Origin of the sequence: Hoylesella buccalis ATCC 35310, from assembly GCF_025151385.1 — a bacterium.
GTDB lineage: Bacteria > Bacteroidota > Bacteroidia > Bacteroidales > Bacteroidaceae > Prevotella > Prevotella buccalis.
The window spans coordinates 2,710,229-2,767,899 of the sequence record NZ_CP102287.1 but is presented as its reverse complement, the minus strand read 5'-3'; the positions used below and the strand labels follow the sequence as shown (position 1 = coordinate 2,767,899).

Here is a 57,671-nt window from a genome sequence, read left to right as displayed (position 1 = left end):
TTTGTTACCTTTGTATGATTTATAAGCCGTTGTCACAAAAAATGATAGGTGGACGAAGATTAGGTTCACATCATTTGTCCGACAGCATATTTAAGAACACCTTTGCTGCCTATTGGCAGCAAAGGTATAACCAACATGAATAATGAAGAAAAAAAAGTTTATAAAACCAGCAATAGAGGTTTATCAACTCTCTGCTGAAGTGCTTCAAATGATCACAGCCACTATCACAACCAAGGATATTGAAGAGGGAAATGATAATAGTATCGAAGAGGATGAGAATGAAACGCCTTCGCCCAAAGACCCATTTACATTACCCTAACGCCAACAAGCGTAACTGACCGTCAAATACACGGCGTAATCCAGTTTTTAACAAATACAATAAGAAAACAATGAATAATACAAGTAAATTACTTTCAGCATTCATCCTGTTGGTTACAGCCATGTCGCTAATGGGGTGCCAGGATCAAGATTTCGAACAGGAAGTAAAAACATCAAGCAATACAACCGGTACCTATACATACCAGCTTTCAGTGGGAACTGACCCCGCAACACGATCGTTAAAAGGTGGACAACCAGGGGCAGATGGAAAAGCCGAACCCATACAATCGTATTGGAGCAAACAAACCGACCAGTTGATAGCCTACACTTACAGTTCTAAGAACGACAGACCAACATACGACGTTTTGTCGGCTGTACAAGACGGACAGCAAACATCAGGTTTTACAGGTACGATAGTTACCACGTCAACTGTTAGTAAAGGAACCAGCATTTTCCTATTCTATCCGGCGAGCGCCGCAGTAGATGAAAATCAAGAGAACGGGAAAGAAGTAGATAGGCGAGAATATAAAGGCAAGGTTCTTTATCCGTTAGAATCATCTTCTACAAGCTCTGGTGGGTCATCATACAATATAAGATTGCCCGGAGACTATGTCGATGGCAAATTAAGTGGATACAGCTCAGCATTGATAAATGAAGAGCTTGGTTATAATTTAAATAGCTATCATAAAAATCAAACGAACATTTCACGTAACGTGCACTTGGACATTTCATCTCAGGATGGAACCATTGAAACCATTGGGAAAAAATTTGACTTTCAATACGCAACAAAAAGTGTAGAAAAAGTTTCTAATGACAACGTTCAGGTGGGACGTGTCACCATGAAACACTTGATGGGAATGCTGGGAATAAGATTTGCTACTCCTGATGGCAACATACTTCAGGCAAAGGAGATTCAAGGCGTCTATATCTCCAACGTAAAGTCACTTGCTGTATTCGACCTAATTTTTGGAAAATTTGATGATGGTGGAATGAACGACTATACGACGAATATCATGCTGGATTTAAGAGGTTATCCAGCAACTACCACTAACCTCAAGAACTATATTTACGCATCATTGTTTCCTGGGACATACAGCAATGTACGCATCATTGTTGTAACGAAAGAGAACAAGTGCTATGAAAAGACATGGAAAACACTGAAAGTAGAAGCTGGCAAAAGGATTCTAAACAACGTGTTGTTTACAAAGGAAATCAAAGCCGATCAACCTTTTGTAGAAGTGGCTGGCGTGAAATGGGCTACGGGCAATTTCATAACCGATGCCGACGGGAGTAGCAACGGACGCATTGCACCTGAACAATGGACTATTTCAAAGAATTATATAGTATGGGATAACCTGGGAAAATTGGCAAAAACAGTTCATGATGTATTTGACTATACTCCTCAATTTGTCGATCATCATCCATTTAATAAAGATTACCAAAATCTCAATAAAGACATTGTTTACAACAGTACGAAGACCAACAACGGCACCACTTATTATCGCATACCGACACTTGATGATTTCGTAGCTTTGATAACCAAGGCACACATAATTCCCGCATACTGCCTTGATGCTGGAGGACGCAAAATCTATGGCGTTTACTGTTACGATACCAACTCCATCACCCCTCTCTTCAGAAGGGAAGTTAGTTACCAGGAACTGTATAAATTCAATAACGTAACAGGGTTGGTCAGAGCGAACAAAGGATTGTTCTTACCCTATTCTGATTTGTATAAGAGAAATACCACGACAGCCGCTCTTGGTACTTACATGGCTACACAATTGTCACAAAAAGGAAAGTTCAATAGTTATTACTACTTCTTTTTTGGCTATGAGTATGAAAGTAATTGGATGCTCACCGATGATAATAACGCTGATAAGCGAATAGCTGCGATCCGTCCAGTATATGTAACACCCACAAAGCCCTAAAAAGCAAGTAAAAAAGTAAGTATAAAGCGAAGAGGCAAGGTGCTAACAATCTCGCGCACCTTGCCTCTTCGCATATAGATTAAGGCCGTATTGCCTTAGTAGGTGATGATTCCCAGCCAGCGCAACACGTCATTGAGGTTGGCCACGATCATCAAAAGCAGCAAGATACCAATGCCGATGTATTCGGCACGAATCATGAATGTCTCACTGGGTTTGCGGCGAGTAATCATCTCGTACAACAGGAAGAGCACATGTCCACCATCCAACGCGGGGATAGGAAGAATGTTCATGAAGGCCAAGATGATGCTGAGGAAGGCCGTCATGAGCCAGAACATGTGCCAATCCCATACGGGTGGGAACAGACTTCCGATAGCACCGAAGCCTCCTAACGACTTGGCACCATCAGCGGTAAATACATATTTCATGTCGCCTACATATCCAGCCAGTACATGCCAACCGTATTTGGCACCAGCCGGGAAGCTCTCGAAGAAGCCGTATTCTTTCTTGGTGGGTTGATAATACGAGTAAATGCTCGTCATACCCACGCCCAAAAGCAAATCTTTGCTCAGCACAACCTGCGCCGTATCGGCTTTCGAGGCACCCAGATGCATGAATGCGATGGATGCCGTTCGAATCTTCATGCTGTCTTGCGGGGTCTTGGCAGCCATGAGTTGATCGTTCAACACGCCTACCTCGTCTTGGAAAGCGTTCCAAGAATCAACTGGCTTACCATTGATGGCGACGATGCGATCACCCTTTTTAACACCGGCTTTAGCCGCTGCTCCATCAGGCATGACGCTGTCTACATCGGCCAATACAAACGGTGTGACGAAGCGAGGGGTGCTCTTCAGCATGGACAACAGGTTCAGGTCGCCAGGCAAGTTGATGCTCATGTGCTTCCCATTGCGGATGATGTCGACCCGTTTGGCGGTAGACAAGTCGCGATAAACGTCGGCGTTGAAGTCCTTGAACGCACCTTGGTCGGTACCCACAAGGATGTCATGGTCTTGAAATCCATACGACTTGGCCTCTTGATTGAAACGCATTCCGTGGGTCATGTCCTTGACCTGCACATACGATTCACCCCAATAAAATAACACCATGGAATAGATAAAAAGAGCCAAGAGAAAGTTGACGGTTACGCCACCAATCATGATGAGCAGGCGTTGCCATGCGGGTTTGGAACGAAACTCCCACGGTTCGGCCGGCTTTTTCATCTGTTCGGTATCGAAACTCTCGTCTATCATACCCGCTATTTTACAATAACCGCCCAAGGGAAGCCATCCCATACCATAGGTGGTGTCGCTATGTTTGGGTTTGAAACTGAACAAATGGCCCTTCCACTTGCCGATGCCGACATCGAAAAAGACAAAGAACTTTTCAACTCTTACACCGAAGAGCTTGGCAAAAAACATGTGTCCGCCTTCGTGTAAGAGGACCAATAAGGAGATTGCCAGCACAAACTGGAGCAACCTGATTAAGAATATTTCCATTTCTATTTGATGAGTTTTCGGAGCTAAAAGGAGCTTGATAGTAAGCACAAGCACCCTGGTATCTCCATAATCATTTTGTAATTAATTCGTTAGCCATACGGCGAGCCATCGCATCTGTCTCGACATAGGTTTCAAAGGTGGGTGCCGCATCGAAAGCAACACGCTCCATTGTTTTCTCTATAACGTCAGCCATGTCCAGATAAGTACACCGTCCTTGTCGGAAAGCCTCATTCACCACCTCATTGGCAGCATTCACCACACAGGGCATGTTGCCGCCCTGACGGATGGATTCATAGGCCAGCGCCAGACATTTGAACTTCGTGAAGTCGGGCTCAAAGAACTCCAAGGGCTGATGGAACAAGTCCAAGCGAGCGCCATCTAGATGCAATCGCTTGGGAAACGAGAAAGCATATTGTATCGGTAGACGCATGTCTGGCACGCCGAGTTGCGCCTTGACGCCGCCGTCTACGAACTGAACGGCGCTGTGGACGATGCTCTGCGGATGAATCAACACCTGTATTTTTTCCGCTGGAACGCCAAAAAGCCACTTGGCTTCGATAACCTCGAAACCTTTGTTCATCATCGTTGCCGAGTCAATCGTAATCTTGGCACCCATCTCCCACGTTGGATGTTTGAGCGCATCAGCAGCGGTAACGTCCTTCATCTGCTCCAGCGTGAACGTTCGGAAAGGGCCCCCACTGGCTGTCAGCAATATCTTTTCAATCTCGTTGTCATCTTCACCGACCAGAGATTGGAAGATGGCACTGTGTTCAGAATCGACAGGTAGAATAGGTACATGATACTGTTGAGCCAACTTGCAAATCAGTTCACCCGCCACGACAAGCGTCTCCTTGTTAGCTAAACACACCTTTTTGTGCGCCTTGATGGCCTGAATGGTTGGCGAAAGCCCTGCAAATCCAACTAATGCCGTAAGCACCATGTCTATCGGTTCGGCCTGTACGATTTCATCAAGCGCCGCCTTGCCCGCATAAACCTTCACCTCAGGACAGTCATCCAACAACCGACAGAGCGGTTCGTACAGACTTTCATTGGCGATAACCACCGCAGCAGGCTTGAACTTTCGGGCTTGCACAGCCAGTTCTTCATACCGGTTGTTGGCGGTGAGACAATAGGCTTCATACAAGTCGGCATGCTGCTCAATGACATCGAGTGCTTGTGTACCGATGCTGCCTGTTGAGCCTAATATACATATTTGTTTCTTCATTGATCGTTATGAAAAAGTGCCAAGCGGCTTTACTTATCTGATAAGTCGAGCAAGCCATCGGGCAATTGTATCGTTATTTCTTTGTTTTGTGCATCTATTTGCTGTAATAAATCCTCGTTAGCGGGAATCAGTGTGCCGTCTTCCAGTTCAAACAGAACGTTTTCGGTGCTGTCATCTACCGAACTGATCGTGCCAATCAGCTGACCGGTTTGCGCATCTTTCAAGGCAAACTCTATGATTTGCGCCCACGAGAGATGAGCATCATCTGACTCAGCAATCGCCCTTGGGAAGAAAACCTCGCAGCCTGTCAGCTGACGAGCCTTGTCCTGCGTATCGACATCGCAAAACTTCACCAAGACCGTTTCATCACTTCTAAAGCGATATTCCTCCAGGAAGAAAGGTACGAAGATGCCATCAATTTTCAAAATAAGATAGGAACTCTCCGTACGATTGAACACATCGTCGGTAAAATGGAATGACAACTCGCCTTTAACACCATGCGGTTTGCCAATCTTGCCTATGCGGTAAACGTCTTCTTCCTTAATCATCGACACGCTTGATATGTGCGCCCAACGCGTTGAGTCGAGCCTCTATGTCCTCGTACCCTCTGTCTATCTGGGCGATGTTTTCTATTCTGCTGGTACCTTCTGCACTCAATGCCGCAATCAACAGTGCGATACCGGCGCGGATGTCGGGACTGGTCATGCGGCCGGCACGCAGTCTAAACTGGCGATCGTGACCGATAACCACCGCACGATGTGGGTCGCATAGGATGATTTGAGCGCGCATGTCAATCAGTTTATCCACGAAAAACAGACGGCTTTCAAACATTTTCTGATGAAAAAGCACACAACCACGCGCCTGTGTGGCTACCACCAACAGCACTGACAGCAAGTCGGGCGTAAGGCCAGGCCATGGAGCATCGCTCAAAGTCATGATGGTACCATCGATAAACGAGTCGATTTGGTAGTGCGGTTGACGGGGAATGAACAAATCGTTGCCTTCAATCTTGATTTTAATTCCCAAGCGTTTGAAGGTATCGGGGATGATGCCCAAGTGCCGAACAGCCACATCTTTGATTCTCACGCCATTGCCTACCATGGCTGCCATGCCGATGAACGACCCCACCTCAATCATGTCTGGCAAGACCGTGTGTTTGGCTTTGTGCAGCGACTTAACACCAACAATGGTCAACAAGTTCGATGCAATGCCACTGATGTTGGCGCCCATGGCATTCAACAGATGGCACAACTGCTGGATATAGGGTTCGCAAGCCGCATTGTACACGGTGGTTGTCCCCTCTGCCATCACGGCTGTCATGATGATATTGGCCGTTCCTGTAACCGAAGCCTCATCCAAGAGCATGTAACAGCCTTTGAGCTTGTTTGCCGTTTCTATGTGATACACGTCACGAGCTGCGTCATGTCTAAACTTCGCTCCCAACGCCTTGAAGCCTAAAAAGTGGGTATCCAATCGACGACGACCTATCTTATCACCGCCTGGTTTGGCGATGGTACTCCTGCCAAAGCGACCCAACAAAGGCCCAATCATCAAAACAGAGCCGCGCAAGGATGAGCATTTATTTACGAAAGCGTCGCTGTCCAGATAGTCGAGATTAACCTCGTCTGCCTGGAAAACATAATCATTTTTATTGATTCGGGTGACCTTGACGCCAATCTCTTGTATCAATTTAATCAAGTTGTTGACGTCAAGAATGTCTGGAATATTCTTGATTGTGACCGGATCGGAGGTGAGAAGCGTCGCACAAATCACCTGCAACGCCTCGTTCTTGGCACCTTGTGGTTTGATTGTTCCGCTCAGCTGATGGCCGCCTTCAATGACAAATGCCTCCATACGCCTATCGTCTCTTTTTCCTTCTATCGTTGGGACGCGCGTCCATCCGGTCGAACTTGAAGGTATCCAGGTCAAGAACGATTTTGCCGTCGGTGAACTTTTCGAGATCGAAAGCCACCTTCTCATCATCCGAGGAGCCATGTCCCCACTGCATTAGGTTGCGTTTCATCTGGTTTGCTGTAACGCGAGCCAACTCGTCACGCTCGTCACCAGGCTTCATGGTCTTGAGCTTTTCAAACATCTCGAACACCATGTTTCCATAGTGACGCACAGGAATTCGGTTCATAGGATATTTCAATGGTTCGGGCTTTGCATAAATCTTGGCCGCCTGCGAAACATCATAAGGATAGTCGATGTCAAGCTTAAAGTTGCTCATGATGGCAAGATGATCCCACATTTTCCGCTGAACATCCTCGTTCTCACGACTCTGTGGAAACATTCGAGCCATGATTGCGACAATGGTTTCGGCACATCGTTGACGCTCATCCTTGTTAGTGAGCGATACGGCATGGTCTACCATGTTCTGCACTTCACGGCCATACTCGGGCAAGATGAGTTTCTCGCGCTGGGTATTATAATCTAATCCTTCAATATCCATAGTTCAATTTATTTATCAACTAAAAGCCTCGTCGCAGCGAGCCCCATGCTCTTAAAGCAACTTCTTGGGTGATTTGGCCACAAAGTCCTTCAAATAGAACGGGACGAAATAGGCCACATCCTCGAACTGTTCGTTCATCATGCGCTTCTCCGCCAATGGGAACATGTTCTTAGCCAAGGGTTCTACGCCTTTGATGAGGTGCGCGTTAGGGTGGTTGATGGCCTCCAAACACTTCTCTGCACCATTTCCAAAGAAATATACGGGATGCTCATCCAAATATGATTTATACGTTTCGTGATCTACCACGTCGGCTTGTATCGGTCGAATCTCTTTCAAAGAACGGTCGAAAAGCTGCGCATACACCTCCATTCTACGGGCATCCAGCATGGGACACAACAACGCATCTTCCTCTTGTATCTGCTCGCTCAGTAACACGGGGACACACAAAAGCTCGAGCGTCGGAACGGAAATCAACTTGACCGAACGCCCATAGCAAACACCTTTGGCCATCGACACCCCGATACGCAGCCCGGTATACGAACCCGGACCGCAACTCACTGCCACGCCATCGAGCGGAATCAAATGACTGTCTATGAACGACAGTGCTTCATCTACATACACACCCAACTTCACGGCATGGTTGGGACCGCTGTGATCTTCTCTCTCAAAGATGCATGTTCCATCTTGGCTTACGGCCACGGAACACACGTCCGTACTTGTCTCTATGCTTAAAATACACGACATATGTATCGTAAATATTACCTAAATAAAATGCAAATTTACGCTTTTTTCCTGCAAAATGATTACTTTTGCATAAATTTAACGTGTTGAAATTATGATACAATCGATGACAGGTTACGGAAAGGCAACCACTATCTACAAGGAAAAGAAAATCAATGTCGAAATCAAATCACTCAACAGCAAGTCGCTTGATCTCTCTACACGTATCGCCCCACTGTACCGAGAGAAAGAATTAGAGATTCGCCAACAAGTCGCTCATGCGTTAGAGCGTGGCAAGATAGACTTCTCCATCTGGATAGAAAAAGACGCATCAACCGACCTTTCTCCCATCAACAGCGAGGTTGTTGAGAATTATTACAAGCAAATCAAACAAATAGCAGCCACGACCGGACTGCCCGAACCGCAAGATTGGTTCCGCACCTTACTCTCTCTTCCCGATGTGACCATCAAGACCGAGACCGAAGTGCTTGATGATGAAGAATGGGCTGTCGCACAAAAGACCATCACAGAGGCTCTCAACCAGCTTATCGACTTCCGCAAACAAGAAGGTGCCGCACTGCAAAAGAAGTTCACCGAGAAGCTGGACAACATCACCAACCTACTGAATGAGATTGAACCATACGAAAAGTTGCGTGTTGAAAAGATACGCGCTCGCATCGTTGACGGCCTCTCTCAGATTCCTGATGTTGAGTATGATAAGAACCGTCTGGAGCAAGAACTGATTTATTACATCGAGAAACTCGACATCAGTGAGGAGAAACAGCGGCTGGCCAATCACCTGAAATACTTCCGCACCACCATGAACGAGAACGAACCCGTAGGAAAGAAACTGGGCTTCATCGCACAAGAGATGGGCCGAGAAATCAACACAACGGGGTCGAAAAGTAATCTCGCGGAGTTACAGAACATCGTGGTGAAGATGAAAGACGAACTGGAACAAATCAAAGAACAGGTGTTCAATGCACTATAGACCCCAAAAAATACAGCCTCCCCCAACCCCTCCGAAGGAGGGGAGCTATAGCCTAAGATGGAAGGAAATACTGGCAATTATCACGCTACGCAAACATAAAGGAGCTACACAAGTTATCTTTGAGATGGGTAGAACGGCTGTTTTCATTGTGTTGGCAGACACACAAAACGTACTAAAGCAAATAAGACAAATCATGAATCATCTAAACGAACAAAACAAACAGCAAACCGTCCAAGAAACAGAGTCTGCGGAAAAGGCTCCCCTCCTTCGGAGGGGCGGGGGGAGGCTCTCATCTCATCTCATCATCTTCTCGGCCCCTTCGGGCAGTGGTAAGAGCACTATCGTGAACTGGCTCATGGAAGAACATCCCGAACTAAAACTGGCTTTCTCCATCTCCTGTACCAGTCGCAAGCCAAGAGGTACCGAACGAGATGGCGTAGAATACTTCTTCGTCAGTCCTCAAGAGTTTCGCGAACGTATTGACAACGATGAGTTTTTGGAATATGAGGAGGTTTATGAAGACCGATTTTACGGCACTTTGAAGGCGCAAGTGGACAAACAGTTGGCTGCCGGGCAAAACGTTGTGTTCGACGTAGATGTCAAAGGCGGCATCAACATCAAGCGGTTTTATGGTGAAAGGGCACTGAGCATCTTTATACAGCCGCCCTCGGTAGATGAGCTTCGCCGTCGGTTGGAAGGGCGTGCCACCGATGCACAGAGTGTCATAGAAGACCGTCTGGCCAAGGCTTCATACGAGCTTTCATTCGCATCTCAATTTGACAAAATCGTGATCAATGACGATTTGGCAAAGGCAAAACAGGAAACACTGGAGGTCATCCGCACATTTTTAGAAGGAAAGAAAGCGTGAAATCACCCGACACGATGAAACAAATAGGCATCTACGGTGGGTCTTTCAATCCCATACACAACGGTCACATCCAGTTGGCAAAGCATATTCTCAGGCTTTCCGCCTTGGATGAGATATGGTTCATGGTGTCTCCTCAGAATCCCCTGAAGCCCCAAAACGAATTGCTTGACGACCATTTGCGCTTGGAAATGACACGAACGGCCCTTCAAAACGAGCCGAAACTCATCGCCTGCGATACCGAATTTCACCTGTCCAAACCATCATACACCTGGAACACGCTGCGACATTTGTCCACCGCGCATCCCGAAATATCATTCACACTCATCATCGGAGCCGACAACTGGTTGGTATTTAATCAGTGGGCACACCATGAAGACATCCTGCGAAATTACGAGATTATCATCTATCCTCGCCTCAACGCTCCCATCAACAAACAAAGTTTGCCCCTCAACGTCCACCTGTTGGACACGCCTCTTTACAACATCAGCAGTACCGAAGTGCGCCGACGCATCCAGCAAGGCGAAGATGTAAACCAACTGATTCCACCAGAAATTATTCCACTTGCCACTCGGTATTACCCGCATCCATGATCGTATGTTGGGTTGGAGATACGCAACATGAAAGGATTATAAAAGCTGATTTTTCTTTACAAAGTGCCGCTCATAATTCTTGTGTAGACAACCAACGGCAAAGTTGGTCGCAAATACGCAAATTATGAGCAACTTTTATAATCCATTGACATTGTGTACGTTATACTCAAATCGTCTTTTTTCGTCCATGATTTTTTCTTTTTTTGACGACAAGAGCATTGAGATAAGCCTCCAATTTGTATACTTTCATGCAGCAATAGCATGTGAATAAGACCTCTAATGCATGTTTCCAAGACCATAAAGTCAATGCTCTAACTTTGAAAGCCGCTTATTATGTTCAAATCATCTCCTCGCTTGCAGCCTGTTTGCCTATTGATTTTTTCTAGTTTGAAGATTTTCAATGGTCGTTTTTTGGTAAAACAATAAGACAAAGACAATAGATCGTTTATACCCAAAATGATATGTGGAAAATGATGCAATGCCGTCATTAAAGGGGCAGTGTTGTTATAATAAATGACGCAAAATGAAGCGAATGGAAACAAGCAGTGCGATTCATTTCATTCATTAGTATTGTGGTTGAAACAATAGAACAAAGATTGTTTTTCATCATCAACAACCTTTCTCTTCTATGAAAGAGCCGCGTGCTTATTCACATTCGCTTCATTGATCGATAAGTTTATTGCAACTTAAAAGTGATGGGAAGTGTGTATTGAACCCGCACAGGCTTGCCTTTTTCATATCCAGGCTTCCATTTCTTTTGCAACTTTGCCACTCTGAGGGCCTCTGCATCTAATAATGGGTCAATAGATCTGACAACCTTAAAGTTTGACAGCGATCCATCTTTTTCTACAACAAAACTCACGATGACGCGCCCTTCTATTTTCTTTTTCTGCGCCTCTACGGGATATTTCATGTTTGTTGCCAAAAAATTCATTAAAGCAGGTATGCCTCCTTCGTACTCGGGCATCACTGATGATACCGTATATACTTTATCAGCATCATCTTTTACTGCGCCACCTTTCTTCTGTTTTTTGACCGGTGTCTGCTTCTTTTTGGGCTTTTGTGGTAGCGTGTACCGCAAAACTTTCACGCTATCTTTCTTCACAATAGTGGGTTGTTCACTGATAGAGCGTGCGATACTCTCTATGTTGCTCGCTGCGAGGAGTGCGGCTACGAGCGGAAGGAAAAACAAGTATTTAACCTTTCCTACGGGTTTTGTTCTGCGTTTGTTCATCATCTTGATTCTTTTTTTTAATGGTAAAACATTGAAGTTATTTGAAATTGTAGCTACATTCTTTTGATACGACAATCCTAATAGGTGGTACTGGTAGGTTTTAGAGTTGATTCCATTTGTCACCACTCGATGATCTGCCAAATATTCTATGTTCATTCTCACCTCTCGTCTCAACAACCATGCAAAAGGATTCATCCAACATACGATGGTAAAGAGTTCGGAACAAATGACATCTATCGAATGCCATTGTCTGGCATGTGTCTGCTCGTGCACCAATATCTCGTGCAGTTGAACAGGCGTTTGTGCGTCGGGATTCACAAATATCCATTGGAAAAAGGAGAACGGACTGCCTTTGCCCTTGATGATATGTACCTTGCAACCGTCTATATCGCGCGTCTTGGTGCGGATAATCATGGCCACAATCATGCCTACTTGCACCAACATCCGAAGCAAGAGTACCGCTACCCCACCTATATATATCCACTGCACTGCGTTCATCCAAGTCTGCTTGGCATTCTCTGCTCCAACAGTTAGCTCAGGAAGCACTACTTGCCGGTACGTTAATGCCATTCCTTGAGTGGTTTCAGCGGTCATGAGCCAATCGATTGTTGGCATCAATGGAACCAAGAAGGCGATGGCATAAATGCCTAACAAAAGACCTCTTCTCCAGCCAAAAAACGTGTCTTTGGCACAAAACATCTGATAAAAGCCATACAACAGTATGAGGGCTATGTTCACTTTGACGAGATAGATAAGCATAATCTGTATTTTTTAAGTGTGCGTGTTCAAATCTATTATTTTCTAACCAGCGATTAGGAAAGGAGTTTATTCGTTACCCTTCTCAATTTGGTCAATGATGTCTTGCAAGTCTTCAGAAGACAGTTTCTCTTCTTTCGCAAAGAAAGACACCATGTCCTTGAACGAGTTACTAAAGTAATCACGAACAAAGCGCGACATACAGTGCTGTTTGTACTTCTCTTCTGGAATGGCAGGAGAGTAAACGTAGGTGTTCCCTCGCTGCTCTTGATTTACAAAGTCTTTGCGCTTGAGGTTGTTCACCACCGAAGCAACAGTGGTGTATGGCGGTGGAGGCGTGCCCAGTTCACCTAATATTTGCTTTACCGTACAACTTCCTAATTGCCATATACGTTGCATGACCTCTTCTTCTTGTACTGTCAATTTTTCCATATTCATCATCTTGCGTATTATCAACTTAAATAATAAGCAACTGACTGATGTCAGCCCATCGATCGCTTATCACTCGCAAATCTACGAACTTTTCGTAATAACTGCAAGCGTTTATTAGTTAATAAATCATAAATATTTATCAGAAGTAGTTGTTTTTAATATTATTACGAATATATCGTAATTCGTATTTCTGCACAAAATAGTACTTGTTAGGTGTACTATTGGGCTGATTGATGCATCAAAAAAAGATTCTATAACGTTTCGTATAGACAAGTATAAGAAGTCATAAAAAAAACTACTTATCTATACGATCCGCTATAGAATCGCTAAAACCTACAAATTTACTGTCGCATCAACGTACAATCAATAATTGGCATTTTCTGGATCAAACTCAGTCCAACCTTCAGCCCAGTTATCGTTTGCAGCAAAGGCTCCAATGTAAGAAACTGTCTTAAAGCCTTTCAATCCGGTGAAAGAAGCAGCGTTCAGCAACGGACTTGATGCCAAAGGTTTGAATGTTTTGGTATCAATCAGGCCTTCCCAAGACTCCTTCACGATGTTACCCTGTGATAAGAAGAAGGTGGTAGAGAATGATTTCTTGCTGCTATCTGCCTTCTTTGCTTTATAGTCAGTAACCAACTCGTCCTCATATTTCTTGTTCATATCCGAACCGATGGCATCCATCCCTGCAAACCAAATGTTCTTCAAACTGAGTTTTCCAGCTGTGGCAGCACCCTGTGTGTCGCCCTTTTCGTTATCAAGCATCAGGCCGATAGGATAGCCAATGGCCAACGTATTGTAACAACTCAAGCGAGAGTTACGACGAATTTGCATGGCAGATTGGAACTTACCGAGTGCCGAACCATTATTGGGATTCATACTTCCACCTGTAATATAATCGGGCTTGTTTTGGAAGTTCTTATCCAATTTAGGTCCTATAAACGTGATATTCGAGAATTGTGCAGTGGTATAAGGCTCAACGGCCGATCCTGAACCATTGTTATCACTTTCAAATCCATTGCTTTGAGAGGCATCCGCAAGCTTCGAGTCACGTACAACAAGACCAAATTGTACCATACCGCAATAGCCATTGTCAGTGTCAAAATCATCATCCCAACCTTTGTAAGCAATGAGATACTTAGCGTTTACCGCACCTCCAAACCACTCGTAAGAGTCGTCATTGGAGTAAGAAACCTGGATATGGTCGAGCTGTGTGCCACTTCCTACCGAGCCTAAGGTCAAGCCATTGATTTCTTTATCCTGTCTGAATGGATAACCAGCAAACTCAATACGCACATAACTCAGTACACCCGAGTTGTCTGCATTGTCATTGCCTCCATGCTTCGTGCGTGGACCTCCTTCTATTTCCATTTCCTGCTGATTGTTTACAGCCTTTCCACAGAGGATGACACCACCCCAATCTCCAGGCTTACGATTGCCTTTGGCTTGTGCCGATGTAAACACAATAGGTTCTGTAGGCGTGCCTTTCGCAATGAGTTTTCCACCTCGCTCTGCAATCAGGGCAGCCTTTGTCGCCTTATCACCCTTGATGATAGTACCTGGTTCAATGGTCAGTTCCGAGCCTTCGGCAATATACACCCAGCCCTTCAGCAGATAAGTACCTTTCTTTAGCGTTTGTTTCCCCTTGAAGACAAACTCCTGATTGCCATTGCCAATCTCCTTACCATTAGGGTCTTCCTTACCGTCAGTGAACAACAAGTGGTCACAACTCTTTAACCCACCATCTGTTCCCCAAACGTATTGGGTCGTTGACTCCTTTTTATCAACCGGCTCATCTTCTTCATCTCCACAAGCAGTAAAACCGAGAGAGAGCGTTAGGATTGTCATCAATCCCCATAAATTCAAACTTTTTTTCATCTTTGTTTTGTTTTAATCAATGAACGAAATATGATATTTATATTAACTTAGTTTTCAAAATTGATAGATAACCGACAAGGATAGATTGCGTCCGGGTTGGTAACAACGACTGATTTCGGTTACCTCTTTCTTGGCTCCATCGGCATAAGTAACGTCAGCAAATTGCTTATAATACACTTTCTGTGCTAACAAATCGCGCACGCCCAATTTAAGTTCCCAGTGATTTCCAAACTTTTTAGAAGCCGTCAAATCAATAACATCCCGTGGCATCTCATAGCTATCGGGCACGCGGGCATTGATATTGTCGCCCGAAGTGGTGCCTTCGCTACGTCCCACGCCTATAATACGTTTGCCTATGCGATTGTATAACAAGGCGATGTGCATTTGGTGCGCCTCGTTCTTATAAAATATTCCTGTGTTAATCAGATAAGGTGACTGCCCTTGCATGGGCCTGTCTTTTTCCTTAGATCCCTTTTCAAACTGCACACTACTCTTAATCAAAGCCCCGTTGAGTGACCAACTGAAATGAGGAAGACCGATGAAATCGAGCGATTTCTTGATGTCCAACTCCAGTCCATAATTGTTGGCAGCCAAGGCATTGATGTACGAATAATTCAAATCTGTACCTCCTGTCACCGTATAGGTCCACTCAATAGGATGCTTAAAGTGTTTGTAAAACGCGGCTACTGATATCTGTTCGCCTCGACTTGGATAGTATTCGTATCGTAAATCGATGTTGTCCACATACGCATTTTTTAAGTTAGGATTACCTTTTACATCGGAGGCTAAGTCGAAATCATAATATACTGATGAGGACACTTCACGAAACTCTGGTCGGTTGATACTTCTTCCATACGACAAACGCAGTTGATGTTGATCATTAAACTTATAAGTGGTGTTGAGCGAAGGAAACAGGTCGTTGGTTTTATAAAATGTACTGACATGACTCACTTCTGTGTCTCGTGTATTTGATACCAACTCCATGTTGTTATGTTCAAATCGGACACCGGCGTAGATACCTAACTTGCCAAAGGGGAGAGACATTGCCAAGTATCCTGCGCCTAACGTGTTGTGTCCGATATAGTCGTTGCGCATGTGCATTTGCTCCAGCAAATGCAACTTGTCCACGCCAAAGTAAGAGGCATCGCTCAGCAGGGTTGGCATCTCCATGTACCTGAATCCGTCTGGCATGTTGTTGTTAGACGTGTTCCAATTGTATATCAATTCGCGAGTTGTGTAATCGCGGGTACGATATTCGCCATACGCACCATACTTCAAAAATGGCTCCCATTGTCCCCAATTAAAGGTAAACTTGTCGTTCACACTCCCCGACACAATGTGTTCATCCAACTGTGTCCACTCACGTGACACATCGTTTCCTGTCAACAATCCTAACCGATTGGTCTCAATGGCATCGTTGACCAAATAGCGTCGACGGTCGGGAATGTGCCGATTGGCGTATGCATATCCCACATTCCAGTCTAACTCATGCGCCCTTAGCGTATGCTTTCCGGTAAGCTGTGCATTATAGGTGGTACGACTACGATAATAATATTCTGCCGATTGTTCATTGTTCGACTGTGCACTGATGCCGTTACGCTCGGTATAGCGATTGTTGCCCAACTGGTTAAAGATATTTTTTAGTTGGTATTTGTTTTTCCCATTTTTCGACATGAGCGTAAGATTGAACATGCTACCCAATCGCACATTGTTGTTAAACTGGTTGTCAACCGATTGGCGCAGATAGTTTTCACGGTCGTTTTGGGCGTCATAAATACCAAACAGGTTGTTCTCCATGTCCCGATAGGTTCTGTATTCGTTACTGTAATTCAGCGCCACTATCATCCCCAGCCTGTACCGATTCACGTCCCATTGGTGATTCCAATTGGCAGAAAGTTTCAAATCTCCCAAAGGTTTCTTCGTCTTCTCGTGCCAGTCATTGTTCAATCCGTTATCCAATAAGCTAATCGCTTGGTCTGATAAGGTTTTTAGTTGACTGTGAATGCCGCCGTCCAACGAGCGCAAACCGCCATCAAATCCAAGAAAATCGGTATTCGAACCTTTGGCGTAGGTAAAGTCTTGAAAGGCCGACTGGGTATTCCAATTGCCTCCTAAGGATAGCGAGAACGAGTTTTCTGACGGTATCTCTTTTGTGTTCAACACGATAAATCCACCACTATAATCAGATGGATATTCGGGCGATTGGGTTTTTACAATCAACAAATTGTCTATTTGTGAGCTGGGTACAATATCAAACGAGAAAGCCCTTGAGTCGGCTTCACTGCTGGGAACAGCACCCCCATTCACCCATACATTATTATAACGCTGGGACAGGCCGCGCACCATCACGAACTTATCTTCTATCAAACTCACGCCTGGCACACGCCTAATTACCTCACCGGCATTTGAGTCTTGCGTGCGACGAATCTCTTGCGAAGAGATGTTGCTCATCACATAAGGACTCTCTTTCGCCAACTGCACCATGGCAGTCTCGGTAGTTTGTTTGACCGCAGCTGTTATCTGCACTTCTTTCAGCGTTTGCTCGTCGGCGCTCATCTCCACCACCAGGTCGGTTGTTCCGGTGAGAACCCCTCTAAGCGTTTTGGCCTTATAAGAAACGTACCTTATTATAAGCGTGTATTTTTGTTCCTTGAGCCCGGTAAGTTTAAACCTACCATCCATGTCAGTGACGCCGGCTGGCTTGCCACCTGCCATCTCGATGGTCGCACCTATCAACGGCTCCTTGCTTTTAGCATCCACCACCGTGCCGCTAATCTCTTGGCCGGCCATTTGTAAACTCATCAGTAGTAGCATGCATGCAGCTACCAATCCCCTTTTCATTGTCTTCATTAGAAATACTGAACTAATTTTTACGCTGCAAAAGTACGGGTATGATGTTGCATTTTTATTTCCGTAATATGATGATAACGATACAACTATGTGACAAACTCACAACATCTGTTTCATTACTATTGCAACTTGCTGTGCGCCAAACCAGATTGGCGATGAATCACGGCCCCACCGTTAAACGTTGCTCTTTTTCACGCTAATGGCGACGGAACGTGATGAATCACGCCCCTACAGATTGTCCGATTTTTTATCAAAAAAGAGGCCCTAAAACAGCAATTGAAAACTTTCAATATAGAAAAAATCAATAGGCAAGCAAGGAGCAAACAGCAGATTATTTGGCTGAGAAATCGCTCTTTTTCATGAAAAACAATGAGATGACGCTGCAAGAAGCATCACTTTGTGGGGCAATAGGCATGTTCTTGCCCGCCAAAAGCATGCAGATTGGAGGTTAAAAGCTATGCTATTGGCGACAAAAAGCCGAAGAAGCAGCTACCCAAGGCATCATCATCCCTATAACGCATTATACAACAATCACATACAAAAGTAGCTCATGCTTGCGTTATTTGCAACCACCACCATGACTGCTCGCAAATAAGCCAAGGAGAAAGAGGTACGTTGTCAAGAATATTCATCTACATGAACCCACTTTTTTCGCCATCTTTCAATGAGGTGTGAATATTTAATACTGGGTCAAAATAAAACTAAAATAATTGTTCGGTATGGTTTATTTTCGTACCTTTGAAATCTAATCAACAACTAACCATACCATCATGTCAGATAGCCAATACTGTGTCATTCTGGCCGGAGGAAAAGGTAAACGCCTTTGGCCTTGCAGTCGTGAAGCCACGCCGAAACAATTCATCGACTTCTTTGGCACAGGACGTACGCTTTTGCAGCAAACATACGACCGGATGCTCAAGGTAGTTCCACCCAATAATATCTTCATCAGCACCAATCAGTCATACCTTGATGACGTTCATCAGCAGTTGCCCGACATCACGGAAGACCGCATCTTGGCCGAACCCATCCACCGCAACACGGCACCAAGCGTGGCATGGGCCGCACATCGCATCATGCGATTCAACCCCAACGCGAACCTGTTGGTGACGCCGTCCGACCAAATGATTCAGAACGAGGACGCCTTTGTAAGCGACATCCAGGAGGGATTTGCTTTTGTCAGTCAGAGAGATGAGCTGCTCACCCTGGGCATCAAGCCCACCAGACCAGAGCCTGGATATGGCTACATTCAATTGGGCGAGCCGGCGGAGAACGGCGTTTATCAAGTACAGTCGTTCACCGAAAAACCCGAAAGAGATTTTGCCAAGATGTTTGTGGAGAGCGGTGAGTTTTATTGGAACACGGGCATGTTCATGGCAAACATACGCTATTTGAGCCACTGTCTGTTCAAGTTGCTGCCCTCTGTGTTGCGCAATCTCGATGCCATGACGCCCCATTGGACCATCGAAGAGGAGAACCATTTCATCAATAAAAACTTCCCACTGTACCCCAACCTGTCGGTTGACAACGGTGTGCTGGAGAAATCAGAACGGGTGTACGTCATGAAATGCAACTTTGGCTGGGCCGACATCGGTACGTGGCACAGCATCTACGAGGCCATGCAGAAGAGCGAATCGGACAATGTGGTGATCGACAGCAACGTCATCCTTGAAGATTGCCAAAATAATGTCATCAAGTTGCCGAAAGATAAGCTGGCCATCCTCAACGGACTGGATGGCTACATCATCGCCGAACATGGCAACGTATTGCTTATTTGCAAGAAAGAAGACTCGTCGGCACTGGTGAGAAAATATGTCAATGAGGTGCAAATCAAGAAGGGAACGGACTATATATAAACGTTTTTCAATTTGACCGTGCTTATTATTAACATATAAACAATTAGACGAGCGATTTAACATGATGAAGAAATATCTTCATCATGCTTATGGTATGTGCCATCCAAGATGAGTTCACCGTATCGAACACTCGGCATAAAGTCGAAATAAGGCTGCGCCAACACAAAGGTCAACACGTCGCCCATCATCGACTTACCGGTAAAAGGAGCCAGCAAAAGCAGTGATGCAAGCGTAGACGACAAGGCTGAATGTCCGTTTTTTCATCTATCATTCAGTATTCAATAAGGATTATATGATTGATTCATAAGAGATCAGCGCACAGACATCTCTTTCAAATTTACATTCATTCCCGATATTTCCAACAACGGTTCGCAACCACGAGTATCCTCTTTTTTCCACTTTACGGTCACCGTTTTCTGTTCACCGGGCATCAGGTGGAAATAATTGTCACTATAATCAACCGGCAAAATTTGCAGGCCATCGTTGCCTTTTAAGTTGATGCGGTTCATCATGGCGGGTGTGTCACTCTCGTTTTTCAGCACAACCGTTGCCTGATTTCCTTCCCATTTAACATGCGTGGTCAACGTTACCATGGGCAAACGCCTTAGTTCTTGCAAGTTTCCTTCATCGGTAGAGCACACATAGAAGTTGTCTGAAAGCACCTGGTTGTTATCATCTATCAATTTCATCTTCAAAAAGTAGACCGTCCCTGGCATGTCAGGCTCTTCTATTTTAGTGCAGACAACGGTCGTGTCAGGCTTGCTCTGCAACGCCATCTCATGAGATGAAAGTCGCTTGCCATGGATATCCAGCACCTCACATTGTGCCCTCAAGGTCCCGTGCACCACTTTATTTAGGTTGACAACCTCCATGTTTCGCGTGCTTGCATTCCACTGAATATGCAACGGCTCGCATGCTTTTTTCACGCCAAAGAAAGCGGCTGTAGGTTCAAAGTAGTAGTCGTATGTCTGCCAAGTCATGCTGGGCCAACACGAATGGCTCATCCATATCAACAATCCCAACCGTTCTTTGCTTCCTGACTCATACATGGCACGATAGCCTTCATAGTTCACCCACTGCGCAAGAGCGGTGAACTGCTTGGCGTTTTGCACCTTTCCGAACGCCTTTTCGATGATTTTGTTGAACGAATCTCCTTGCTGTGCTCCTTGCAACGTGTAGTCATGCTGTCCCCATTGTGCATTCTGAGGCCATAAAGCCTCTGGACTTAGTGTTCTCGAAAGTCCTTCGAAGGTCATGACATTTGGCATTCCACGCTCCGAATGCAGCTTACCAGTCTGCTTTTCAAAGTATTCTTTCGCAGGCAAGGCACGGTATGGACCATGCCCACTGATGCCATCATCGGCCGAACTTGACACATAACAAAGTCCTGGATGCAACGTCTGTACAAATTGACGCAGCGCCCTATCGATCGTTTCGGGTGGATAACCCTCATTTCGTCCACAGTACAAACCGATACTCGGATGCTTTCTAATGCGGTACACATAATCCTTTGCATTCTTCAGAAACATGTCCTCGTCCATCGGATCGGGTCCATCAGCAGGATTAGCCAGCCAAAAATCTTGCCACACCATAATGCCATAGCGGTCACAAGCCTCGTAAAACTCCTCATCACCGGTCTGCCCTACCCAGTTGCGTATCATGTTATAATTCATATCGCGGTGATACTTCACGGCAATATCGTATTCCCTACCCCGATAGTTCAGATTGCTCTCACTGAAGCCCCAGTTGCCTCCCAGTGGTACGAAGCGTTTCCCATTGACATACATCGTTAGTCGGGTATCAACATCCCGATATCCCATTTCACGAATCCCGGCCTTGAACGTCAGCTCGTCCAACACCTTTCCGCCCACCTCAAACGTAAATCCAGCGTCGTAAAGATAAGGTGTTCCATAACCGTTGGGCCACCACAAGCGCAGGCGACGGTTCTTCAAATCGGCGAATTTCGATGGGTCAAACGTTGCTTCCACCGTGGCCAATGCGGGCAACGTCACGGTTTTTTCAAACATCACCTCGCCTATCCAGCCCCTCAACCGTCCTGTCACAGCATGCGATTCGTTGTTTTTCAGTACGACGGACGGTGTGACCGTGGCCAGCGTATCCGGCAGGTTCAAGCACGAAGTCACCACTGGATCCGCCAAACTCACCCCACCTTCAGCAGACAGATACACGTCATTCCAAATACCGATGTTACGACCACGGATGGTAGAGATCCAGTCCCACCCAATCGTGGCATGGAACGTAGGATTGTCATAACCCAAGATTCCCCCATTAAAGTCGGTATTCATCTCATTCTTTTCCTTGACAGCACCTGGATGTTGATTCTTCACAATCTCCACGGCCAGCACGTTCTCTCCCGACACGAGCAGTTTGCTGACGTCGATTCTTCCACGAACGAACGCTCCTTCCATGCGATCAACCTTCTTTCCATTGAGGTAGATGTCAGCCTTCCAATTGATGCCATCAAAGTTCAGGAACACATGTCTGCCCAACATAGCCTGGGGAACGTGGAACGAACGACGATACCAAAAGTTGGAATTAAAGAACGATTCGGAAATCATGAACAGATGGTCGGCATAGTTTGGATAGGGTATGGCGCCGATGTTCATATAGCTCGACAGCACCGTGGCAGGAACTGTGGCCGTTATCCACTTGCTGTCGTCAAAGGCTGCTTGCGCAATTTGTTCGCCCGTTGCCCGCACTTGCGAGGCACGCTGCAATCGCCATTGTCCACCATTGAGCGAAAGTAGGTTGCCATCCAGACGGTTTTCTGCCTTGGGATGCGCCACCAATCCCCCGCGACCCATCACTTCCAACTCACTGAGCGCATAGCGTTGTCCCGCCCGTGCGCCCTGCATGTTCACTCGCACATATCGGGCCGTGGCCTTGCAGTCGTACTCATCGAGGGTCACATTCTTGGAAGACAACTTACATAGCGGTCGCCATCGCTGGGCATCATCAGACACTTCAAGCTCTCCTTGCATGGCTTTTTGCACCCAATGCAAACGAATTTTGTCAAAAGAGGCCTTCACGCCCAAATCAACATACACCCATTGGTTGCCGCCTCCCGCACTCATCCAACAGCTGTTGAAGACTGAAGAAGGCAACAGGTCGGTCATTGGCCGTCCATCCTGATAAAACTTCAGTTCGGTAACGGTCCAATAAGCAGCGCCATCCATGTCCAACGCCAAGCGAAGGTCGCTGAAAGTTTTATCCTTGGTGTTGAGATTGAAGCTGATATTGACCTTTCGCGTAGGCAACAAGTCACCCCCCGTATTCTTGTTAGGGTCACTGTGTGCCCTGTATTTCGAAGCCTCTCCGGGCAATGTGTTTCCACGTTTTTCGTCCAACACCACCCACTGTCCTTTGCGATTCTTACCCATCACCTTGATGGAAAATCCATTCTTGACCTCTTCGGGGTGATAGGCCACGCTGGCAAACAGCTTCACTTGGTTGGCCTTGATACCCATTCCCTGCCAGTGGTACTCTAACTTTGCCCGGCTACCCATCAAGATGTTGCGGGTGTACTCTCCGCCATCAATGGCCCATTCGCGTTCTCGAAGGGGCAAAACGCCACTATTGGTGGTCGTCACCAGATAGGCTGGCCCTTGACGAGTGATAATGCCATCGGTGAGCAATTGTGCCGTTAGGTTGTAATCATACGATGAAGAGTGGAAAGCCTTGCGATGCAAAGCGATGTTACGGTAGGTGTCATCCTGCACTAACGTAGGCACATAAGCCTCTTGCACACGCCCTGGATAAATGCCAATGCCACGAGTATAGGTTTGTGCAAAAGCAAATTGTACCCAAAAAGTCATCACTACCAAAAAGCCATAAAAATACCGTGAATACCGTATCATATCGTATGTCGTTGAAAATTAATTGTTGATTGTTTGACAAAAATAAGCATAATGTACAAGAACACAAAAGGTTAACTCAAGAAAATAAGTTAACCTTTTACACTATATCGTTTTATTGAAAGTCAAACGGTATCCTTTTTGCAAAGGTAGATTGATTTACAAATCTATTTGCTTCAAAATCTTATGGGTAGCACCCGTCTTTGATTCCACATAACTACCAGCCGCTTCGCCACTCAAACGCAAGTACTCTTGCTGAGTCATAAACTGTTGCATCATACGTGCAAACGAAGAACTATCCGCGATTTCGAACCCTCCCTTCGCCTTAATCAGTTCTTGCGCTTCTTGAAAACGCTGATGATTAGGACCAAAAAGTACGGGCATTTTCCATACAACGGCTTCTAACACATTGTGTATTCCTACCCCAAAGCCTCCACCAACGTACGCCACCTCACCATAATGATAAACACTCGATAGCAGTCCGAAGCAGTCGATTAACAAGCATTGAGCTTGTGCAGCTTCTTCGGGTGTTGTTGCTGTGTAACGAACCGTCTTTCCTTTGCATTTTTCTTCAATACGCTTCAAATGCTCTTCGCTGATGACATGGGGGGCGATGATCATTTTCCAATCCTTACATTCATTCATGAAAGGAATAAAAATATCTTCGTCTGGCGCCCAACTTGAGCCTGCTACAAACACTTTTTTATCTGCTTTGAAAGCCTCAACTATCGGGAGTTGCTGAGCTTTCTCCTTGATTTGCAACACTCTATCGAAGCGAGTATCGCCTACGACATCGACCGTATCTATCCCTATCGTGTGAAGCAAATGTTTGCTCTTTTCGTTTTGGACAAAGAAATGCGTAAAACATCTCAAGACGCCTGCATAACTTTTGCCATACCAACGGAAGAAAATTTGATGCTCTCGGAAGATGCTACTGACACTGTAAACGGGTACATTGCGGTGCTTGAGGATGTGCAGGTAATTGTACCAAAACTCGTATTTGATGAAAAAGGCCATGCACGGACGCACCGTCCTCAAGAACCTGCGTGCGTTGCGAATGGTGTCTATGGGCAGATAGCACACAATGTCGGCATGCTCATAGTTCTTCCTCACCTCGTAACCCGAAGGCGAAAAGAATGTCAGTAGTATTTTATATTCAGGATAATCGGCGCGGATTCGCTCTATCAACGGCCGCCCTTGTTCAAATTCACCTAACGAAGCGGCATGAAACCAGATGTATTGATGGTTGGGATTGACCTTGCTCTTGAGGATATCAAGGGCCTGGCGTTCGCCCTTCCACATCTTCTTAACTTTCTTACTGAAGATACTGGCCACGGCAACACCGCACAGATAGAGGTATATGGCTACTTGATACACGATGCAAAGAGGTTTTCCTATTCAGCGTTTTTGCATCAGGCAAGATGAGAAGCCACGGTGGGAATCTCCTCGATAGCCTTGCGCAAACGCCTTAATGTTTCGTTCTTACCTAGGAAAGCCGAGATGTCGAACATGCCCGGGCCTTTGCCTATTCCGACCAAAGTCAGACGGAACGCATTCATGACATCACCCAATTTGTAATCTTTCTCTTTGACCCAGTTCATGACATGCTGCTCTTGATTCTCAATAGAGAAATCGTCAAGGCCTTCCAACAAATCGGCCAACTCGGTCATCTGCTCTGCCGAATAGGGTTTCCAACGCTTGCGAACCGTCTTCATGTCATACTCCAGCGGCGCTACGAAGAAGAAAGAACACAACGGCCAAAGCTCTTTTACGAAGTCGACACGGTCTTTCATCATGTGAACCACCTGTCGGATGCGATCCATCGACTCATCAACGCCGTTGTTGGCAACGATGGGTGCGAAGAGATCGGCTATCTCATCATCGCTCTTTTGCAACATGTATTCGTGGTTGAACCAAATGCCTTTTTGGTAATCATACTTAGCTCCGGCCTTGGAACAGCGTGTGATGTCAAAGGCCTCAACCAGCTCGTTGAGTGAAAAAATCTCTTGATCGGTTCCCGGATTCCATCCCAAAAGAGCGAGGAAGTTCACAACAGCCTCGGGGAAATAACCGCTCTCGCGGAATCCAGACGACACTTCACCCGTCTTGGGGTCGTGCCATTCCAGCGGAAAGACAGGGAATCCCAGCCGATCACCATCACGCTTTGACAGTTTACCTTTGCCTTCCGGCTTGAGCAACAGGGGCAGATGGGCAAACGAAGGCATGGTGTCGGTCCAGCCAAACGCCTCGTAGAGCAACACATGCAGGGGTGCACTGGGCAACCATTCCTCACCTCTGATGACGTGTGTAATCTCCATCAAATGGTCGTCAACAATGTTGGCCAAATGGTAAGTGGGGAGTTCGTCAGCACTCTTGTACAACACTTTATCATCAAGGATGTCGCTCTTGACAATCACTTCGCCACGAATCAAGTCCTGCACATGTATCTCACGGCCAGGTTCAACTAAGAAGCGCACCACATACTGCTCACCATCCGCGATGCGTTGTTGGCACTCATCGGGCGTCATGGTTAATGAATTGCGCATCTGCATGCGCGTATGAGCATCATATTGGAAGTTTTTTAATTCGTTTCTTTTGGCCTCCAACTCCTCCGGAGTGTCAAAAGCATAATAAGCCTTACCTGCATCCAGCAACTGCTGAACGTACGTCTTGTAAGTCTCGCGACGCTCGCTTTGACGGTAGGGCCCATGCTCTCCGCCGAAAGAAACACCTTCATCGAACTGGATACCCAACCATTTGAATGACTCGAGGATATATTCTTCGGCTCCGGGAACGAAACGATGAGAGTCGGTGTCCTCGATTCTAAACACGAGATCGCCACCATGTTGACGTGCGAAAAGATAATTATACAACGCTGTTCGTACTCCACCAATATGTAAAGCACCGGTAGGACTGGGTGCAAAACGCACCCTTACTTTTCTTTCTGCCATTTTAAATAAATGAAGATAAGATATTAAATTTTGTGCAAAAGTAGTCATTTTTTTGCAGTATGCCGTATTTTTTTTGTATTTTCGCATGATAGTAGGCCGAAAGACCCTGTATCATGAGCTGACAAAAGGTTCATGACGCACACACGAGCCTTACAGGGATTACATCCCATCCATCAACACGTTTCAGAACAAGATATCTATTTTTAGTGACAAAATGAGTAAATTTAACATAGCAAATTCGCAAAACTGGCAAAGCATATTAACGAGGATAATACTCGTGGTGGTGACCGTTGTACTCATTGTATGGAGCCTTCCACGCGACACGTCGCAGCAGTTTCATTACGATGTGGACAAGCCTTGGATGTATCATTCATTCATTGCCACCTTCGATTTCCCCATCTATAAGACAGATGAAGCCATCCAACAGGAGAAAGACTCGCTGATGCAGTATTTCCAACCTTACTTCAATTATAAGGCAAGTGTGGAGAAAGAGCAGATAGAACGGTTCAAAAACGACTTCAAGTTGGGCGTGCCAGGCTTGCCAGCGGCCTACATGCACATCCTTTTGGATCGTTTCCATCGACTCTATCAGGCAGGCATTATCAACACACCCGAATATAATCGGTTCGCAAAAGACTCGACCAACATGGTCAGAGTGGTAAATGGCAAGGCGGCACAGAGCGTTCAAGTCAATTGCGTTTACTCTACCTTATCGGCCTACGAACAACTGTTTGCCGACAACAAGCTGGCTCCTTATCGCCAATTGTTGCAGCGATGCAACCTCAACTTCTACCTACAGCCCAACTTGATTTATGACAAAGACCGAAGTGAAACGGAGCTCAACGACCTTTTGAGTAGCATTCCAATAGCCAGCGGCATGATGATCAGCGGACAAAAGATTATCGACCGGGGCGACATTGTTGACGAATACACCTATCGGGTATTGAACTCATACGAGCGAGAGATGAAGCGCAGAAACGTTTCTGACCAAGAAACCAAGACTACTTTCTATGGCCAACTGCTCTATGTCAGCATCCTCATCATTCTGTTCACGGTCTATCTGTCGCTTTTCCGCAAAGACTATTTCAGCAAGCCGCGCAGCATCATGATGCTTTATGTACTCATCGCATTGTTTCCCATCCTTGTTTCACTGATGATGAAGCACAGTTTGTTCAGCGTGTACATCTTGCCATTGGCCACCGCAGCCATCTTCGTGCGCATGTTCATGGATTCAAGAACGGCGTTTGTCACACAGTGCATCATCATCTTGATCTGTGCAGCAGCGGTGAAATATCAATACGAATTTATCATTATGCAAATCGTTGCGGCCCTGGTAGCCATCTATTCCCTACGCGAACTCACACAACGCTCGCAGGTATTCAAGACAGCTATCCTCGTAGGACTGTCGTATGCAGTGGTTTATTTCGCGCTACAGCTCATGCAAAACAGCTCGCTCGACAAGCTTGACATCGACATGTATTACCACTTTGCCGCTAATGCCGTACTGCTGTTGCTGTCTTATCCACTGATGTATGTCATCGAAAAGATGTTTGGCTTCACGTCCAATGTCACGCTATTCGAGCTGTCCAACACCAACCGGGGCATCCTTCGCGACCTCAGCGAGATAGCTCCCGGCACCTTCCAGCACTCCATTACCGTGGCCAACCTCGCCGCTGAGATTGCCAACAAGATTGAGGCCAACGCCCTATTGGTACGTACCGGCGCCTTGTATCATGACATTGGGAAGATGAACAACCCCGCTTTTTTCACCGAAAATCAAGTGGGAGCCAACCCACACGAGGGTCTATCGCCGAAGGAGAGCGCCCGCATCATCGTGAGTCATGTGCCTGACGGCGTGAAATTGGCTGAGCGAAACAACCTGCCATCCTTTATCAAAGACTTCATCTTGACCCATCATGGCACCAGTACGGCAAGTTATTTTTACATACAATACAAGAACGAACATCCCGATGAGGAGGTAGATCCTACACCATTCTCCTATCCTGGTCCCGATCCTTTCACGCGCGAACAAGCCATCTTGATGATGTCCGACTCTGTTGAGGCTGCCTCCCGTTCACTTCCCGAGTACACGGAAGAGAGCATCACAGAGCTTACCAACAAAATCATTGACGGACAAGTGAAGCGCGGTGCCTTCACCGATTGCCCCATTACCTTCAGGGATGTGTTGCAAGCCAAGCAGGTATTGATAGAACGACTGAAGGCCATTTACCACACACGAATATCGTATCCGGAAGAGAAAGTTAGCAGCACGAATTAAAAGAGGCCTCTACAAGTTAGATGTAGACTCTACCTCAGCGGAAACATTTGATACAGACCATGACCTTGGAGTCATAGACAAATAATCTATATGCCTACGCTCGTTCACGGACACGTAGGCATATAGATTGTTCGATAAAATACATGTAATGCAACAAATATAGCTACTTTTTCACAGGAAGGGTGTACAGAATCTTACCATCCTTGTTGATGGCATAGAGGGTGAGTTGTTGTTTGTTGGCACTAATCACTGTAAATCCTGTGGATGCATCGCACCAATGGGTGCCATCTGTTGGCTGTACAGGACGTGAGAGAGCTGCTGCAGAGTTGACCCAATAGTTTATATTGTCACCTTTCTTCTTGATATATTGAAAGTTGTGTATATGCCCACAGCCATATACCGACACATTGGAATGTCGCTGAAGCACGGGCAAAAGATATTTCTGCATGTCGGCACGTTCTTTATCCGACTTCGAAGTCTGTGCATAGATGGGATGATGACCCACACAAATCACCCAATCTTCGTGTGCAGCAGTCAACGTACTGTCCAACCATGCCAGCTCTTGTTCAAGGTTTTGTAAATGAGCATCAGGATAAGTTTCGACATTCTTTCTATATTTACTGATAAGGGGAGTAGTGTCGAGAAAAACGATTCGCACCGTACACCCATCACCTTCGAATACTTTGGAGTAGTATCGAGCTGGCATTACCCATCGACGACTCACGTGAGCATAATCGAGTACAGCTTGGGTATTGCCACGATATTCGTGATTACCCAAAACAGGATACCAAAAACACATCAGCTCTGGATGAGAATAGATTAGCTCATAATTTGTCATCCACAAAGGATCGGTAACGCTTTGTACGCCATTGAAATGATGAATATCACCTACAGCAATCACTGCCTCGGGGCCAACAGTTTCCGCCATAGTACCCATCAGTTGCGCGATAGTTTTCTGGTCGTAATAACCATTACGTCCCATATCGTTCACCCAATACAGGTTGACAGAAGCTTTCATTTGTTTCCAATCAGCAGGGGTTTGTGCTTGAGAGGAAATGAAAGAAAAAAGTAAGGTAACAACAAATAGTATCTGTTTGAAAAACTTGTTCATTTTCATGTTGATTGATGTTTATTTTGCGCCAAATGCTCCAAAGAAGTTGCTGGCCACGGATGAAGAGAAATAATAATTTTGGTCATCAGTATTGCTCACCCATTTTACTTTCTTCATGCCAAAGAAAGCCAATCCACGGGGAAAGTTAGGCTTCACTGCCGAAAGTGCACCAATGAGTTGAGGCGCGCCAGGCTTAAGATGAAAGTCCCAGGCTGGGTTCCATTTCAATGGAGCTCCATTAGCAGGATCATCGCTCTCACAGTTGATATTCATCTTATCGTTTTGAGTAAACTTAATAAATAATTTGGATAAATCCTCTGGAGCATGACTGGTGAGATTGTTGTCATTCCAAACTATCATCTTGAAGTCTTTACCTTGCTGTTTCACTCCTGTATTTGTGGATGCAAAGAAATAATTGGGAGAAAGCACACTGTTGTCTATATCAGCCCCATCCTTACCAGGTTGACGGATTCCATAACGGTTGTCAACCATTAAATTATTCACAAAAACGGGCGCAATAGCTTTCTCGATCCATACATTTCCACCTTTCTTATTCTTCGTTCGGCGCCATCCGCAGTCAATAGCTGTATTGTTGTAGATGACAAGTTTCGATGCAAAGTTTTTCTCTACGCCCGACCCAGAAAGCTTAAACGCATTGGTACAGGCATTGTATATCAGGTTGTAGGCAATGTCGAGTATGCATCCCGATTTCACATTGATAGCTTCACCGCCATCACTCTCGTTACCACTATCGGCAAACACGGACCCATAAATAATTCCATTACCACCTGTGAAATAAGTCTGGTCATTGTAATTGTCATGGAAGAAACAGTTAACGACAGCAAAGCGACCTTTGGTATTGCAGAAATGGAACGCAGGAACCCCGCCATCAATGGTGGTCTTGAACAATTTGTTTTGAAAAGAAAGGGAGCTTTCCGTGGGAGTAGCACCAGCATGGGCTATCTCAGTATGGCTTAACACCACCTCTTCACAATCGTATCCACAGATGATACCACCCCAGTCGTTGGGCTTGCCTGTATCCGAACTGATGACTACCGGTTTCTCTTTCGTGCCCATAGCGTAAAGGTTTCCTAATGCCACAATCTCTATAGGATGATCTTCCAAGGGCTTCGAGCTGACTGTGACCTTCACACCAGGCTCGATATAGAGGGAAGCACCTGCAGGAATCTTGAACGAAGAGGTGAGTGTAGTGTCATGTGACCAAACGATAGAGCCTGTGGGATAAGAGGCTATGGTCGTCTTCACTGTATTTGCGTCACCAGTATTGATGGTTATCGTATCGGTTTTGGCAGCGTAATCGTATGGATTAATGTTTTCATTTTCACACGAACTCATGCCTCCCATAAGGGCTACAGCTAATATGCTTACAAACAAATTAAATCTCTTCATATTGAATTTTACAAAAGTTGATAATTACAAATTTACTCTCACTCCAACCAGAAATGTGCGTCCATATTTGTAGGTTCCTACAATGGTACGGTCGTTTGGTTGTCCTGGTATCTTGGTATTAAACTCATTAACGGTTTTTAGGTATCTTTCGCGTTTGGAGTTTAGTAGGTTGTTGGCTTTAACAAATAAGGATATGCCATTGTTGAAACGCTTCTCCCCACTCAGGTCAAGCGAAAAGAGATGCTTTTCCCATTCGTCTGAGTCATAATAGGGAGATACTAATACTAGTTGTGTCCCAGTATAGGCTGCTGCCAATTGTCCATTCCACCCATGTTGCGTATCTTTATAAAGCAAAGATAAATTAGCGGTATGTGGTGCCTGATTGATAAGTGGCCTCGTTTGATCAACATTCTCCACTTGATTCTTTGCAATATAGCGTTTCTTGGTCGTGGTGATGGCTGAATGCGTATAAGTATAGTTGGCCTTGAATCCAAAGTGGCGGATATACTTCACCACATCAAGCTCAATACCATAATTTCTAGCGTTACCAAGGTTTTGAGGCATATAGTAGCTGGCATTACCCTGACGCTGGTCTACATCGAAAGTTGTCTCAATCGGGTCTTTGAGATACTTATAAAAAACACCCAAAAGCACCTGTTCATCTTGCGATGGTAACCACTCCCAACGCAGATCGAGGTTGTCAATACGTGCACATTTTAATAACGGATTACCCTTCTCTGTGTAGTCCTCACCATCCACCTGATAAGGCACAAGCTCATAGAATCCAGGGCGGTTGATGCTTTTGTAATAACTAAAGCGTAGATTCATCTTATCCTTGAAGGTCCAGCGAAATGAAACAGACGGCAGATAATCCCAATACGACTGTTCACCAAGAGAACCCGTTGTCTCAAAACGTTGCAACATTGTGTATAGTTGGTTGGTATGCTCGGCACGAAATCCAGCAACCAACTCATAGATTGGCGAAGTAAGTGTTACCATACCGTAGATAGCACCTATTCGTTCTTTAGAGTCGTAATTGAGTTGTGAGGCTTGCGAACGAGGTGTTTTGAGTGTCCAGTCAATTCCATGAAACGCATCAATATCATTAGAAGGCAGCAGGATACCATTATCTGAGGGTACAGATATGTAAGAGTAATATCGATTGTTACGCTTCTTGTTGCGATACATAGCACCTGTTTTCCACACCGCTTTCAGTCCTTCTCTGAAAGGAGTCGCCCACGAAAGATTGACATAACCCGTCCAGTCCTTATCGTCGTTATGCTGGAAACGACGCTCCTGTGATGCTGGGAATATCTTAGTAACCTTGCCTCCTGTCACCGTGTTCTTGATAGTGGTATAGATACGGTCAGGATCTTTCTCTCTGGCATCTGCGAAAAGTCCTGCCCAATCTACAGTGAGGTTACGCGTGAAATGATGCGTTCCCTTGATATTTGATGCAAAGATATTCTGCGTTTGTGTCAGAGTACGCATCTCATCCGCACGTGTCCAGTTGCCATTTGCAAGGTCAAAGTCGTAGTCAGTCGTGATATCCATGCTGTAGCGTGTATTGTCCGCTTGACGACGCACGTACATATTATACCACTCTATCTTATGATTATCAAGTGTGAAGTCAATCTTTCCATGCACGCCCAGGTTGAGATCGTGGATGGAATAGAGCCTCTTCTTGATGGCACTGATATAGGCAGCTTCCTCACCGTTAGCCATCACCTCCTTATTGAGCTCACGTTCGGTGCCACGATACGTATTCTGCAGGTTGGTAGCAAATATCACGCCAAGCTTTTTATCCAAAAACGATTGCCGATAGAGATGCCTGCGTGGACGTTTGGCATTGGTACTCTGCGGCGTGAAAGCTGCGTTCCACCATTCTTAAAGTCGGCATTGGTCGCATCATACGTACTTCCATAACGCTCGTATGGTGCCGTAGAGGTAGTATTTCCACGCTTCGCACTTAAAAAATCGTAACTGATTTGTCCGAATGGAGATTGTGTTTTATCGCCTTGCCAAAAGAAATCGCTTGCCCCTGTTGCTACATTCGCTTGAAGTCTGAAACTGCCTGGCGCATCTTTCATATTCATATCTACCACGCCACCCGCAGCATCGCCTTCCATATCGGCAGTGAGCGACTTAGAGACAATTATCCTGTCCATCAAATCTGAAGGGAAGATATTCAAGGGAATATAGCGATTTTTGTCATCAGGACTGGGTATTTTCACGCCGTTAACCAAGGTATAATTGTACCTTTTGTCCATTCCTCTTAGAATGGCATACGAGGCTTCACCCGACGCATCGTGCTGCATTGTTACGCCAGAGACACGTTGCAGCACTGTTGCCACATTGACATCAGGTGACACCTGAATGGCTTGTGCACTCATCACGTTGAGTACTTGCGACGAATTTTTCACCATCGCATAAGCACTTACATCGGTGTCTTTTGTTCGAAATCCCTTGACAACCACTTCTTTTAGTTCTTGTAGTTCTGGTTCCAGCTCCAGATGAACGGACTTTCCTGTGGACATATCCACCTGAACCTCCTTGGATTGATAACCAATATAGCTGGCTATCAACGTAATGGTGCCTTGATTGGGCAGATCTTTCAACACGAAAGAACCGTCCAAGCCTGTAGAGGTGGCATGATGTTTCTCACCTTTCACTTGAACTACGGTACCAATGAGCGTCTCACCTGTCGACTTATCTTTCACTACACCCGTCAAAGAATCAGCAAAACAGACAGGAATGATGCCTAAAATCAGCACTGTCGTTAAAACAATCTTCTTCATATCGTTAGCTTGTTCACTTTTACGAGTGCAAAATTAGGACATAGATGTTACAATCATGTAAAAGAAATATTTCATCACCATGAAAAAGAAAAGCGGGATATTTTCATCTATCTCGCTTAAAAAAGAAGCAATATCGTCCAACGATATTTACAGCGGATCCACGTCATAGTACACTTGCAGGGCGGCATAACGCTTGTCCTGCAAGAGCTGTTGCTGCACGGTACGCAAGTAAAGGCGCACAGCCTTTTGGTCAATGCCGTTCTCCAGTTTGATGACAATCTTGCGGATGTGCAGGTTTTTAACGCGCGCTATCGAAGGTTTGTCAGGACCTAAAATACGGTCACCCAACCCTTGTCTGAGCCTACTGCCCATCTCTATGCCGGCCGTTTCTACCACATCGTCGTGCCGGTGACGCAAAAAAACGTATACCAACCGATAGAAGGGCGGATAAGAAAACATTCTCCGTTCTTCCAACAGTGCCTCATAAAATCCCTGATAGTCATTCCCTACAACCTGTCTGATGATGGCCAAGTCCTTGTTTTTGGTCTGTAAGAACACTTTTCCCCGCTGTCCTTTACGCCCAGCCCTGCCGCTTACCTGCGCCATCATCATGAAGGCGTGTTCGTAAGCGCGAAAGTCTGGATAGTTCAGCATGGCGTCGGCGTTGAGTATTCCCACCACGCTAACCCGGTCGAAGTCGAGCCCTTTGCTCACCATCTGCGTACCGATGAGCAGATTGGTGCGACCGGAAGAGAAATCATCGATAATCCTTCCGTAGGCATTGCGGGTGCGCGTGGTGTCTAAGTCCATGCGGGCGACACGCGCCTCGGGGAACAATTGTCCCACATACTCCTCCACTTTCTCCGTTCCAAAGCCACGACCACGCAGGTCGGTGCCGCCACATGCGGGACAAACCGTGGGTATGCGATAGGTGTAACCACAATAATGACAGGTCAACAAGTTCATGCTTTTGTGCATGGTGAGCGACACATCACAATTGGTACACTTGGGAACCCAACCGCAAGTGCGGCACTCTATCATCGGTGCGAAGCCGCGTCGGTTCTGAAACAGTATCACTTGCTGCCCATTCTTCAACGCTTCATTCACCGCAGCGATAAGCGGTGGCGAGAAAGGTCCCGTCATCATCTTGCGCCGTTGCAGATCCTTCGTGTCCACTACCCTAATCTCCGGCAGTTGAATGTCCTTGTACCGCGAGGTCAAGGTCACCAGTCCATATTTGCCCTGGCAGGCGTTATAATAGCTTTCCACCGACGGTGTGGCCGTCCCTAACAAGGTCTTCGCGCCATACATCCTTGCCAATACGATGGCTGCCGACCGTGCATGATAGCGTGGCGAAGGGTCTTGTTGCTTGAAAGAAGTTTCGTGTTCTTCATCAATGATCACCAACCCGAGCCGCTGAAAAGGCAGAAACACGGCACTGCGCGCGCCCAATATCACCTCGTAGGGATGGTGCGAAAGCTGTTTTTTCCATATTTCAACACGTTCGGCATCGCTATATTTAGAATGGTAGATGCCCAGTTTGTTGCCAAACACATGTCTTAGCCTACTGGTAATTTGCACCGTGAGGGCTATCTCCGGCAACAGATACAGCACCTGCTTCTTTTCCTCGAGTGCCTTTTTAATAAGGTGTATGTAGATTTCGGTTTTGCCACTGGAGGTGACGCCATGCAGTAAAACCACGTTTTTCTTGAGAAATTGAAAAACAATTTGGTTGTACGCTTCTTGCTGAGCCTCATTCAAACGTTTTACATTTTCAAGATGTTCCTCCCCATGATCATTGAGCCGTCCTACCTCCCGCTCGTAGGTGAACAGTATTTTACGCTCCACCAGGCTCTTGATCACGGCATACGAACAGCGCGACACGTTCATCAACTCCTCCCGGGTGATGTCCACCACCGGCTCCGCCGTCTGCGTTCCTTCTATCGTTTCCCAGTGTGAGATGCGCAAGAAGTGCATGAGAGCCTCTCGCTGGTTGCGCGCTCGCTTCAACAGGTCAAGGGCCACATTCAGCGATTGCTCGTTGCGCAGCGGCTCGCACAGGTCAATATACGTCTCCGTACGAGGCTTATAGTTCTCCTCCACCTTCAGTCCGGCGGGCAGAGCGGCATTGTACACGTCGCCGAGCGGGGCCATGTAGTACCCCGACAGCCACTGCCACAGCTGGTATTGCTGCTCCAGAAGCATGGGTTGGTCATCAATCACGTCAACGATGTCTTTAACGTTAAAGGCGGGTTTGTCCTGATGCACCCTCACCACAATGGCGGTATGCACTTTCGAGGCACCAAACGTCACGGCCACACGCACGCCAAACCGCACCCGCTCGGCCAAGTTGTGAGGAACCGAATAGGTGAACGTGCCTTCCAAAGGCAGCGGAACAATGACATCTACATACTTCATGAGCATGCCACAAAGTTAAGACAAACGAGAGAAAGAACAAAAAAATAGCCGCCCAAACTCAAACTGATGGGTTGTAAAAGACCTAAAAAAGGTGTTTTTAAAACTTGTGTTCCACCTATTTTTCGATAGAATACAAGTTTTAAAAACACCCAATATCTTGACACTTTTCAGATGTTATTTCACCACTTTAAAGGTCTTCGTTTGTGTGCCACAAACCACTTTTACCAAGTATAGTCCAGGGGCTACGCTTGCAAAATCAACCTGATTGTTACCTTTCTGAGCACGTTGTTGAGCCATCAAGAACCCTTGTGAATCAAACACCTGAATGCGTCCGTCGGTTGGAAGGTCTACATGGAGGTAGTCGATAACAGGATTTGGATAAACCTTGACAGCCAGATGAGGCGTCTGAATCGCATTCACACCGGTTGCTACCACGTCTGAATAGAACAGTTGGAACTCTGAAATCTGGCACAGTTCCCCGCCTTTATTCTCATCGAGTTGCAGACGATAATACGCATAGGGTTCTGAATTGTCGAAAGAATAGAACTGTGTGGTGTGCCGATCGTAGAACAACTCATCGTTACGCTCATCCAGTACCACCCAATGGTTGCCGTCATGGGAGCCTAACACCTTCCAAGATTGCGGGTCACGATCAGGATTGTCGTTGGCTGAGGTAAGGCTGTACAGATTGGCCTTCATGCCTTCTGCTGCCTGATAGTCAACCCACGATTCGCCATAGAAGCTGAAACAGTATTTGCTGGATGCCGCCTTGTCAAACAACTTATCAACGGCTTCACCACCATTCACACCAGGAACATAGCAGGATGTGGCTCCTTCCTGACTGGTTAAATCTTGATTTGACACACACAGCCCATGGAGTTGAAGTTCACCCAGCATAACAGAAGTGGCACTTGCATGCGCTGTTTTCTTCACCAGCAAGCGATAATAAACATACGGGTCGTCATTGGTCATTTTGAAAGTACGCAAGGTTCCCTTTTCCTTGACATTGCTCGCATTGCCTTGATGCAACACACGCCAGTTGGTTCCATCGTTAGATGCTTGCAATTGCCATGTCCTCGGATCTTTTTCTGCATCATAACCCATGCAAATAGAATAAGCCCTGACCTGGGCTGGCTCGGGAGTTTGGTATTGTACCCATGCCTCGTCCTTAAACGGTAGCTCTGCATACGTGCGGGCATTGTTATCGGTCAGCACCTGCAAATCAGCATGATTGGCCCCATTGGATGCCGTGAGCTTACCGCCATTCTTGGTAATATCGTTATAAAGCGGAGCGCTCGACATGAGTTTTCCAATGAGTTGCCACTCATGTAGTGCCGTATGGGTGGCGCCATGGTTGCCGGTAATTACCAGCCTGAAACTCTTATAAGCTTCTTGAGAGGCAACGGTGTAGAATTGTGTACTCTGCTCAACTGGGAAGGTTTCATGGCGCTTGCGGTCAAGCTCCGTCCAGTTTCGGCCATCACTGGATCCGTAGAGTACCCAACCAGCTGGATTGTCAGCAGCCTTTGAATCACCGTTAGTCAAACTATAGGAGGTTAGCACATAGCTTCCAGCAGCCTTATATTCAATCACAACATCCTGATTTGCGTCAAAAGATGCCATGGTAGAGGCGTTTTTGTCAATCAACGAAGAACCTTCTGGGTGCATCATACTGCCGCCATCGGCTGTGATATCATCGCTCAAGAGGCAGGTTCCCAGGAGTTGCCACTCGCCTATATGCAACGCTTTGCCGCCGTTTGTTGCGGTAACGAGTAGGCGATAATCCGTAAAAGTCTTGTTGGTATTCACGCTGAAGTGCTTGTTTTGGCAACGCATGGCAAACGCTTGCGCTTCTTGTGTATCAAGCGTTGTCCAGGTCTGACCGTCATTCGATCCCTGCAAGGTCCAGCTTTTGGCATCAAACGATGCGTCACCAGTGCCACTGCCTATCGCATATCCCTTCAAAAGTGCGGGTGCCACAGAACGATAATGGAACATGGCTTGCCCTTTGAAAGCAGGCACCGTGGCCGAAGTTGTCAATCGATTATCGGTCAAACTGCCCAAGTCGTACACCTGTTGATCGGTCTTAAGCTGCCCACCATTATCTGTTATGTCGCCAGGCAATGCTTCCCGATCGGTACCAAACTGCATTTCAGCCAACCTGAAGTTATCCACCGCCGCAACATTCTCCTTGTTCACGAATTTCAAATAAACCTGATGCATACCGTCTGTCGGTGCAACAGGTGCGGTAACGGTCTTCCAACCGGGCGTGTTGGGAATGGCAGCTGTGCCGATGCAGGGGCCATCTATACTGTCTAAATGAACCTCAATGGCACATTGATAACTGGCGTTGCCCAACTCGGAGACATAGAACGACACCGAAGTTGCGGGTTGGCCACCAAAGTCAACCCAGTTATATCCCACATAATAATCATTCTTGATATTTGAAATCTCCAAGGGCGATTTTCCTGAATTGCTGTCCTTCAAATAGACACCTTGTATCGCATTAAATTCATCTGCGCGAACAGGCTGAAACGCATCCTTGACAATACGACTGTCGTTCAGTGGTGTATTGAACGCTACGGACACGGCTGTGGAACATCCAAAAGGCTGCTCGCCAACTTTTTTGTCACCAAACATAAAGTCTTCACGCGACTTTGTCAGCCATGCAGAGTGAATCACGCCACGAGAATTCATGTTGCTGTAAGCCTGCATGGCGTTCTTTTGCATCCATTCCACATACTCGGGCTTGTTCAAATCGATGATGAACTTTCGCACATAGCGCATCAAAATGCCTTTAAAGCCTGATAAATCGCCGTCCACCACTTGACAAACATTGATGATACCTTCTTGGTTACAGAGATGCTTCACGGTGTATTCCATGATTCGCTCTGCATCTTGCTTGTACTGTTCGTCGCCATAATGGTTGTAAAGCATGACGGCTGCGCCCAACATGGTGCCTTGATTGTAGGTAGAGGCCCATCGATTGTACTTGGAAGGCAGATTGGTTGTCGCGTCCCAGATAAACGAATCAAACACTTGTCCCGTAGACGCATTGAATAAATACCGGCGTTGTTTGGCATAAAGGTCGCGGGCTTTGGCATAATAGGTTTCATCACCTGTGGCCATGGCAATATAACAAGCGGCTACTTCAGCCGGACCGTTGATACACGAGTTGGTGCCGTTGCGGTCGCCCGAGCGTTCTGCCCACCGCAGCATGCCCCATGGGTTGTACGCCCGTTGATAGATGGCGTCAAAATTATTTTTAGCCAATTGGGTGTAGATGGTTGAGCCAGTGAGAAGTCCGGCACGAGCAGAAGCGATGATCATCCACATCACGTCGTCGTTGAAATCTTGTCCATTCCATCTATACCCAAACCAAAAGTGTCGCAACCAATTGTCCTTTACCTTAGACTTAAAATAGTTGAAGCCTTTTTTAAATAGGTCTAAATACGCTTCTTGGCCAGACGTTTCGTACGCGTCCAACATGGTTTCCAGCATTTCGGCATCGCCCCATCCGCCGCCAATGCCAAACGAAACGTTGGCACCACGGGGTCGCACAAACTGTTTGGTCCATCCATTCATCACCTCATCTCTCAGCTCACGAGTGATTTTGTTGATGGGTTCAACCTCCACCAACTGCCATATTTGAGAAGGTTCGGCCCCACCTGTTTGATTTTTTTGAACCACATCAACCGACAATGTCGCACCATCATTCGTGCTGGGGGTGGTGATACAATACAATTGTCCGCCGTCCTGCTGTACCAGTTGATATTGAGCAGCCTGACCCACCACGGCTTCTACCCTCCATTTGGAGGAAGAAAAGGTGCTGAAAGTGGTTTGGTACAATTGTGAAGTCTTGCCCAACACGCCTCTCCGGGTCAAGAACTTACCACTATATACATTCTTGAATGCAAAAGAACCGTCGTCATTGCGCACCGCCTCCCATTGCTGAGAAGGCACATTCATATCGGTCCACAGCAAGATGTTAGCATTGTTTGCCAAGGATGAGTTTTCAATCAAAAGCGACTTGTCTTTCGCTCCAACAGAAACAATGCGGTAAGTCTTGCCCTCAAGCACAGCACTCCAAGCCAGGTGCATGAGGGAACAGAACACGCTTAGTAATAAAAATTTCTTCATTGTCGGTATCATAGGTTGATGATATTGTTAAGATCTAGTGTTGCCGCAAAGATACAACAACCATCTGATAAATAGGAGAAAAAACTTTATTTTCTTGCAGAATTTAACATCCCATCAACGGCTCTTACATGTAAAAAGATTACTTGTTGGCAAAACAATCATTTGATTTGTTTTAACAACAAATTGAACAAATGGAACGAATTCGATGGCTTGGTTCAATGAACGCAAGCGTTCACCGAATGAAGCAAATTTGGCAAAGACACACAATATGTTTATGTCGGCTGTTTTGTTTCATTCGCAGAACGCTTGCGTTCATTGCCGCGTTTACGTCATTCGTTACGTTTGTTTCATTCGTTGTTCAACAACATAACCCGTAAACGAAAGCCTCCTTCCTTGCCGAAAGGATGTAGCAACCAACTGATAAACGAGAAATTTACCGTGAATGCGGGGCAACCTCGAAGTGTCCGTCGCTGTGAATGTATCCTTGTTCGTCCCCTCGTGTAGCCTCAAAGTAGGGATATTCCTCACGCAACGAGATATCATCATACTCAAAAGGTGCCACGATGGTGTCTTTCCCATCGGGAAGTATCAATCCCATCTTACCTTCCTTCTGCACGATGACGGGCATGGTCACCAGGTCATCCACATAAATGTAACACGTTCGAACGAAATCATACACGGGGTGAACCAAGATGTTGCCACGATGATCACACAGGCCAAACTTGCCATCTTGCTCAATCACGGAATGATATTGAATGTACTTCGATTTGATGCGGTTGAGGTAGAACACCCACTTGCGCTTGTCGTTCACCAGCTCGAGCATGTAACTGAACGTGTCGCAATAGTTGGCGATGGCTCGTGTCAGCACAATTTTCAAATCCAACCCGCTCAGCACCTTGCGGTTCAGGTCGATATACCGTGCGATGGCCTCCTCCTTCTGCGGTACGCTCAGGGTGGACAACTGCGCCTCAAACTTCTCCATCATGGCTTTTGTACCCGACATTCCCTTGATGTAGCGGTGTATCTGGCGCGACATCTCGTCGCACACAAACTTGTCTATCTGCCGCTGTTCAATGGGGTCTACATATTTTTCCTCGAAATTGTCTTGTGTGATTTTCTCCATGGCGTGTCCTCCTTTTTGGCCAAAGGTAAGCATTTTTTTTAAATCAGCGGAAGAACAGCAATACATTTTTCCATATTACAACTTTAGACCACGGCTCTTTCATTTAAAGGCGATGTTGTTGAACAACAAATGTAACAAATGTGACGAATAAACTAAACAAGACAATGAACGCAAGCGTTCTGCGAATGAAACCAATCTGCCGAGATACACATGTTGTGCGTCTTTGCAAAATTCGCTTTCTTTCGGTGAACGTTTGCGTTCATTGATTCCAAACAGGCAGATTCGTTTCTTTTGTTACATTCGTTGTTGAAAAAAAAAGTTTGATTCGTTGTTGAAAATACATCCCGCGACCCGCATCATGAGCCGTCCTGCCAAACTCTTTGACTTTGCATCCAAAGTCAATGCAATTAAAAAGCAGGGGCAAAACTACGGTTCTTGTTCTCGCAACTGTGTGGGTGTCAACCCGCTGCGCGTTTTGCAGAAAGCCCGCATGTTCTGCACCGTAGTGAAGTGTAGCTCGTCGGCAATCTCCTGGTCGGTGTGCGCCGTGTGTTGCAGCAAATCCCGCAATCGTTTCATGCGGTTCTTTGACAACCACTCTTGTGGCGTGTCTTTAAAAACCTTGCGGAAAGTTCTGATAAACGTGGGATAACTCATGTTGAGCTGCGAGGCTATCTCTTTCACCGGCAGATATTTATCAGCCAACCTCATCACGTCGTTGTAGAAACGTGCATTCGGGTCGTAGATGGGGGCGATAAAGGGTAGCAAATCTGCTGGTCGATAGTAGGCTTGCAGCACCGCCGCCAGCTCCTGTTGCTTCATGGCATGCACGTCGCAGCACATCAGTCCGTCGGTAATGTAGCCCGTCATTTGCCGCATGATGGCTTGAATCTCCGGTATCATGGGCAGCACCTTGCCCTGCTCTCCGGTTGGTTCACCAGCGTTCGTCAACGCCACTGAGTTCACGATGCGATGGCAGAAATCCAGTCCATCGCCCTGTATGTACAACCTCACGCACACACAATCTTCCAGGGCGGTGGCGTACGACCCCTCTGTAAATACGGCTGCAACCATTTCACCAGCATTGACAACCGTCTCAACATGCTTCTTGAAACAAAGTTTAACCTTGCCACTCATCACGAATATCATCACGGGCACGGGGACAATGTCGCCCACACGCTCACCACACATGCCAGTAATCAGAGCAAACCCCATGGCTTTGGACCCAATGTAATTGGGACACTGGCGGTGTTTGTTTAAATTGTAAAATTTCATGCATCAAAAGTTTGTAAATCTGTAGCAAAACTGCAAACAGACTTTATTTTTGTAAATATATAATAATTACAACATGTTTATGCGAGAAATAAACACAAATTAATACTTTTTCTTCTATTTAAGTATTATTAACAATACGGGGGGGGTAAAGATAGATATATTCACCGTTTTGATATTTTTGTGTGTATTTACACCATTTGTAATGATTACTTTTGTATTGTTCAAAATACGAGCTTTTTGTATCAATCAGGTGATGAGGCGCTCAAGTTCTTCCACCTTATTATATATAATGCGCAAAGCATAGAAATGGAACACCCATGACACCTATATGCGAAATAGGATGATGCTAATGCTGAATTAACAACCCATTGTGCGACAGATACTTTGGGAGATTGTTTGGCTACAAACATTTGTAAAAAGAGAAGAATGTGCCAGCTATATTTGGCAACAAACATAGAAAACTTATTTATTTATAAAACAAAAATTTGAATATGGCAAAGAAAACGTATGTAAGTCCAGGAATTTTGCTACTGCAAGCACCAGGAGGCGGTGGCCCAGGAACAGGAGGAGATCTTCCTTTCGCCAGTGGAAATCATGAAGGCGAGTTGGCAAAGCCAGGACAATTTGATTTTGATGACGACGAAGACTATCGCACGCTTTGGTAATGCGCACAAAGTCTGTTAGCGCATCGCATTGCTGCCTGTATGGCACGCTGATGGATGCGCAGTGTAGAAATGAGAAGAAAAAAAGAAAAACTAAAATTAAAAACAACATGAAACATTTATTACCAACCCGGCATCTGCTGACGCTGCTCCTCACGTGCTTCATGGCATTGGGTGCACAGGCAGATCCGTTGGAGTATTACGTATCGGCCAAGACAGGTAACGACTGGCGTAACGGTACTTCGTGGAACTCGGCCTTCAAGACTATCAAGGCTGCGTTGCAAGCGGCAGAAAGCAATGCCAACACACAAGCCAAAATTTATTTGGCAGAGGGTGAGTATGACGTAAGTGAGACAGGTGCGATTAGCTATTACGATGGTAAAAGCAGAAATGCAGGCTTTTACGTCTTGTCCAAAAAAGACCAGAAGCTGTGGCTCATGGGTGGATATCCCACGCCAGGCTCACAAACGCTGCCTCATGATACATGTAACAGCAACCCTCAACGGCATGTGACAAAATTTGTATCGAAGGATAAAATAACAACATCCGTATTCCGTACCAACAACCACAATCAGGCGTTGATAATGCACGGTATTACGTTCGATTCAAATAACTTTATAGGTAGTACTGTTAATGGCGCATTGATTACCTTTGATAACAATGGGTTTGATAATCCATATTTTGAGATGGTGGATTGTTCGATTCGTTATTACAAGTCGTCATTCTGCGGAGCTATTTATTTCTTCGGTAACATGAAAAATCCCAAGATTAAGATAGAACGTGTAGAGGTGTTACAAGGCGACCGCGTGGCTGCAACAGGTGGTGGCTTCTTGGTGTTCAATCACCAAACTATATATAGGCCGACGAACATTCAGATCGACATGAAATATGTTACGTTTCATGACATCAACCACTTGGGATCAGACCTGAAATATGCGGTCATCGGTGCGAGAAACTACAAACCTGCCGATGGAGAAGACAATTCGTATGTCAATATGGATCATGTGCAGGTGAACCGCAACCTGGGTGGTACGGCTGCGCAGCAAATCACAACCATCTCTTTGCAAAGCTTCAAGAAAGTGAGCGTCACCAATTCTATCTTCCGCAATACAACATCGGGTATTGGTGGAGCTTTCAGAATTCAGTCATGCCATGAGGTAGTGTTCGAGAACAACCAATTCCACAATTGTACATCAGGTGACGCGGGTGGTGCTGTTTCCGTTCAGAGAGGAGGAAAAGACTACATACCAGCAGGAACAGGTCGCCGCACAATCACTTTCATCAACAATGAGTTCGAGAACAATATTAGTAAAAATGCCGGTGGTGCGCTTCAGATTCAAGATGAAGATGCATCAGCTCCGGTGGATGTAACAATAAACAACTGTAACTTTAAAGGCAATACATCGCAGGATCAAGGTGGTGCACTCTATATCGCAAACCAAGACGGCAATGTCAAGGTTACCAACACTGTGTTCTGTAACAACAGTGGTAATAAATACGGTGGTGCCTTCCGTATAGCGAACAATGCAAAAAGCTTGTTGGTGGAAGGCTGTTATTTCGAGAACAACAGTTGCGACGCACAAGCCAACGCCTTGTCAATCGGTATACAGCAGGGCAAGTTCGACGTGAAGAACAGTGTGTTCTATCACAATCAAACCACAAGTACCGCTGGTAGCGACAACGGTGGTGCTGTGAATGTGGAAAGTGGCTATGGTGACTTCACCAACTGTAAGTTTGTGGGCAACACAAGTTCAAAGATAGGTGGTGCCGTATTCCTTGCTGGCTCTGCCTACAAAGCAACAAATGGTACCTTTAATTTTACCAACTGTCTGTTCGAAAACAATAAAGCTGAAAACGGTGGTGCCATCGCACAGGTTGGTGCTAACTACCCCGTATTTATCAACAATTGTATCTTCAAGAACAACTCAGCCTCTGAATGGTCTGGTGGTGGTGCCATCTTTGTAAACAATGGTTGCGTTGGTACCGACGTGAAGAATAGTATTTTCAATGGCAACACTGCCAATGGTATGGGTGGTGCCATCTATAACTATAGCAATGCTTATCTGAAGTCAGCCAACAACCAATATTATGGCAACAAAGCCGTAGAGGGTGGTGCCATTCGTATCCTAGACGACGGAGGTACCGATTGGACAAGTGGCTTCTGGTCTACGGATGATGTATTCTATCAAAATCAAGCCACACTTAAGCTGAATGGTGGAAAGCAAGGTAAGAACAATGGTGCAGGAGGTGCTTTACACTTTTATATAGCACAACAAAGAAACTGCGAGATTGTCAATGCCAAGTTTGTGAATAACATCGCTGATGGTGATTATGGAGCAGATGGAAGCGGTGGTGCCATTTATGTTTATACACGTAGTGGAAAATTTGGACCTGGTGCAGAAGATGTCATCGACAAGTTGGAAGGCTGTGTGTTCTATGGCAACCAAGGAATGAGTTCGAGCAAAAAGCTGAGTGCCACTGTCTGGGGTGCAGACATCACTGTTCCAGAAGGTAAGAAGAACTATAACCCCATCACGATATCCAACACCAAGTTGCAATTAGCCTATAATTATTATACGACCAATTTAAGGCTGAATGATAAGGGTGCCAATGAAGGTAACGCTGCCGACCCTAAGGTTTCCACCGAGCCAACTGTAGAAGCTGACCAGGGTTATACCAACCCTACCAAAGCTGAGATAGGTGAGCAAGGCGAGGGCGTGAAGGTAGACTGTAAGGAAATCGTACGGCGCCCGGAGGTAGATGTGTTGAAACCTCATGCCGACATCATCACCAACGACAGTGACGATCCAAGCGTGAGCAAGTCATTTGCTACATACTGTGTCAGTGAAAAGGAGTATTGGGCTAATTTCAAAAGTATTGGTGGAGAGGGTCCGTTCACCTTTACCTACGATGTGTGGAAACAGAAAGGTCGCGACATCACCAAGATTGTAGATGGTAAAGTAGCGGAAACGCTTAAGGAAAGAGTACCTGTTGAAAGAGAAGTGCCCAACTGGGAGCCTGTTTACGACAAAGACGGAAATATCACCGACTATGTACAGAAAGGTACCAAGAAGATCACGACCAACGAGTACCCTGACAATGTCACAATAAAGGGCGACAAACTCTTCCCATCATCAGAAGTTGAAGAGGGTTATCTCTACACCATCATCGTGAAGAGTATGACCGATGGCGACAAGACTGAGTATACATACGATTGTGTGGGGGCATTCGACAAGACACGCCAGTTCGCACAGAACACTGGTGCGCAGATATTCTTCGAGTCATGCGAAGTAAAAGCTGGCGACCTCGACTGGGACGACGACGGTATCTTGAACACTGTGGAGTGTGAAGACATTGCTGAACCCAACCTTACAAAGTCTGACAATACACTCACACCTACGAACGGCAAGTGGGTACGCTATCGTGACGGTATCCAGACGCAAAAGCTCTTTGCAGACATTGTGAACAACAAGAACTATCTAAACAGCAACCCAGAGGCAGGCCGTGTTATCACGCTGTTGCCATCAGTAATGGGAGTAGGTTCTGGTAGTAGCGATTCATATACGGTAGACCTTTCCGAGAAGTTTGGATATCCTGCCGGAAGCAAGGCTGTAGAGGTTACGGTTCATAACTTTGCTATTGACAACGACCATTTCATGACCATGAATGCCAATGGCAAGACCATTACTACCTGGGAGGTTAGTGGAACCATGCAACCATACGTGTTGATGCAAAGCACACCGGTATCGCTATTCCACAAGGACAGCCAGTTTGGTATCAATGTTCTGACCAATGAACATGCCTTGTCGCAGACTGAGTTGTATACTAAGATGGACGATGACCGCTATACGGTATTCGAAGATCAAGGCACGAAGAAAGTGCTGGTGGACAATGTGGATGTGAACCTTAAAGGAGAGGTATCCCTGTCGTACCTGAATACCGATCCAGGAAAGAAATATTTCGCCTTTACACAAACTGCAGACGTGGACGGACAGGTGAACACAGTGGTAACGCTGATGCTACCATGCGATGATGATATGGACGGTGTGCCCAACTACTTAGATCTTGATAGCGACGAAGACGGATGTCCTGATGCTGTAGAGGGTGAGGGTGACATCACTGAGGACATGCTTATAGACGGTGCCATAGACATCAAGGAGTACGGCGTGGATGAGAACGGTGTGCCAAAACCTGCAAATGGCGGACAGAAACCTGGCTCTGCTTACAAAGCTGAAGTGAATGCCTGCGGTAACAACTACTGGACAGGAGAATTGGACAACGACTTTAACAAAGTAGACAACTGGACGGCGAATAAAGTTCCTACCGCAGGTCAGAACATCATCTTTGCTGATGGTACTGAGGATGCCAAGGGTAAGGTAGCTGTACGCGACCTGCATTTGCCAGCTGAAAAGTTTATCTCTGTAAACAAGCTGGTGAACAACGCACCTGACGAGAAGATTGAGCAAGGTGCCACTGAAAAGACAAAGGGTCACCCAGCTGTGGTTGTTCCCGCTGACGGTGGATTGACTGTGAAGAGCGTGGAAGGCTTCGGCACAGACGCTGACAAGGACAAGCTCGTGATGAAGACATCAACCGACGGTACGAAGGTGGGCACGTTCATCTTGAACAACATTGACCCATGCTCTTCTACCGTATATGCTACTGTTGAGTTCAAGCCGCTGGGTGCGTATTATCCTGGACGCACATCAACGGATGACAAAGACGCTACATCTCCTGACAGAGGAAAGACAGTTTATGCCGAGTTTGATTGGCAGTATATTGGCTTGCCAGTGGCAGAGACTACCAAGAATCCAACATTCGAAGGAATGTGGGTTCGAGCATACGATGAGAAGCTGAACGATCCTGGCCACTACTACAGGAAGTGGACAGCGGTGAAGAACACTGACAAGATGAAAGCCTTCAAGGGCTACGAAGTAGCGCCGGTAAAAGATGGCAGCAACGGTGTTCACAAGATTCAAGGTAAACTGAATCTTTGCGAGCAGACTATTGAGTTGACACGTCAGGCAGCTATCGTTACTGCTGTTGAGACTGGTGATGAAAATGCCAAGCGTTACGGATTGGGTTACAACATCGTTGGTAACTCGTTCATGGCTGGTGTGGATATCAAGAGCATCAAGTTAGCATCTGGTGAAGATGGTGTTAAGATGGACAACACGGTTTACATCTACACCACAGGTAGCTGGGGTGACTGGAAGGATAAGAATGGACAGTCTGTAAAAGTAAAGGGTGGCTATGAAGCTGTGAACATTGACAAAGCTGGTGAGGGTGGTATTACCAGTACGCTGGCACCTATGCAAGGCTTCATGGTGAAATACAACAACCCTGTGTTCAGCGAAACGACAGGTACACTCACCATTCCTTACAAGGGATTGAAGTCTGAGGCTGAACCATTGCGCGCCAAGTCATTTGTTATGGATGGTGACTTTAACCGCGGTAGTGTTATGGTAACAATGGATAACGGCAAGGTAGTTGATAAGTTCTGGACGTACCAAGAAGAGGACGCCACACCAGCCTACGACCCACAATTGGAGGGTGAGAAGCTGAACATGGGTGAACCTTCTGTATTTGCCACAACCACTGACGGTAAGAATGTACAGATATCCAGTTTGCCTTCGTTGATAGGAAGCACGTTTAGCGTTGAAACTGCTAAGGATGAAACCTATAACATGGAGCTGAACACATGGAGCCTGAACTATCAGAACTTGAAGTTGGTTGACTTGAAGACGAAAACAGTGATTCCGTTCGACAACGGTAAGGCACGTTACTTCTTCACAGCAACGGTTGACGGCATTGAGCATAATCGCTTTATGTTCGCCGACACACCAGAGACTGACTATGAGAAGGTGATGGGTGCTGTAACAGGTATTGATAACGTTTCGATTACCCTGACCAAGGGTGAGGCAGAGCTCTTCAACCTCTCTGGTGCGAAGGTAGGTACCTTCAGCTTGCCTCTCGATGCGAAGAAGCTGAAAGGACAAGTTCCTTCAGGTGTGTACCTCATCAAGGCTACCGACGGCACGAATGTGCAGACCTCAAAGATTGTCATTGAGTAAGCTCAATTGAACAAACATATATTACTTTGCTCCCGCAGACTTCACATGAAGTTCTGCGGGAGCAAGTGTGTTTGTATAGTTGACGAGTTGACAAGTGTTTAGTTGACAAGTTGACAAGTTTACGAGTTGACGAGTTGATAGCTTGAAGCTCGCACGGCTATTTCATTTAAAAGGTCGTTTGTTATTCAACAACAATCATGTTCTTTTGTTTTAACAACGAATTGAACGAATGAAACGAATCCGATTGTGAGAATCAATGAACGCTGGCGTTCAACGAATTAAGCGAATTTGGCAAGGACACGCAATATGTTTATGGCGGCAGATTTGTTTCATTCGCAGAACGCTGGCGTTCATGGTCTTGTTTAGTTTATTCGTTTGATTGGTTTCATTCGTTGTTCAAAAACTATCTTTAGTTGACAAGTTGACGAGTTGACAAGTTCACAAGTTGATAGCTCACAACTATTGTTTACTTGACAAGTTGATGAGTTTTTAAGTTTGTAAGTTGACAGTTCAATGTTCAAAGCTCAAAGTTCAAAGCTCAATGTTGTTCATTTCACATTATTTCATATCTCTGTATTGGTGAATTCCTTAATTATCGTTATCTTTGCAATGAATTCAGAGATATTATTCATTCAAAATAAATAATTAATTATGGTAATTGAAAAAGTTCACGCAAGAGAGATTATTGACTCTCGTGGTAATCCTACAGTAGAGGTTGAGGTAACATTGGAAAATGGTGTGATGGGTCGTGCCAGCGTACCATCTGGTGCATCTACGGGTGAGAACGAAGCTTTGGAGATGCGCGATGGCGACAAAGCTCGCTATGGTGGCAAAGGTGTATTAAAAGCCGTAGAGAATGTTAACAACATCATTGCTCCAGCCTTGAAAGGTTTTTGCGTGTTGGAACAACGTAAGATAGACTACAAGATGCTTGCCTTGGACGGTACGCCTACCAAGAGCAAGTTGGGTGCTAACGCTATCTTGGGTGTTAGCTTGGCAGTTGCACACACGGCAGCCAAAGCTCTTCACATGCCACTATATCGTTATATCGGTGGTGTGAACACTTATACGTTGCCCGTTCCAATGATGAACATCATCAACGGTGGTGCACACTCAGATGCTCCTATTGCTTTCCAAGAGTTTATGATTCGTCCTGTGGGTGCTCCTTCTATCAAAGAAGGCATTCGTATGGGTGCAGAAGTATTCCACGCTTTGGCAAAGCTGTTGAAGAAGCGCGGCTTGTCTACCGCTGTAGGTGATGAGGGTGGTTTCGCTCCTAAGTTCGATGGTATTGAAGATGCCTTGGATTCTATCATTCAGGCTATTAAGGATGCAGGTTATGAGCCAGGCAAGGATGTGAAGATTGCCATGGACTGCGCTGCTTCGGAGTTTGCTGTTCAGGAGAACGGTGAGTGGTTCTACGACTATCGTCAGTTGAAGAGTGGCATGCCAAAGGATCCAAACGGTAAGAAGCTGACCGCTGATGAGCAGATTGCTTACTTGGAAGAACTGATTACAAAATATCCTATCGACTCTATCGAGGACGGTTTGGATGAGAACGACTGGGACAACTGGGTGAAGCTGACCGAGAAGATTGGCGACCGTTGCCAGTTGGTTGGTGACGACTTGTTTGTAACCAACACGAAGTTCTTGGAGAAGGGTATCAAGATGGGTGCTGCCAACTCTATCTTGATCAAGGTAAACCAGATTGGTTCGTTGACCGAAACATTGGAGGCTATTGAAATGGCTCACCGTGCTGGTTACACCACAGTTACTTCTCACCGTTCAGGAGAGACCGAGGACACAACGATTGCTGATATTGCCGTTGCTACTAACTCAGGTCAGATTAAGACAGGTTCTATGAGCCGTACCGACCGTATTGCGAAGTACAACCAGCTCATCCGCATCGAGGAAGAGCTTTGCTGCTCGGCTAAATATGGCTACTGCAAATTGAAGTAAATCTGATAGATTACTTATATCATCATAAAATGGGATGCGCTGAAAGGTGCATCCCATTTTTTTGTTTGTGCATACCGAGCGAAGAACCGCTGTATTCAGCGATAGTTGACCAAACATAGGTGCGCACCTCGTCACGTTCGTACATAAGGACAGAATCTGAAAACAGGCTCAAAAAGAATACTGATACAAATGCAAACGAGAGATACTCGTTTTGAGTATCTCTCGCTCATGCTTATCTTATGTCTGTCGACTTACAGATTGTCTGGTTCAATCTGGAAGTAGCTCTGTGGATGGTCACAAACGGGACATACCTCAGGAGCCTTCTTACCTACAACGATGTGTCCACAGTTGCGGCACTGCCATACGCAGCTGCCATCGCGTGAGAAGACAATCTCGTCTTCGATGTTCTTCAACATCTTGCGATAACGCTCTTCGTGGTGCTTCTCAACGGCAGCAACAGCGCGGAACTTCACGGCAATCTCAGGGAATCCTTCTTCATCGGCTACCTTCGCCATGTTCACATACATGTCTGTCCACTCAAAGTTTTCACCGTCAGCAGCCTCTTTGATGTTGTCTGTTGTGGTTGGGATATTACCACCACGCAAGAACTTGAACCATACCTTGGCGTGTTCTTTCTCGTTGCGTGCTGTTTCTTCGAAGATAGCAGCCAACTGCTCATAGCCTTCTTTCTTGGCCTTAGAAGCGAAGTATAGGTACTTGGTGTGGGCTTGGCTCTCACCTGCGAATGCAGCCATGAGGTTCTCTTCGGTCTTTGTTCCTTTAATTGCCTTTGGATCGAAAGCCTTAAACTTCTCTGCTTTAGCGTGACATACCGGGCACTCTTTTGGTGCTTCTTCTCCTTCGTATGCGTATCCACATACGGTACAAATAAATTTCTTCTTCATAATGTTTTTGATAATAATGTTTGTATGAGCTTTTCTACATACAAAGATACAACTTTATTTGTTGAAGTCAAATTAATTTGTACTTTTTTCAGTGTGTAGCTTATCTAAAAACATGATGAACCACACCCCTATGACTCTCATCACTATGCAGAGGCTGAACGTGAGAAATTACGCCCCTTCGAACTGTTCGTTATTTTTACCAAATAACGGCCTAAAAACGACCTGTAGAAACTTTCAATCTAGAAAAAATCAATAGGCAGGCAGGATGCAAACAAGAGATGAATGGATGAGAATTATCAACGTTGGGCGTAAAAGTGATGTGATTGGTACGTTAAAGGCATCACTTTGGCGAAGAATTGGCATGCTCTTGCACGGCAAAAGCACGCAAATAACCCGTCTAAGGCAATGCTTTTATGGTGAAAAATAGAAAATATAATGGCTTGAAAAGTACCACTTTCGCCCAACTACCAATACCACAACACATTACAAACAACGCTCATATTTGGCGAATTTGCAAGCAGCAGCAAGGTTGGTTGATTACACGCGAAGGATAAGAGCGATGCCTGTCAAGAAAATTCAGTATCATGACGGTCTGACAGACACCGCAGAAAGTGCAGAGATTATCGCCCCTAAGGATTTGAATTGCCTTGTTTCTTTTGAGACAATTTGTTGGGAGCGTTTTTCTTTTGTCTCACCTTAAACCGGTCGAAGCCCTCGCCATAAACTCCAATTACGGCACTCTGGGACACAAAGGCAGCTGGATCGATATCGTTAATCAAATCAAAAATCTTTCCCGACTCGCTCTTTTTAGCCAGTACGAACAACATCTTCATCTCGCGACCCGAATAAAATCCAGACGCATTGATCACCGTACAGCCTCGATGCGGGTTCTCGTTGATTTGGCGACCAATCTCCTCGTACCGGTCAGAAATAATAAAAAACTGCACCGAACGACGCATGGAATTGACCACCTGATCGACACAAAACGAAGTGATGAACAGCACTACATAACCATAAATCACCTTCTCCCAATCGTGCAAAGCCAAGTAACTGGACGAAATAATCACCAAGTCACAAATTAAGATGACCCTTCCCAGCGAAATGTCACGATACTTGTTGACGATGGCGGCCACGATATCCGTGCCACCCGTACTGCCATTGGCCGACAAACCCAGTCCGACACCCGTTCCACAGAAGGCCGCACCGATGACACTCGCCATGAAAGGCTGGTCGCTCAACAGTCTGACATCCAGCATGTAGGTTTGTGCCAGCGACGTCAACGTGGTTAGAATGATGATGCCAAAAATGGTTTTGATGCAGAAACGAAGCCCCAACAAGCGCAAGGCAAACGCAATCAACACAGCGTTGATGAAGAAGTAAGAATACTGAACCGGGATGCCCAGTCCCCAATACAACACAGACGAAATGCCCGGAACGCCACCCGTGGTGATGTTATTGGGCAACAAAAAGACCGTCCAACCAATGCAATAAAAAAGCATGGCGATGGTGATAAAAAAATAGTCTTTCAGTTCTTTGGCACTGAAAGCGTTCTCTAAACCTTTGATTTTCATATCAATGTATTCATCTAAAGTTTATTGTCGGCAGCTGTCATGCCTTATAGGACATCCATTTTTCCATGACCTGTCCCCAGCAAAACCACTGGTATGCAATTGTTTCTGCAAAGATAGATGAAGAAAACAGATTGACAAAGCATTCGATGAATAAAAATAACGAAATTGATAAAGACCATGAGGAGATCATGAAAAATCAAGAAAATTCTATAATTATTGTGAGATTAGGCCTATAGACATCAAACAAAAGTTGCATATTCCAATTAAAATGCTTATATTTGGAGTGTTATACTTAAACTTATTTTTTATGAAAAAGAAATTCTTTAATGCGAAATTTTATCGCAACTGTTCAGCAACAGAAATGATAGTGGAGAACGGCAAGATTGCTCAAATTGGCAATAATCTGCCTAAATGTGACGAGGAAATTGACTTGAAAGGTAAGTTTGTACTTCCTCCTTACGTAGACCCACACTTGCACTTAGACTATGTTTACACGCTGGCCGAGATGGAAGGTATTGGCGCTGCATCGGGTACGCTTTACGAGGCTATCGAGAACTGGCCCAAATATAAGGCAACAATGACCATAGAGGGTGTGAAGAAGCTGGCACGCAAGGGTATCGAGGACGAGGTATCACAGGGTGTACAGTTTATCCGCGCACAGACCGACGTAACCGATCCTAAGTTTATCGGCTTCAAGGCGCTCATGGAGCTGAAAGAAGAAATGAAGGACATTGTGGATATCCAGGTAGTAGCTTTCCCGCAAAACGGTATGTACACCTACAAGGGTGGAAAGGAATTGGTGGAAGAAGCTCTGAAGATGGGTGCTGACGTGATTGGTGGTATTCCTCACTACGAGCCGGCAAGAGAGTTTGGTGAGAGGTCTATCCACGACATTGTTGAGCTGGCTATGAAATACAATGTGCTGATTGACGTTCACTGTGACGAAACCGATGACATAATGGCAAGATTCGTTGAGATTCTTAACGCACTGGTGTACTTAGAAGATTATGGTGAGAAGACCACCGCCAGCCACACCTGTTCGTTCGGATCGGCAGACAACTCGTATGCATACCGCATGTTCGATATGTTTAAGAGAAGCAAGATGAACTTCATCTCATGTCCCACAGAGAACGCATACCTGCAAGGTCGTCAGGATACTTATCCAAAGCGTCGCGGACTGACACGCATCAAGGAGTTCATGCACATGGGTATCAATGTTGCACTGGCTCAGGACTCTATCAACGACCCATGGTATCCATTGGGAAGCGGTAACATGATGAATATCCTGGATAATGCCATCCACCTGTCACAGTACGCAAGTCCAGAGGAGGTAGAAAACGCTTTCGACATGATTACGTACAATGGTGCTAAGTGTTTGAACATCCATAACGCATACGGACTGGAAGAAGGCAAGGATGCCAACTTTATCGTTCTGGACGGCGACAGCTCATGGGATTGCATCCGCAGACGTGTTGGTGTACTGGCTTCTGTTAGAAAGGGTGAATTCTTGTTTAAGAAGAAACCTACAGAATATGAGATTCCGTTCAAGATGTAAGGTCATTCAATTAAAAAAAGCTGCACGTTGTAACGTGCAGCTTTTTTTATGCTTGTATATGAACTTATTCTCTACCCTATCCGTCGCAATGTATGCTTGGCGAATATAGAAATTATCATTCCTGGCACGGCTAACAGCACGGCATACCATATCAAGCTCGTAGGACCGAAACTTATCAGCAGCAAACCTGCAATCCATGTCGTAATCATGATGGAAAGATTAAACATGCATGACTGCACCGACATGGCCACATCTTTTCCACTTTCCACTTGGTTTCCCACTGCAGCCTGGAACAATGTAACCAACGGACCAAACGACAATCCCCACAAGAAGAAACCAAATTGCGAAATTCCCATGGCACCCTTGAAGAAGTAGAACAAGAGCATGGCTATGGCTAAGAAGGCAAACATGGCGATAGTAAGCTCGCGAAGATACAAATCGATGTACTTCGTTGCGATGATGATGGATATCAACGAACCGATACCAAATACCATCAGAGCCACCTCAATGCCTCCTGCCACGTTAATTTCTGCAACCAATTGGGTGATGTAGGTATATACTCCGTAATGTCCGCAAACACCTAACAAGGTGAGAAGGATAATCAATAAAATGGATTTGTTTTTCAACATGGCAAAAGGTGATGTGCTCTTGGTTAGCTTTTCACCAGGCGTAGACGGCAGCATGAATAGTGAAAGCACAGCAATCAGCGCGACAAGAAGTCCTAATGCGATAAATTCAATACGCCAACCAAACTTATCTCCGATTGATGTCATCAGCGGCATACCTAAACTAATACCCAATGTATTACCAGCCATAATCACGGCTACAGCTCTACCTTGATGACTGGAATCTACCAACCGCATGCCAAAGGCCGCAATCATAGGCCACATAACACCTGCACTGATACCGCCGAGGAAACGTAACGCCAACACGATGTAGTAGTTGTGAACAAGACCTGACAACACGTTGCAAAGCGCAAATCCCACCAATAGCCACAACAGCACTTTCTTTCGGTTGTACTGCATCGTCGCCGAGATGAGCGGAATGCCGAATATGGCCGATGCAAGAGCATACAAACCCACCAGCCTTCCGCCTTGAACTTCGTTAACACCAAGGTCTGACATGATTTGCGGTAACACGCCCGAAGGCACCAATTCTGATAAAATTCCCACAAATGTTACTGATGACATCAATATCATCAATACCCAAGGGAATAAATCTGTAGATTTTTTTTCTTGTACCATAGCTAATAGTTTATAAATTAATGTGTTTTCAAAGATAGACATTTTAAGCCTATGTAACAAATATTTTGACACATTTTCACCAGGCTTGGCAACGACTTATATATCTATGGTTTGGAAGGCAGGGCAACGTGTACAATAAAGAAGTGAGCGTATGTGTTTACAAACCTACGCTCACTTCACATTAATTTCAATTAAAAAGCCTGCATCTGCCGTTTGTTGTACCGGCACAGGCGTAGCTAATACCTGAACGAACTGCCGCCCAGGAACTCGCGGACGAGGCTGGTTGGCGGCAAGGCACGACTGGGTATGGGGGTGATGTAGCTCAAAAACTTACGCAAGCGATAAGCTTCCGAATACTCTACGCAGTTTTCTGGCACCTGTTCGAGCAAAGGAGCGGCCTGTTCCTGGATGACGGCCAACTCGTAAAGCATGGCGGTGTTGAACATCACATCGGCGTTTTCTTGATAGGGAAACACCCATTTTGTCTCACCAGCCCGTACACTCGGCCACCGTCTAATGGTTTCCTGTGCACTCACCCCGCGATATTTATGGTCGCGAATGATGCGCCTCAGCAGTCGGTTGTCGGTGGTAGGAATGTAGTTGTGGTCATCCAATAGGATGCTGGTGAGTGCCGATATGTACACATGAAACTTCTGTCTCTTCGGGATTTGTGCCGTCAGTTCGGGGTTCAGGGCATGAATACCTTCCACCAGCAGCACCTGCCGGTCGGC

At 45.8% G+C, this 57,671-nt stretch carries 37 protein-coding genes (1 of these 37 cut by a window edge); 11 read left to right on the top strand and 26 right to left on the bottom strand.

Annotation, left to right across the window (positions count from 1 at the left end):
* The first annotated feature begins 142 nt into the window (after positions 1 to 142).
* Positions 143 to 319 (top strand): hypothetical protein, encoded by a 177-nt coding sequence (locus tag NQ518_RS11385; protein WP_227205240.1) that lies wholly within the window; start codon positions 143 to 145, stop codon positions 317 to 319.
* 70 nt (positions 320 to 389) lie between these two features.
* Positions 390 to 2,249, top strand: a complete 1,860-nt coding sequence (locus NQ518_RS11380) for a hypothetical protein (RefSeq protein WP_227205242.1) — start codon at positions 390 to 392, stop codon at positions 2,247 to 2,249.
* A 95-nt stretch (positions 2,250 to 2,344) separates the two neighbouring features.
* Here the strand turns inward: NQ518_RS11380 and rseP are convergent, their stop codons facing one another.
* The 6 genes from rseP to tsaB form a co-directional block, all read right to left on the bottom strand.
* Positions 2,345 to 3,742, bottom strand: coding sequence for an RIP metalloprotease RseP (gene rseP / locus NQ518_RS11375; RefSeq protein ID WP_227961800.1), 1,398 nt, complete (start codon positions 3,740 to 3,742; stop codon positions 2,345 to 2,347).
* 70 nt (positions 3,743 to 3,812) lie between these two features.
* Positions 3,813 to 4,967, bottom strand: coding sequence for a 1-deoxy-D-xylulose-5-phosphate reductoisomerase (locus tag NQ518_RS11370; protein WP_227205247.1), 1,155 nt, complete (start codon positions 4,965 to 4,967; stop codon positions 3,813 to 3,815).
* A gap of 29 nt (positions 4,968 to 4,996) precedes the next feature.
* Positions 4,997 to 5,515, bottom strand: coding sequence for a ribosome maturation factor RimM (rimM, locus tag NQ518_RS11365; RefSeq protein WP_227205249.1), 519 nt, complete (start codon positions 5,513 to 5,515; stop codon positions 4,997 to 4,999).
* Complete coding sequence (gene murA, locus NQ518_RS11360) at positions 5,508 to 6,821, bottom strand: UDP-N-acetylglucosamine 1-carboxyvinyltransferase (protein ID WP_227205251.1); 1,314 nt, start codon at positions 6,819 to 6,821, stop codon at positions 5,508 to 5,510. Before murA ends, rimM begins: the two co-directional genes overlap by 8 nt.
* A gap of 4 nt (positions 6,822 to 6,825) precedes the next feature.
* Positions 6,826 to 7,419: a DUF4290 domain-containing protein gene (locus tag NQ518_RS11355; RefSeq protein WP_227961802.1), complete on the bottom strand. Its 594-nt coding sequence runs from the start codon at positions 7,417 to 7,419 to the stop codon at positions 6,826 to 6,828.
* A gap of 51 nt (positions 7,420 to 7,470) precedes the next feature.
* Positions 7,471 to 8,163: a tRNA (adenosine(37)-N6)-threonylcarbamoyltransferase complex dimerization subunit type 1 TsaB gene (gene tsaB, locus NQ518_RS11350; protein WP_227961804.1), complete on the bottom strand. Its 693-nt coding sequence runs from the start codon at positions 8,161 to 8,163 to the stop codon at positions 7,471 to 7,473.
* Positions 8,164 to 8,254: 91 nt separating this feature from the next.
* Here tsaB and NQ518_RS11345 point away from each other — a divergent pair, with 91 nt between their 5' ends.
* From NQ518_RS11345 to nadD, 3 genes are all read left to right on the top strand, one after another.
* Positions 8,255 to 9,130 carry a YicC/YloC family endoribonuclease gene (locus NQ518_RS11345; protein ID WP_004350879.1) on the top strand — a complete coding sequence of 292 codons (876 nt, stop codon included), beginning with the start codon at positions 8,255 to 8,257 and terminating at the stop codon, positions 9,128 to 9,130.
* Between the two features lie 193 nt (positions 9,131 to 9,323).
* Positions 9,324 to 9,998: a guanylate kinase gene (gene gmk, locus NQ518_RS11340; protein ID WP_227961806.1), complete on the top strand. Its 675-nt coding sequence runs from the start codon at positions 9,324 to 9,326 to the stop codon at positions 9,996 to 9,998.
* Between the two features lie 14 nt (positions 9,999 to 10,012).
* Positions 10,013 to 10,588 (top strand): nicotinate (nicotinamide) nucleotide adenylyltransferase, encoded by a 576-nt coding sequence (gene nadD, locus NQ518_RS11335; RefSeq protein ID WP_227961808.1) that lies wholly within the window; start codon positions 10,013 to 10,015, stop codon positions 10,586 to 10,588.
* Positions 10,589 to 11,264: 676 nt separating this feature from the next.
* Here nadD and NQ518_RS11330 read toward each other — a convergent pair.
* The 4 genes from NQ518_RS11330 to NQ518_RS11315 all read right to left on the bottom strand — a co-directional run bounded on the left by NQ518_RS11330 (position 11,265) and on the right by NQ518_RS11315 (position 17,738).
* Positions 11,265 to 12,581: a M56 family metallopeptidase gene (locus NQ518_RS11330; RefSeq protein WP_227961810.1), complete on the bottom strand. Its 1,317-nt coding sequence runs from the start codon at positions 12,579 to 12,581 to the stop codon at positions 11,265 to 11,267.
* A 66-nt stretch (positions 12,582 to 12,647) separates the two neighbouring features.
* Positions 12,648 to 13,016 (bottom strand): BlaI/MecI/CopY family transcriptional regulator, encoded by a 369-nt coding sequence (locus NQ518_RS11325; RefSeq protein ID WP_025072043.1) that lies wholly within the window; start codon positions 13,014 to 13,016, stop codon positions 12,648 to 12,650.
* A gap of 357 nt (positions 13,017 to 13,373) precedes the next feature.
* Positions 13,374 to 14,888: a hypothetical protein gene (locus NQ518_RS11320; protein ID WP_227961811.1), complete on the bottom strand. Its 1,515-nt coding sequence runs from the start codon at positions 14,886 to 14,888 to the stop codon at positions 13,374 to 13,376.
* Between the two features lie 54 nt (positions 14,889 to 14,942).
* Positions 14,943 to 17,738 (bottom strand): TonB-dependent receptor, encoded by a 2,796-nt coding sequence (locus NQ518_RS11315; protein WP_227961813.1) that lies wholly within the window; start codon positions 17,736 to 17,738, stop codon positions 14,943 to 14,945.
* A 770-nt stretch (positions 17,739 to 18,508) separates the two neighbouring features.
* Here NQ518_RS11315 and NQ518_RS11310 point away from each other — a divergent pair.
* Positions 18,509 to 19,591, top strand: a complete 1,083-nt coding sequence (locus NQ518_RS11310; protein WP_227961815.1) for a mannose-1-phosphate guanylyltransferase — start codon at positions 18,509 to 18,511, stop codon at positions 19,589 to 19,591.
* Between the two features lie 56 nt (positions 19,592 to 19,647).
* On the opposite strand, the gene NQ518_RS11305 is transcribed toward NQ518_RS11310, so the two are convergent.
* The 4 genes from NQ518_RS11305 to gltX all read right to left on the bottom strand — a co-directional run bounded on the left by NQ518_RS11305 (position 19,648) and on the right by gltX (position 26,417).
* Positions 19,648 to 19,833: a hypothetical protein gene (locus tag NQ518_RS11305; protein ID WP_227961817.1), complete on the bottom strand. Its 186-nt coding sequence runs from the start codon at positions 19,831 to 19,833 to the stop codon at positions 19,648 to 19,650.
* A 69-nt stretch (positions 19,834 to 19,902) separates the two neighbouring features.
* Positions 19,903 to 23,469 (bottom strand): glycosyl hydrolase 2 galactose-binding domain-containing protein, encoded by a 3,567-nt coding sequence (locus NQ518_RS11300; protein ID WP_227961819.1) that lies wholly within the window; start codon positions 23,467 to 23,469, stop codon positions 19,903 to 19,905.
* Between the two features lie 156 nt (positions 23,470 to 23,625).
* Positions 23,626 to 24,843, bottom strand: coding sequence for a 3-deoxy-D-manno-octulosonic acid transferase (locus tag NQ518_RS11295; RefSeq protein ID WP_227961821.1), 1,218 nt, complete (start codon positions 24,841 to 24,843; stop codon positions 23,626 to 23,628).
* Positions 24,844 to 24,878: 35 nt separating this feature from the next.
* A complete protein-coding gene (gene gltX, locus NQ518_RS11290; RefSeq protein ID WP_227205273.1) occupies positions 24,879 to 26,417 on the bottom strand; it encodes a glutamate--tRNA ligase in 1,539 nt (512 codons plus the stop codon).
* A gap of 214 nt (positions 26,418 to 26,631) precedes the next feature.
* On the opposite strand from gltX, the gene NQ518_RS11285 reads away from it, so the two are divergent.
* Complete coding sequence (locus tag NQ518_RS11285) at positions 26,632 to 28,695, top strand: HD family phosphohydrolase (RefSeq protein WP_227205275.1); 2,064 nt, start codon at positions 26,632 to 26,634, stop codon at positions 28,693 to 28,695.
* A 163-nt stretch (positions 28,696 to 28,858) separates the two neighbouring features.
* Here the strand turns inward: NQ518_RS11285 and NQ518_RS11280 are convergent, their stop codons facing one another.
* The 8 genes from NQ518_RS11280 to NQ518_RS11245 all read right to left on the bottom strand — a co-directional run bounded on the left by NQ518_RS11280 (position 28,859) and on the right by NQ518_RS11245 (position 42,970).
* The gene (locus NQ518_RS11280; protein WP_227205277.1) at positions 28,859 to 29,806 is read right to left on the bottom strand and encodes a metallophosphoesterase; all 948 of its coding nucleotides are present in this window, start codon (positions 29,804 to 29,806) and stop codon (positions 28,859 to 28,861) included.
* Between the two features lie 18 nt (positions 29,807 to 29,824).
* Positions 29,825 to 31,216, bottom strand: coding sequence for a hypothetical protein (locus tag NQ518_RS11275; RefSeq protein WP_227205279.1), 1,392 nt, complete (start codon positions 31,214 to 31,216; stop codon positions 29,825 to 29,827).
* A gap of 24 nt (positions 31,217 to 31,240) precedes the next feature.
* Positions 31,241 to 33,025 (bottom strand): TonB-dependent receptor domain-containing protein, encoded by a 1,785-nt coding sequence (locus tag NQ518_RS11270; protein WP_227961823.1) that lies wholly within the window; start codon positions 33,023 to 33,025, stop codon positions 31,241 to 31,243.
* Positions 33,004 to 34,014 (bottom strand): TonB-dependent receptor, encoded by a 1,011-nt coding sequence (locus tag NQ518_RS11265; protein ID WP_227961825.1) that lies wholly within the window; start codon positions 34,012 to 34,014, stop codon positions 33,004 to 33,006. The genes NQ518_RS11270 and NQ518_RS11265 overlap by 22 nt, the downstream gene beginning before the upstream one ends.
* Positions 34,015 to 34,161: 147 nt before the next feature.
* Complete coding sequence (gene priA, locus NQ518_RS11260) at positions 34,162 to 36,432, bottom strand: replication restart helicase PriA (RefSeq protein ID WP_227205283.1); 2,271 nt, start codon at positions 36,430 to 36,432, stop codon at positions 34,162 to 34,164.
* A gap of 174 nt (positions 36,433 to 36,606) precedes the next feature.
* A complete protein-coding gene (locus NQ518_RS11255; RefSeq protein WP_227205285.1) occupies positions 36,607 to 40,572 on the bottom strand; it encodes a glycoside hydrolase family 76 protein in 3,966 nt (1,321 codons plus the stop codon).
* Between the two features lie 433 nt (positions 40,573 to 41,005).
* Entirely contained in the window at positions 41,006 to 41,695 is a 690-nt protein-coding gene (locus NQ518_RS11250) for a WG repeat-containing protein (protein ID WP_227205287.1), read from the bottom strand.
* A 426-nt stretch (positions 41,696 to 42,121) separates the two neighbouring features.
* Positions 42,122 to 42,970: a helix-turn-helix domain-containing protein gene (locus NQ518_RS11245; protein ID WP_227961827.1), complete on the bottom strand. Its 849-nt coding sequence runs from the start codon at positions 42,968 to 42,970 to the stop codon at positions 42,122 to 42,124.
* Between the two features lie 491 nt (positions 42,971 to 43,461).
* On the opposite strand from NQ518_RS11245, the gene NQ518_RS11240 reads away from it, so the two are divergent.
* From NQ518_RS11240 to eno, 3 genes are all read left to right on the top strand, one after another.
* Positions 43,462 to 43,635: a hypothetical protein gene (locus tag NQ518_RS11240; protein WP_227961828.1), complete on the top strand. Its 174-nt coding sequence runs from the start codon at positions 43,462 to 43,464 to the stop codon at positions 43,633 to 43,635.
* Positions 43,636 to 43,742: 107 nt separating this feature from the next.
* The gene (locus tag NQ518_RS11235) at positions 43,743 to 49,706 is read left to right on the top strand and encodes a T9SS type A sorting domain-containing protein (RefSeq protein ID WP_227961831.1); all 5,964 of its coding nucleotides are present in this window, start codon (positions 43,743 to 43,745) and stop codon (positions 49,704 to 49,706) included.
* Positions 49,707 to 50,357: 651 nt separating this feature from the next.
* Positions 50,358 to 51,665, top strand: coding sequence for a phosphopyruvate hydratase (gene eno / locus NQ518_RS11230; protein WP_227961833.1), 1,308 nt, complete (start codon positions 50,358 to 50,360; stop codon positions 51,663 to 51,665).
* Positions 51,666 to 51,916: 251 nt separating this feature from the next.
* Here the strand turns inward: eno and rbr are convergent, their stop codons facing one another.
* Positions 51,917 to 52,570, bottom strand: coding sequence for a rubrerythrin (rbr, locus tag NQ518_RS11225; protein ID WP_227961835.1), 654 nt, complete (start codon positions 52,568 to 52,570; stop codon positions 51,917 to 51,919).
* 629 nt (positions 52,571 to 53,199) lie between these two features.
* Complete coding sequence (locus NQ518_RS11220; protein WP_227961837.1) at positions 53,200 to 54,141, bottom strand: YitT family protein; 942 nt, start codon at positions 54,139 to 54,141, stop codon at positions 53,200 to 53,202.
* A 307-nt stretch (positions 54,142 to 54,448) separates the two neighbouring features.
* On the opposite strand from NQ518_RS11220, the gene NQ518_RS11215 reads away from it, so the two are divergent.
* A complete protein-coding gene (locus NQ518_RS11215) occupies positions 54,449 to 55,696 on the top strand; it encodes an amidohydrolase family protein (RefSeq protein ID WP_227961839.1) in 1,248 nt (415 codons plus the stop codon).
* Between the two features lie 71 nt (positions 55,697 to 55,767).
* Here NQ518_RS11215 and NQ518_RS11210 read toward each other — a convergent pair whose 3' ends face one another.
* Both NQ518_RS11210 and NQ518_RS11205 read right to left on the bottom strand, forming a co-directional pair.
* On the bottom strand, positions 55,768 to 56,940 hold the full coding sequence (locus NQ518_RS11210; RefSeq protein WP_227961841.1) for an MFS transporter: 1,173 nt from the start codon (positions 56,938 to 56,940) through the stop codon (positions 55,768 to 55,770).
* A 236-nt stretch (positions 56,941 to 57,176) separates the two neighbouring features.
* Positions 57,177 to 57,671, bottom strand: the 3' end of a protein-coding gene (locus NQ518_RS11205) for a nucleoside kinase (protein WP_227961843.1). Its footprint extends 1,167 nt past the window's final position; only the last 495 of its 1,662 coding nucleotides appear in the window; its start codon lies off the right edge, out of view; it ends in the stop codon at positions 57,177 to 57,179.

Bases quoted from the DNA above. Each gene is read 5' to 3' on its own strand.
- NQ518_RS11385 (WP_227205240.1), top strand. From the start codon at position 143: ATGAAGAAAAAAAAGTTTATAAAACCAGCAATAGAGGTTTATCAACTC.
- NQ518_RS11380 (WP_227205242.1), top strand. From the start codon at position 390: ATGAATAATACAAGTAAATTACTTTCAGCATTCATCCTGTTGGTTACA.
- rseP (WP_227961800.1), bottom strand. From the start codon at position 3,742: ATGGAAATATTCTTAATCAGGTTGCTCCAGTTTGTGCTGGCAATCTCC.
- NQ518_RS11370 (WP_227205247.1), bottom strand. From the start codon at position 4,967: ATGAAGAAACAAATATGTATATTAGGCTCAACAGGCAGCATCGGTACA.
- rimM (WP_227205249.1), bottom strand. From the start codon at position 5,515: ATGATTAAGGAAGAAGACGTTTACCGCATAGGCAAGATTGGCAAACCG.
- murA (WP_227205251.1), bottom strand. From the start codon at position 6,821: ATGGAGGCATTTGTCATTGAAGGCGGCCATCAGCTGAGCGGAACAATC.
- NQ518_RS11355 (WP_227961802.1), bottom strand. From the start codon at position 7,419: ATGGATATTGAAGGATTAGATTATAATACCCAGCGCGAGAAACTCATC.
- tsaB (WP_227961804.1), bottom strand. From the start codon at position 8,163: ATGTCGTGTATTTTAAGCATAGAGACAAGTACGGACGTGTGTTCCGTG.
- NQ518_RS11345 (WP_004350879.1), top strand. From the start codon at position 8,255: ATGATACAATCGATGACAGGTTACGGAAAGGCAACCACTATCTACAAG.
- gmk (WP_227961806.1), top strand. From the start codon at position 9,324: ATGAATCATCTAAACGAACAAAACAAACAGCAAACCGTCCAAGAAACA.
- nadD (WP_227961808.1), top strand. From the start codon at position 10,013: ATGAAACAAATAGGCATCTACGGTGGGTCTTTCAATCCCATACACAAC.
- NQ518_RS11330 (WP_227961810.1), bottom strand. From the start codon at position 12,581: ATGCTTATCTATCTCGTCAAAGTGAACATAGCCCTCATACTGTTGTAT.
- NQ518_RS11325 (WP_025072043.1), bottom strand. From the start codon at position 13,016: ATGAATATGGAAAAATTGACAGTACAAGAAGAAGAGGTCATGCAACGT.
- NQ518_RS11320 (WP_227961811.1), bottom strand. From the start codon at position 14,888: ATGAAAAAAAGTTTGAATTTATGGGGATTGATGACAATCCTAACGCTC.
- NQ518_RS11315 (WP_227961813.1), bottom strand. From the start codon at position 17,738: ATGAAGACAATGAAAAGGGGATTGGTAGCTGCATGCATGCTACTACTG.
- NQ518_RS11310 (WP_227961815.1), top strand. From the start codon at position 18,509: ATGTCAGATAGCCAATACTGTGTCATTCTGGCCGGAGGAAAAGGTAAA.
- NQ518_RS11300 (WP_227961819.1), bottom strand. From the start codon at position 23,469: ATGATACGGTATTCACGGTATTTTTATGGCTTTTTGGTAGTGATGACT.
- gltX (WP_227205273.1), bottom strand. From the start codon at position 26,417: ATGGCAGAAAGAAAAGTAAGGGTGCGTTTTGCACCCAGTCCTACCGGT.
- NQ518_RS11285 (WP_227205275.1), top strand. From the start codon at position 26,632: ATGAGTAAATTTAACATAGCAAATTCGCAAAACTGGCAAAGCATATTA.
- NQ518_RS11280 (WP_227205277.1), bottom strand. From the start codon at position 29,806: ATGAACAAGTTTTTCAAACAGATACTATTTGTTGTTACCTTACTTTTT.
- NQ518_RS11275 (WP_227205279.1), bottom strand. From the start codon at position 31,216: ATGAAGAGATTTAATTTGTTTGTAAGCATATTAGCTGTAGCCCTTATG.
- NQ518_RS11265 (WP_227961825.1), bottom strand. From the start codon at position 34,014: ATGAAGAAGATTGTTTTAACGACAGTGCTGATTTTAGGCATCATTCCT.
- priA (WP_227205283.1), bottom strand. From the start codon at position 36,432: ATGAAGTATGTAGATGTCATTGTTCCGCTGCCTTTGGAAGGCACGTTC.
- NQ518_RS11255 (WP_227205285.1), bottom strand. From the start codon at position 40,572: ATGAAGAAATTTTTATTACTAAGCGTGTTCTGTTCCCTCATGCACCTG.
- NQ518_RS11250 (WP_227205287.1), bottom strand. From the start codon at position 41,695: ATGGAGAAAATCACACAAGACAATTTCGAGGAAAAATATGTAGACCCC.
- NQ518_RS11245 (WP_227961827.1), bottom strand. From the start codon at position 42,970: ATGAAATTTTACAATTTAAACAAACACCGCCAGTGTCCCAATTACATT.
- NQ518_RS11240 (WP_227961828.1), top strand. From the start codon at position 43,462: ATGGCAAAGAAAACGTATGTAAGTCCAGGAATTTTGCTACTGCAAGCA.
- NQ518_RS11235 (WP_227961831.1), top strand. From the start codon at position 43,743: ATGAAACATTTATTACCAACCCGGCATCTGCTGACGCTGCTCCTCACG.
- eno (WP_227961833.1), top strand. From the start codon at position 50,358: ATGGTAATTGAAAAAGTTCACGCAAGAGAGATTATTGACTCTCGTGGT.
- rbr (WP_227961835.1), bottom strand. From the start codon at position 52,570: ATGAAGAAGAAATTTATTTGTACCGTATGTGGATACGCATACGAAGGA.
- NQ518_RS11220 (WP_227961837.1), bottom strand. From the start codon at position 54,141: ATGAAAATCAAAGGTTTAGAGAACGCTTTCAGTGCCAAAGAACTGAAA.
- NQ518_RS11215 (WP_227961839.1), top strand. From the start codon at position 54,449: ATGAAAAAGAAATTCTTTAATGCGAAATTTTATCGCAACTGTTCAGCA.
- NQ518_RS11210 (WP_227961841.1), bottom strand. From the start codon at position 56,940: ATGGTACAAGAAAAAAAATCTACAGATTTATTCCCTTGGGTATTGATG.